Below are 57671 nucleotides of genomic sequence, written 5' to 3' on the forward strand. Positions count from 1 at the left end.
GGGGCTACCGGTTCTACTGGCTCTACTGGCTCTACTGGCGTTACCGGAGCTACGGGTGTTACTGGAACTACTGGTGTGACTGGGGCTACTGGTGATATCGGAGCTACTGGCGTTACCGGAGCTACTGGGGCTACTGGAACTACTGGTGTGACTGGGGCTACTGGAACTACTGGTGTAACTGGGGCTACTGGAACTACTGGTGTGACTGGGGCTACTGGTGTGACTGGGGCTACTGGTGATATCGGAGCTACTGGCTCTACTGGCGTTACCGGAGCTACTGGTGTTACTGGAACTACTGGTGTAACTGGGGCTACCGGTTCTACTGGCTCTACTGGCTCTACTGGCGTTACCGGAGCTACGGGTGTTACTGGAACTACTGGTGCTACAGGTTCTACTGGCGCTACGGGTATAACTGGCGCTACAGGTATTACAGGAGCTACTGGCGCGACTGGAACTACTGGTGTGACTGGGGCTACCGGTTCTACTGGAACTACTGGTGTAACTGGGGCTACTGGAACTACTGGTGTGACTGGGGCTACTGGAACTACTGGTGTAACTGGTGCTACTGGAACTACTGGTGTAACTGGTGCTACTGGACCTGCGTTTACTGAAGGATTCTCTGCCTTTAAAAACACGTTGGTTGTTAGTGGATCTACCTCAATCACTAACTGGAGTGTCGCGTCACCGTACTTTACAACACCTGCATTCAATCCAACAACTGGTATATTCACTGTACCAACTACAGGTAGATATTCCTTTGAAGCAACTATTAACTACTCCACTACTGCGGCCATTAGTGTTACTTTAGGAGCAGGAATAAACCCTTCATTTGCAATTAGGCAAAATGCTACTACAAATTTAATTAGTGGCTTGTTCCCTGTACTAAACGTCAATGTGGCACTTGTATTAACTTTACGAGCAGTTCTTGGAAATGGCACAATCACTTTAGCAGGAGAAGTGAATTTAAATGCTGGAGATACGATTGACTTGTTCTATGAAGCCAATGGATTGACTATCTCTCTTACACTAGGTGGAGCAAACTCTGGTGGTATCGTTTGGTCATGTCATCGAATTTCTTAGAACTAGGTTATCTAGAAAATTTGGATGTATAGATGTAGAAATAGCAAACTATGAAATAGTTAGTTTGCTATTTCTTTTTTGTCTTCTTTTGAACTTACGTCAATAAAAAAATAGTACAAACATAATGTTTGTACTATCGTGCTTCTACTAACAAAAAATTTCCGCCAACACTTCATCGGCAACATGTTTACCTTGTTGCACACATTCTGGGATGGATATTCCTTCGAATGAGCTGCCTGCCAATTTTACAGTTGGAAAATGTTCTCGTAATTCCTGCTTTATGCGTTGGACCTTCGCCTCATGTCCAACGGTGTATTGTGGCATCGCATTTTTCCAGCGTGTGACTACAGTCGTTATCGGTTCTCCATTTATACCGATAGTTTTATTTAAATCCTGTAGCACTGTTTTTTCAATCTCAGTATCTGATAATGCTACAATCGCCTCGTCACCCACTCGACCAATATAACTACGTAATAACACATAACCATCAGGTGAGGTACCCGGCCATTTTCGATTCATCCACGTACATGAAGTGATTGAAAAATCACTATTTCGAGAGACATAAAATGATAGCGCGTCTAACTCACCAAGCTGCTCCTTTTTAAATGCCATTGTAACGGTTGCGATAGTTGCAGCTTTCATTGTCCCTAGTTCATTTAATAAATTATACTTACTGAACATCTTATCCGCCATATTAAAGGGTGTAGCAATAATGACCGCATCCGCTTTAATATGTGAGAAATTGTTTAGCATTACATGTACAGACCCATCTTTTCCATGCTCAATTTCTTCGACCTTGACACCTTTCATCACTGTCCCCGGAAGTAGAGATTCCTCAATACTTTCGATTAATGTTTCAAGCCCATTACTAAAGGTTTGAAATATCCCTTTATTTTCATCAATAAAATCATTACTCAAGAAATTTGTTCCAGCCTTTTTCATCCCTACTAATAAGCTACGATATTTTTGCTCTAGATGATAAAGCTGTGGGAAAGTTGAGCTCATACTTAATTGCTCAATATCCCCTGCAAATGTCCCTGCTAGTAAAGGCTCCACTAGATTTTCAACAACCTCTGCGCCAAACCTTCTTCTAAAAAATGCCCCCAATGGTTGATCATCGTCTTGTGCTGAGCGTGGGATAAAAAAATCACCTGCCGCACGAACTTTACCGCTTAGTGAAAACAAGCCTGATGTAATAAATGATGAGATATGTGGCGTTTCACCTGATAAAAGATGGCTTGGGATTGGGTATAACTGGCTTCCGAAAGCAACATAGTTAGGTCCTGCGTTACTCGTCATGATTTTTTGTTCGATACCGAGATCCTTTGCTAAAGCATTTACATAATTTTCACGGTCAAAAAAAGATTCTGGCCCACGCTCAATAATAAAACCATCTTTTCTTAGTGTTTGAATTTTTCCGCCAAGACGTAATGACGACTCGACAAGTACGATATCTAATGGCAATTCTTTTGTGCTTGCTTGTTTTTGCATATAGAACGCAGCTGTAAGGCCCGTAATACCACCGCCTACAACAACTACCTTTCGTCTTTTCTGAGTCACCAACATCATCACTTTCTTTTCGCTTAGCTTAATTTTTTATAAATCGCATCGACCATCGCATCAATAAATAAAGGATGTGTATTTGGCATCGACGGACGATAATATTTTGCGCCTAGTTCATCACAAACAACTTTACATTCAAAATCATTATCATATAACACTTCTAAATGCTCTGTTACAAAACCTACTGGCGTATAAACAAATGAACGGAAGCCTTTTTCCTCATAAAGCTCACGTGTTAAGTCTTGAACATCTGGACCAATCCAAGGCTCTGGTGTCTGTCCTGCTGATTGCCAGCCGACCTCAACGTTTTTCAATCCAGTTGCCTCTTGAATAAGTCGGGCTGTTTCAATTAATTGATCCTCATAAGGGTCACCTAAATCTTTAATTTTTTCAGGAAGTGAATGAGCTGAAACGATTAAGCATGCTGTTTCACGTTCTTCTTCAGACATTGACTTAAATGTATCATTAACTTGTTGTTTCCAATACTCAATAAATTTAGGTTCATCATACCAAGATTCTACGGATGTAATCGTTAAGCGATCTCCTGCTGCTTCCACAGCACGGCCATTATAAGATTTAATAGAGAATGTTGAGAAATGAGGAGCTAAAACAATTGATACCGCTTCTTTGATGCCCTCTGCGACCATTTGCTCTATTGCGTCTTCAATAAATGGATGAATATGCTTTAAACCAATAAACAATTTATATTCTACAGCATCCTGAACTTCATTTAAACGTGCACATAACGCTTCAGCTTGTGCCTGTGTTGCTGCTGCTAAAGGAGATAAGCCTCCGATTGCTTCATAGCGACTACGTAAATCTTCTAAATGCTCTTCCGAAGGTTTGCGACCATGACGAATATGTGTATAGTAAGGTTCAATATCCTCTTCTTTATAAGGTGTTCCATATGCCATTACCAATAAGCCTTTAACTTCTTTCATTACCCTTTTCACCTCTAAAATTGTTTTATGTTTTTATACATTATGTGATAAAAAGAAGCTGTCCAATCTATGATGTTGGACAGCTCCCTTTCTATGATAAAAATTTCGTACATAGAAAAGGACATATTTCACATTTGAATCCGCTTTTTAAGAACGAGCTTGAATTTGTTGTGCACTATATTCATGAATAAGTGTCGTTAAACGCTTTAAGACCTCTGGATCAACCTCTGGGAAAACACCATGACCTAGGTTAAAGATATGACCCGGCATTTCTAAACCTTGATCGATAATATCCTTAGCTCGTTTTTCAATGACTGACCAATCAGCCAATAAAAGTGATGGATCTAGGTTACCTTGGACTGGTTTTGTAATACCATTCGCGCGTGCTTCTTTTATCGGTAAGCGCCAGTCTAAGCCGACAACATCAATCGGTAAATCATTCCATTCCTTCGCTAAATGACTTGCCCCGACACCAAATTGAATCAATGGTACATTTTCTTTTTGTAATTCCGCAAAAATTCGCGTCATAATTGGTTTTATAAATACACGGTAATCTTCCACATTTAAAGCGCCCACCCAAGAATCAAATACTTGGATCGCTTTTGCACCAGCTTTAATTTGGGCAGTGACATCTGCAATAATCATGTCAGCCAGTTTATCCATTAATGCAAACCAAGCTTGTGGTTCTGACACCATAAATGATTTTGTTTTGTTATAGTTTTTAGAAGGACCACCTTCAATCATATAGCTGGCAAGTGTAAATGGTGCTCCAGCAAAACCAATCAACGGGACATTCAATTGCTCTTCTGTCAAGATTTTAATAGTCTCTAATACAAATGGTGTATGCTCTTTAGCGTTGAATTCACCTAAATTATCAACATCTGCAACTGAACGAATTGGATTAGAAATAACAGGACCAATACCTGCTTTAATTTTTACATCTACGCCAATTCCAGGAAGAGGTGTAACAATATCTTTGTATAGTATAGCTGCATCAACATTGTAATTTTCTACAGGTAGACGAGTGACATATGCACATAGCTCAGGTTGATGTGTAATTTCCTCTAATGAATATTTTTCTTTGATGGCACGATATTCTGCCTGAGAACGTCCTGCTTGACGCATATACCATACTGGCGTGTGTGTGGTTTTTTCTCCACGAGCAGCACGCAGAAGTGTATCGTTAAAAGTTGTCATGAATAATTCCTTCCCCTCGATAAATTCATTACTATCCATACGCCCTGGCGTAATTGTGTCCAGATTCCTTGCTCTTTACTCTTCTCTTCAAAATCTGCAATATCGACCAGAGGCTTTATCTTGAATCAGTGGGTTCACCACTCTCTATAGTGGAAAGAGTTTTCTGTATCTTATACTTCGATTTATGTACAAAAAACATTTGCTGAGTCAAGAAAAAAATGTATTATTTATTCCTTTATTATTGATATCCGTTTCCAATAGTAAACGCTTCCTCTGTTATTGTATAGTTTTCCTAGTGAAATGTCATAAAATTGTTCATTCTAGACAGATTCTTTTTGGACAAAGCGTTAGACTTATGCTGAAAAGGGTATAATCACGCTATAATTAGTAAGATTCATGAGGAGGATAAATTGATGAATATTTATTTAACTTCTGGTACTGGTGATTTTTTAGAACAACTGAAAAATAAGTATCCAAATGAGCATATGATCTTAATTCACGGAGAGGGAAATTCCGTGTTAATTCATGAAACAGAAGGGAAATCTGTTTTTGCCACACCTCGCAAATTTGAAGTGTTAGATTCGGTAAATGAGCTAGAAGAACATGGATTCTTTGTTCTTAATAATATTCCCGTAACAGATGAAGGACGCCCTGTTTTCGAGCATCGCTTTTTACAACGTTCACATGCCATTGAGGATGAGCCGGGCTTTGAGTCCTACAGATTACTTCGTCCCATCAAGGATGACACTTATATTGTTATGACTCAGTGGCATGGACCACATTCATTCGAAGCATGGAAAAGCTCTAAAGCCTTTGAAAACGCACATGCAAAAAGAGATGATTCTAGTGGTGTAAATCAGCAGAACATCTTCTCGGCAGCGTCCTACGTTACAACTTATAGTGCTATGCCAAAAGAGGATACAGAATAGATCTACAACAAATAAAAGCTCATCTTCTCAGCACAGGCTGGGAAAATGAGCTTTTCATTATTTAGATACCTTCGCAGTCAATTCACTAATTACTAAAACAATGACAACTACAATATAAAACATCGGCTGTGTAATCGCACATAATCCTACGATGATCGCTTGTGTAATCATAGCTAGACGTACAATTTGCTTCACAGCTAGTTGACGAGCATTATCCGGCAACGGAAACAGCATGTCCATGCGGAATTCCCCACTTGAAAGTAATGCCTGTTTTAATTGGATAGTCGTTGCAAAGCTTAGTGCCGCGGCAACAATCCATGTAACAATTGGAATGTCTACAAATGCTGCAATCACTGCTGAAATGGCCGTAAGACGAAGCCATAAATAAAAATGATCATCTGTACGGACAAAGGTGCGAAATACTAAATACTTTTGAGCGTTATTTTTACCATATGGAACGAATTTATAGAGCCAGTCCATCCAGCCTCGACGTCGGATGCTTCCATGTAAATGGGGTACATCTGTAAAATAATTTGCGAAACGGTAAAAGCTCATCATTCGATTTTGCTCAAGCTTTACAAAATGTTCGTAAGGTACTGGTTCTCCTGCAGATTTTTTTCTAAAGACAATAATATAAATAACACTTATGACTGTAGCAACAATTGATAGGAGCAACTGAGCTTGCAGCCCCATAAAAACAGCGGCAGCAAATATTATTGCTCGGATCAGCCTGTCCACCCAAACCATTTGACCGCGTTCACTATATCGATAGCTGAATTCTCCTCGTACACTTATATATTTCAGCACAATCACAAGTAGGAATATCGACCAAATGTCAGCCGTTGTTAAATCCGTCACTGCTTTTAATAGCGGAATACTAACAATGTAGACGATTGCTACAATCCAAACCTGAGACCAAAATGTCCAAGCTAATGCCTTGCTAAAATACAGCGACATTTTTGATTCAAGGGGCAATAGGTACACTTGGTCTGGCTCTCTCAATAGCGTAGTAGGCCGACTAAAGGCCAATAAGACGCCTATAAAAACAGCAATAAGTGTTTCAGCTGGGAAATCTGACTGTACAACTTTCAACCATTCACTATATTGGTAGCCTCCTGCTCCAATTAGAAATACAAGTACAATGGCAATATGTCCTGTAAAAATAAATTGCATATATTTTTGTACTTCTCCGATATAATGCATAAAGCGAGAGGACCATACATCACGCAAGTTCTTCATGGTCCCGCTCCTTTGTCATTGCAATATATAGATCGTCCAATGTTGCATTGGGCATCGCAAATGTTTGTCGCAAATCTGCCATCGTTCCTTGCGCTCGAACTCTTCCTTCGTGCAATAATATAATTCGATCACAATGCTTTTCGGCAGTCGATAGAATATGCGTAGACATTAATATGGAAGCACCTTCTTTTTTCTTCTCATCCATTTGATCTAATAATGATTGAATTCCGAGTGGATCTAACCCCACAAAAGGCTCATCTATAATATACAGACTAGGATTCACTAGAAAGGCACACATAATCATAACCTTTTGACGCATTCCCTTTGAAAAATGTGATGGGAACCAGTTTAATCTTTTCTCCATCCGGAATTCCTTTAAAAGTACTTCAGAACGAGCATCTAGAGTTGCCTTATCAATACCGTAAGCCATCGCTGTTAATTCTAAATGTTCCCTCAATGTTAGCTCATCGTAAAGCACAGGGGTTTCAGGGATATAAGAAAAGGCTGTACGATACTTGTCCGTATCTTCCTTTAACGTTACCCCATTAAGGTAAATATCCCCTTCTTTTGGCAACATTGTTCCTATTATATGTTTAATCGTTGTACTTTTACCGGCCCCATTCAAGCCAATTAAGCCAACAAGCTCTCCTTTTTCAATAGTAAAAGATAAATCTTTAATAACAGGTTTTCTTGTATATCCACCTGTCACATGCTGTACCTCTAATACTGACATAACCTCACTCCTCTTCTTGTTTTATATTTTATCAAAAATTAGCAAATGATACAGGTTTGAGTATGATAGAATGAATTTACATATACGATAAGGGGGAAATTCTCATGAGCGATTGCTTATTTTGCAAAATTATCGATGGATCCATTCCAAGTACAAAAGTTTATGAAGACGATCATGTCTATGCATTTACAGACATTTCACCAGTTGCAAAAGGTCATACTTTACTAATTCCAAAGCATCACTGCCAGGATCTATACGAAATGCCAGAGGATGTTGCACGCAACTTATATGCTGCGGCACCGAAAATTGCGAATGCCATTAAGGCAGCGTTTGAGCCAATCGGTTTGAATACGATTAATAATAATGGGGCAGCGGCTGGACAAACTGTGTTCCACTATCATCTACATTTTATTCCGCGTTATGACGAAAAAGAAGGCTTAGGTTTAGTTTGGCAAACACAAAAATATTCACCAGAACAATTGGCTGAAGTGGCAGAAAGTATTAAAGCCAACCTATAACGACTTTTGTCATATATTAACATTTTAATAACCCACATACTGTATTGCAAATATAAAAATTTTAGCGTACAATCACAAATAAGTTTCGCTAACGGTCAAGAGGACACGTTGGGAAACTAATAGATTAGCTTAGTCGAGGAGAGATAAAAAATGAATACAAAGAATTTAGTATTAATGGCACTTTTAGTTGGGATCGGTGCGGCACTATATGTCGTTACACCAGGAATGATTAACGGCATGAAACCCGATTTCATGTTAACAATGATGTTTATTGGCATTTTATTGTTTCCTACAGTGAAAGAAACGTTTTTACTTTCGATAGCAACAGGTGTACTTTCAGGTTTGTTCACAACATTTCCTGCCGGTCTAGTTCCAAACATTATCGATAAAGCTGTAACAGGCTTTGTGTTTTTAGCTGCTGTAATTGTTCTAAAAAAGATAGCAAATAGTTTCGCTGTCTCTGCAGTTTTAGTTGGTTTAGGTACTATACTATCAGGTACGGTCTTTTTAGCAGTGGCACTTTTTGTTTTCAATGCAAATGTAGGTGCAACGTTTGCGATGCTCTTTATTGGGGTTGTCCTTCCAGCGGTAGCATTTAATGTCGTTGCTTTTGCTATTATTTACCCTATTGTTGCAAAATTAGTAAAGCGCTCTAAATTTGTGACTGCCATTTCTCAGATTTCATAAATACTAACTTTAAAATAATCGAAAGAAACTGAACGGTGATGCTCTATCACTTGCTCAGTTTCTTTTTCTTTTTGTATTCATGCAATTCATGGTTTAATAGTAGTTAATCATGACAAGAAATGAGGTAGATAATATGAAAGCAAAACCATTCTTAATTGGACTAGCAACAGGTATTATTGGTGGAACAGTTGCTGTGCTGTTCTCAACCCCACAATCAGGCCAGCAGTTACGCACAACATTAAAACAAAATGCAGACCAAACAAAAGGTATGCTCCTTGATGTTAAACAACAAGTAGGGACTGTGAAACATTCTGTCAATACATTAACAAACGAAGTTAAAAATAATATCCCACAAATAATAAATGATTTAAAACAAACAATTACGACTTTTACAGAAGAAATAGAGCCAAATAAAAATAATTTGCAACAAGAATTAGATGCTTTACAGAATTCGATAAGCGAAATCGAGAAAAACATTGCACAATTCACAGAAAACAAGAAAAAACCGCAGGAAAAAATTAGCGACTAAAGTCCTCTTTAGATGCTAATTAATCTATTTTTTCATCAAAAACTATTGCTATAATATTATTTTTTAACCACTTTTCAATTTTTTAATTTTTCTAACTTTAAACTTTTTTTCTTTACTGCTATAATATTTTTAAAAATGTGAAAGAAAGCAGTAGGTGATGGTTTTGTCAGAGGAATTATACACACAAAAAGAAGCAATGCTTTATAGTCAAAGAATCGCGCAATTATCGAAAGCACTATGGAAAGCGGTTGAAAAAGATTGGCAACAATGGATTAAACCATATGATTTAAATATTAATGAACACCATATTTTGTGGATTTCCTATCATTTAAAGGGAGCCTCTATTTCTGATGTAGCAAAGTTCGGAGTCATGCATGTATCAACAGCATTTAACTTCTCCAAAAAATTAGAAGAGCGAGGCTTCCTTAAATTTTCGAAGCGAGATGATGATAAGCGTAATACGTATGTTGAGCTAACTGAAGCTGGTACAGAGCTTATTGTAGAGATGAATAAAAACTACCATAATACTTATCATTCTGTATTAGAAGGATCATTGGCCTTAAAAGACTTATACGGCCGTTTTCCAGACTTTTTAGACGTAATGGCTGTCATACGAAATATTTATGGTGAGGATTTCATCGATATTTTTGAACGCTCCTTCCAGCATTTCCGTGATTCCTTTGACACGCTTGAAGAACGTCCAACTGTAAAGGGATAAAATAAGGCTATCGTACAGATATTTTCCTCTGGATTCTAGCTGTTCATTTAGAAATAAATCATGTGAAAGGAGGTATTTCAGAAATATTTCTGAAGTACCTCCTTTCTCTTGCATTCTAAGACAATTCAATTTACATTAAATAGGACACTTCCTATTTTCGGAGTTGATAATAAACCATGCATTGTTGGAAAATTTTAAATCTTGAACATCATTACGGCACTACGCGTATTATTATAATGGGTGTTATTACTTTCTTATCCGTTTTTTCAGTATCGTATGTGACGTTTAATTTATTCAATGAAGAGCATTATACAGATCGTTTATTCTGGCTCTTTGTAATAGCTGTATTAACACTTTATCCGGTTCACAAGTTTTTACACTTTCTCGCTCTTTACGATTTACGCCAGCATCTTAAATTGCGAGTCCGTACGCAATTTTATCTAATACCAGTATTACACATGCGTATTCGTGAGCCTTTATCCAAAAACCGTTATATACTAGCACTTCTTACGCCTTTTATCGTTCTTAATACTAGTATTATAATAGGTACTTGGCTACTACCAGCATACACACATTACGGTACTTTGCTGTTAGCGTATCATTGTAGTCTATGTTTGATTGATATACTTTACGTGAAATATTTATTGAATTCGCCAAAAAACTCACAAATTGAAGAAACACCAAAGGGCTATGAAATTTTAGTTCCACCAACTGTTCACTAAATTGCTTGTACTTGTTTTTTAATGGCGTTCTTTGTTATGCTATTACTATTGAAAGAGGGGAGGAATAGACTTGCTATTAATGATTGTAGTTCTATTCTCGGTATTCTATTTATTTCAAATTAACCGTATGACATATGCTCTATGTATGCGACGTGAAATTCCCGAAGAAAACCAGCCAAAAATATTCCGAACTATAAATATACTTATTACCATTTTACTTGTCTCATTTTATATTGAAATTTTATATGCAGTATAACAATTGAAAAGTAAATTACATTCACATCCGCATACGACAAGATAAGTTGAGTCCCCATAAAACAACTTGCTCAAACCATTACTAATGGCTTGGATCTCTAGCATGCGGCGTGAATGTCTAACACTGTTAAGAAAAGCTAAGAGTTAATGGAGCTCTTAGCTTTTCACTGTTTTATTAATTAGTATAGGAACGCTGCACCAACGATAATTAATAAAATAAATAACACAACTAATAAAGCAAAGCCTGAGCCGTAGCCACCGCCACCGTATCCTCCGTTGCCCATAACTTCACCCCCTTTCTTTTCTATATCCTATGCGCTTCAAAAATTGAAATATAGGCAATACTCAAGGGGGAACCATTTTGTTTTTAAAACGTTTATGTTATAGTAAAAAATGGACGAAACCATGTTAGGAGAGAATATCCACTATGAAAAAGACAGTTTTATCTTTAACTTTAGCTGCTTCTGTTTTAGCGCTTGGTGCGTGTAGCGGCGGAGATAGCAAAGCAATCGTTACTTCTAAAGTTGGCGATATTTCAGTTGCTGACTTTAATGAAAAAGCCAAATCTTTAACAGGCTCATATGTATTACAACAAATGGTGACTGAAAAAGTATTGTCTGACAAATATGAAGTAACAGATAAAGAACTTAAAGAAGCTTATGATACTACAGCTTCACAATTTGGTGATGGTTTTGCACAAGCACTTGCTGAAAGTGGCTTAACAGAACAAGGCTTTAAAGATTCTTTACGCGTTCAACTTCTTCAAGAAAAAGCTTTAAAAGATCAAGCTATTAAAGAAGAAGATGTAAAAAAATACTACGAGCAAATGAAAACAGAATTAAATGGTCGTCATATTTTAGTAGCAGATGAAAAAACAGCCAAAGAAGCCATTGAGAAAATTAAAGGTGGCGCTAAATTTGCTGATGTAGCAAAAGAGTACTCTACAGATACAGCTTCTGCACAAAATGGTGGAGAGCTTGGTTGGTTCTCTGTTGGTTCAATGGTTGATGAGTTTAACGATGCTGCTTATGCACTTGAATTAAACACTTTAAGTGAGCCAGTAAAGTCTAGCTTCGGTTATCACGTAATCGAAATTACGGACAAGCGTGACGTGAAAGATGTTGGTGCATTTAAAGATGAAGAAGAAAAAATTCGTACATCGATGTTAAGCAAACTGAACCAAACAGGTGAAGCGCAAACTATTCTAAAAGACATCGTTGCGAAAATGGCAAAAGATGCAAAAGTTAAAACTTCTGATAAGGATTTAAAAGATTCCCTAGAATTCTTTACTACAACAAGTGAAGAACAAGCTAAGGCAGCTGAAGAAGCAGCTAAAAAAGCAGAAGAAAATGCTTCTAAGGAAGAATCTAGCGACAAAGCAGAAGATACAGATAAAGAATCTAAATAATGAGGATGATTGACCTTTTCCATTAAAGGAGCAATATCCTCAAATAAAGGGAGCATCTTATCATACAGATGCTCCCTTTCTCTTTTGCTATTTTACTTTAAATTGGCTTATTTCGGCTTGTAAGTCATTCGACATCGTCTGAAGTACATTCGCAGCACTTGCGATTTCCTCGTTAGAAGCCGTTTGCTGCTCAATAGAGAGCGCGATATGCTGTATACCTGAAGAGGTGCTATTTGCAATACCTACAATTTCTTTCGTTGCATAATCGGTCTGGCTCGCCTTCTCATTTACACGCAATACTATATCCGTAACTTCCTTTGTACGATGGCTAATTTGTTGGAGATATTCTACAATATTTTTAAAGGCACCGCCTGTTTGTTCAACAGCCTCTCGCCCTTCCTCTACAAATTGTGTACCACTATTAATAGCATAAACTGCGCTTGATGTTTGGCTTAAGATATCATCTACTAATGTTCTAATATCGTCAGCAGCCTTCCCAGATTCCTCAGCTAGTTTTCTTACTTCATCGGCGACAACCGCAAATCCTTTTCCTGCTTCTCCTGCTCGTGCTGCCTCAATGGAAGCATTCAATGCAAGTAAATTTGTTTGATCCGTAATGCTTGTAATGAGTGCTACAATTGTACTAATTTCCTTCGATTTTTCCCCTAATGCATTGACAACCTCTGTTGATTGGTGAACAGATTCATTAATAGTATTCATTTTTCCAATCGTTTGTTCAATTAACTGTAATCCTAAATCAGCCTTTTGGTTCGTTTCATTCGCTATATCCGCAACTGCCTGTACTGCGGATGAAGCATAATCCATATCCTTGGAAATTAAGTTAGCAGAATCAGATAATAAGTCCATTTGCTCCAATTGACCTTCCGCACTAGCGGCAATTTCTCGAATTGCAACAGAGATGGTTTCAACTGTGTTACTACTTTGCTCTGTAATCGTAGTAAATTCATTTGTATAAGCAGAGACATCCGTAGATGCTTTATTCGCCTTTTCAATAACTGAGCCGATTTGCTCTAACATATGATTAAATTCAGTCGATAATTGACCAATTTCATCTTTCAATTTATCATCTATACGTACTGTTAAATCGCCATCCGCAGCTTGCGTCATTGCTTTTAACACACGCTTTACACGCTTTAAGACGATATATCTTGTACATAAAGAAATAATTACTGTCCCGATAAATAGCGAAATAAATGTATTAATGGCAACACCTGCGCTACCATTTAACTCCACTACCTTTTCGATTTGTTGGCTAACGAATTCTGAAATATGTGAGCTAATAAATAAACTGATACCAATCGCTAGTATCATTTTGAAAATCAAACTTTTCCAAAACTTTATTTTACGTGAAACAAGTCCCTCTTTATCCATTGTTTTTCCCCATTCCTATAAATTCTTCCTCTATTCTAAAATAAATACAGTATTGGTACAATGGATAGGTACTGAAATTCCACAGTATATAATTAGACTTATATAAAAGTTCGCCCACACAGTTATTTAGAAATAAAAATTTCACAAATAATGTGTTGAATGATTAAAATGTTGGCTTATAAAACGATCGGTTATCCAGAGGGAATAGTCGCTCTGTAAATTCACCAGGTGCCGTTTTACCTAAGGCTCTAGTCAGCATATTCATCTTAGCATCGATGTTATCAATATAATGTAAAATTTCTGCTTCTTGAACCATCGGCTTTTTAGGACTACCCCACTCTTCCTTACCGTGGTGAGATAATACCATATGCTGTAAAAGCATCACTTCTTCACCTTCAATTTCTAGCTCACTAGCAATCTTAGCAATTTCATTCACCATTATCGTAATATGTCCTAACAGGTTGCCCTCCACTGTATATGTCGTGGCAACTGGTCCTGACAGCTCCACAACTTTTCCAATATCGTGCAAAATAATACCCGCATATAACAGGTCTCGATTAAGAGTCGGATATAAATCAGCAATGGCTTTACCTAGTTTTAACATGGACACCATATGATCTAATAGGCCAGAAGCATAATCATGATGATTTTTAGTTGCCGCTGGAAAAACTAATATGTCATCCTGATGTTTTTTAATGGCTGCTCTCGTCATACGTGAAATATTTGGATTTTTAATATCAAAGAAAAATTGATTCAACTCTTCAAATAGTTGTTCCTTCGGTGTTGCAGAGGAGGGTACTAAATCATGAATGGCAATTCCTTCTTCTGGCTTTGCCACACGAATGGCTTTGATGCGCAATTGATTTTTCCCTCTGTAGTCGTGAATTTCTCCACCGACACGTACAATGGCTTCAGCATGATACATCTTTTCATGATCCTCATTTGTATCCCAAAGCTTTGCCTCAATATCTCCACTTTTATCTTGTAATATAAGCGACATAAATGGCTTCCCAACAGTAGTAACTCCTTTTGTCGCTTGTTTAATTAATAAAAATTGATCAACTGCTTCTCCAACCTGGAGCGTTGTAATTCCTTTCATGTTGACGCCACTCCCCTTTCATTTGCTAGTGCTCCTACATCAATAATTTGCTCTTTCGGCCAATGTTTGAGCATTTCGTCATGGCAAGTAAAATATAAAATTTGACGTTCATATCCTACTTCTTTCATTAATTGTACCATTTTGTCTGTACGGTTTCGATCAAAATGGACAAACGGATCATCCATAATAATCGGGAATGGCGCAGAGGTCATCAACGTTTGCGCAAGTGCCATACGTAATGCCATGTAGGCTTGCTCCTTTGTTGCCTGTGATAATTCAACCATTTGATAACGAATTCCTGCCACATCTTTCGCAATAAAGTAGCCCTCTTCATGAATCGTAAGTTGATCGTAGCGCCCTCCAGTAAGTAATTGGAATATCGCATTAACCTTCGATAAAACATGTGGTAATTTTTCTTCTCGAAGACGAAATAATGTTTCATGAATAGCAGTCGCCACGGCTTTTTTCGTTGCCCAATGCTCAATCAACTGCTGTAACTCCGATTTTTCCTGTTCAAACTGTTGAAGCATTTGGCCATATTTTTCGTCATTTAATAACTGTTCCTTTTCAATTTGCAAGGCAGCCCGATGTTCAAGACATCGGTCTATATCCACTTGCAAAGAAGTTTGCTCCTGCTCTAAAACACGCATATTCTCTACAACAGAGTCCTCTATTAACTCATCGTATTCAGATAAATTCAACGAGGCTAGTTGAGCCTGAATCGTTTGAAGCTCTGTCGTAATCTTTCTCTGCTGCTCAAATTGCTCATATCTCTCATAATAATCTCGTTCGTTTTGCACCTGTGCTTCGTTCAATAGCTGCGTCATATCAGCGGTATAACGATCTATTCGTATTTGTCCACTTTGTAGTTTAATCTTGATGTCAGCTAGCTGCGCTTGTGCTTGCTGTACTTGCTGTTGCTGTTGCTGCGCTTCCAGGTAGGCTGTGCGCAAATACATATATATTTCATGTTCATTATAAATTTCATTTAGTACTTGTTGAAGCTGTTCATAAAGGCCGTTCTTTTCATCCTGAATTTCTTGCAAAAGGCTAATGGACCCGTCCCTTTTAACCGCCAGTTCTTGCACATTTCGTATGCGCATAAATAATTCTGGCATTAACGTTCTAGCGATCGTACCTTGTAAGCGATAGCGTTTTAAAAATTGCTGCAATGACTGCGTAGTTTCTTCACTCTCTAACTCTGCTTGCTGAATTTTATATTCCAATTGGGCATACTGCTGCTCCTTCTCGCTTTGCTGGTCATTGACATGTAACCAGCGATCTTCCAATCTTTGTTTTTTTAGGCGTATAGTTTGTACAGTCATTTCATCTTGCTCTAATTGTCGTAAGAGGTGACTATTTTCTTTATTGGGAGCCTCTGTGGCTTGTCTAACAACCTTCATCAACAATATTGTTATGATTATCAAAACTACACCAATAATGGCCACCGCCACATTTTTTTGAATAACCCCATAAACAAATGACAATAAACCAATTAATAAAATCATCCAAGAAAAATAATTAGGCTGCCTTTGTTTAGTCCGTTGTGATTTGGCAGCACGCAATTGCTCAAGCCTCCGCTTTTGTTGAGGCCACTGTGCTAAAATATGTTCTTCTTCCTTTGTTAATGACTCCTGCTTTAGCCTTTGCTTTTGTTGCGTTATGGCGTCTAATTCTTGATGGATTTGCTCTAGCGAACGTAAATGAAACTTTAGCTCATCCTCCGCCTCCTCCAGCTTTTTTAATTGCTGTTGAAATTGCTGTTCCTGCTGTAAGGATACTGTTTCTCCAAGGAGAATGTTCTGTGCCTCTTTTTCTTGCACACCTAATAAACGAAACTGCGTATCAATTTCTTGCTCCAGCATAAAGAGATCATCTCGTAAGTTTTTCTCCTTCACGATCAACTGATGCCATGTTGCCTCCTTTTGCATAAGGCGGCCCATTTCAATTACGGTTTGCTCATTCACAGTAGCTAGCACTTTGTCCTGTAGCAATTGATATTGTTCTTTTAATTGCAGCAACTGCTGACTTTCGTGTAAAAGACGGTCCTTTGCTTGTTCATATCGTCTTACTCCTTCTGCTGGAAATTGAACATATTGATCATCCCCTAATGCTTGCTGCAACATCTGTTGTTGCTTGATAAGAGGCAAGGCCTGCTTTTGAACCGTTAAGTATTGCCATTGCTGTTGTTGCTTTTTTTGTGTGTCATAAAGTTTCTCTAGGTTTTGCTCAAGGAGTTGCAATTGTTGTAATTTATCCTCAAATGTTTGGATCTTACCTTGCTCGAGTCTAATCGTTCGCTCCAATTGCTTTAACTGCTCAATTTTTTGATTAATTACTGGAACTTTACCTGTTTTCTTAAATAACTCGTTCGCCTCTTTATCCATTTTTTTCTCAAGAGCAGACAGGTGCTGGATACCTGTTGTACCAGAGGAGAGGAGAAGATGTGTTAATTCCTCCTCTGACATTTTTTCAATGCCTTGAAGCTCATGCAATGAAAAGGAAAAAATAGATTCAAAGGATGCTCTAGAATAGCCATATAAAAGCTTAGCTAACAGCTCCTCCTGTCCCGTTGTACCATCTTCAAGATAAACAGTAACATCACCTGCAGCCTTGCCTTTCACACGCTCAATAATGCATGAACCATAAATAGGGTGTAATAGTGTCAGTTGACCACCAAACTTCGTCGATACTTTTGGTTCATATTTGCGCTGTGTCTGCTGCCTTGTTGGAAAGCCAAAAAGCATCTGTAAAACAAATTGCTGAATCGTTGTTTTTCCTGCCTCATTTAATCCATAAAAAATTGTAACGCCTTCATTTAAGGGAATTGTCAGGTTTTCATGCTTACCAAAGCCATAAATTTGTAGTTTTTTGATTGTTAGCATGTGCATCACGCCCTTTGAATTTCTTCCGCCAATAGTGACTGTGCGTTGTGCGTTAAATTCTTTATATCCTTTTCAGATAAAGGCTCGATCAGCCTAGCGCCACCAGCATACTGGTATAAGTCTTTTAGTATATCCTTCCAGTCAGTACTATCCCATTGCTCCATTAAACTTACGACTGATTGCGTAGCAGCAGAATATTCACCTTGAATCGAAGGTTTTTGTAACACCATTTTTTGTACCCAGCACATTGGCTCAATCCCTTCTTCTGCCTCTCGTATGGTCTCCAGCCATGCGTCCACCGTCGCATGCTCAAACAAGGCCTCTGTTTGCTCATCAATATTTTTTAAATAAAGCTCCACTACCGCCGCTCCCAATGAAGTTCTATTGACAGCAATTGCTTCCTCGCATCTTTTAAGTAATTCATTAGCATGGACGATATTCGTACAATCCACCTCTATCGTGTTATAAACAATGGCGGAGGTAGGAATAAAATCAAGTTCACATGCTGTTTGCGATAAAGTTACATCATAGCAACCTTTAATTCCTTGTTCTTTACGATGACGGCTTTGAATATTGCCTGGATAAACGATTGGAGGATTTTCATGTAAGAGCTGTCGTTTATGAATATGCCCCAACGCCCAATAATGATAATTCCTTTCAAGTAGCTGCTGTTTTGTAAATGGAGCATATAAGGCGTGTGAAGTATCGCTAGCCTCACTGCCATGTAACATGCCAATATGAATTGCATGAGAGTCTTGAGCGATTGGATAAGTATCAATAACCGACTCCTTTAAGTGGCGTTCACTATAGCTGAAGCCGTATATACAAACTTCCTGACCACGGATTTTCAACTGGACAACACTCGTCTCAGCCGGTAATTCATAGACATTGCTTGGTAAAGAAAAACGTGTCCAGGTTCCTTTTAAATGATCATGGTTACCATAGCTAATAATTACAGGAATATTGTGTTGAAAAAGTTTCTCCATTGCCTCTTGAAATTTCCTTTGGGCTTGTAAACTGCGATTTTCACCATCGTAAATATCTCCGACTATTAATAAAAAGTCGGGCTGCTCCTGAATGGCCTTTTGAATAATTTTTTCAAAAGCATCAAACGTACTTGTTCGAATCTCCTTCAAAATGTGTTCAGGTAAGCCAAATAAACCCTTAAATGGACTATCTAAATGTAAATCTGCCATATGGAAAAAACGAATTGCTGACATCCAATCACCCCAACTATAGATAATTCCCACCTCAGTTAGTTACTACAAACTACCAACCAAAGCAGTCATATGATTACAAAACCGAATATTTGTTCTATTTTATCATACTTCCCTATTTATGAAAAATGGTAATGCTTAAAAAAAAGTGTCGACTTACTTTTTCCACAATTTTCGTAATTTATCAAATAGTTTACTAGTTTTACCGTGAAGTTTATAAATCTTCTATGTATAATAGATATATATTTAAATAAAAGGGTGGGGTTTGTATGGAGAATTACCGTTTCACAGCTTTCGAAAAAACAGGGGAAACATTGTTTGATGAAACATGGACATTTGAAAATGATGATGCTGCTAAATTAAATGGCCAACAACAAATTGAAGAAAAAGGTGTTGCCAACAAAACTCATCGTCTTGTAAACGCTTCAGGTAAATTAATTTTATTCCATGTTTAATAATTGAGAAAAGGCATGTAGGATATCTACATGCCTTTTCTTATTTTTATTTCCCTACAAAGACAGGTGTTCTTTTCTCTACAAAGGCATGAATTCCTTCTAAATGATCTGTCGATTTACGCATAGTTGATTGACCTTCCGCTTCCATTGCAAGGATATTTTCGAGCTGTGCTAAATTTTGAGCGTGTAAAATTTTTTTTGTTGTAATCATAGAAGAAATAGGTGAGGCAAGCATTTTACCAACAAGCTGATCTGCCATTGCAAAGACAGTACCATCTGGGGCTATATAGTCGATTAATCCTGCATCTAATGCTTCTTGTGCTGTAAGGACCTTACCTTCCCAAATCATTTGTTTCGCTTTCACCGTACCGACACGTTCCTTCATAAAGAAGTGACCACCTCCATCTGGAATGAGTCCTATGCCTATGAAATTCATAGCTAGCTTACTCTTTTCACATGCCACAACAATATCTGCCCCTAGTGTTAAACTAAAGCCAAGTCCTGCCGATGCACCATGAACTGCCGCAATGACGATCATTGGTAGCTGATAATAGGCCTTAACGATGCGTGTCAGATATACCATCGCTTCATCAATATTTAAAGGCTTATTTGAATCAAGCATCGCCTTAATATCGCCTCCAGCAGAAAAAACCTTCCCTTCTCCACGAATAACAAGTACTTGTATATCTTTTTCCTGTTGCAAAGCCTCAAAGCATTCAGCGAGTTCTCGCATCATAACGTCATCCATCGCATTCATCGCCTGAGGACGGTTCAAAGTTAACGTTGCACGACGATCTAACATTTCTAAAGTAATCGTTGAAAATTCCATCTCCATTACCCCCAAATATGAATAGTCATTCACTATGTACTATTCGTGTTATTTTATAAAACTCCTTCTCCGCTAAACAAATTCACTTTGGTTATGCTATATTAAAGGACGAATATTGTTATAAAGGTGGTTACACATTTTGACGCATAAAGACTATCGTATATTACTTTATTATAAATATGTTACGATTGAAGACCCTATAGCATTTGCTGAAGAGCATTTAGCTTTATGTCAAGACCTCGGACTTCTTGGCCGCATTTTAGTTGGTAATGAAGGAATTAACGGAACTGTTTCAGGGACTATTGAACAAACAGACGCTTACATGAATCATATGAAGGAAGATCCTCGATTTAGCGATATTATGTGGAAAATTGACGAAGCTGATGGGCATGCTTTCAAAAAAATGCACGTTCGCCCTCGCCGCGAGATCGTTCACTTAGGTTTAGAAAATGATATTAATCCTTTAGAACTAACAGGGGAATATTTATCTCCTAAGGAATTTATGGAACAAATGCAAGAAGAAAATACGATCATTATCGATGCACGGAATGACTATGAATTCGACCTTGGTCATTTTAGAGGCGCTATTCGACCGGATATTGAAAATTTCCGTGACTTACCAGCATGGATGGAAACACATAAAGAAGAATTTGTAGATAAAAAGATTTTGACTTACTGCACAGGTGGAATTCGTTGTGAAAAATTTTCTGGTTGGTTAAAACGTGAGGGCTACGGAAAAAGTGTTGGTCAATTACATGGTGGAATTGCCACATACGCAAAAGATTCCGAGGTAAAAGGTCAACTCTGGGATGGGCAAATGTTTGTTTTTGATCGTCGTCGCAGTGTGCCAATCAATCAAGTGGAGCATGTCGTTATCGGAAAAGATTATTTCACAGGTGAGCCTTCCGAACGTTATACGAACTGTGCAAACCCCGAATGCCATAAATTAATGCTATGTGAAGAAAAGCATGAAGACTTTTATATGCGTAGCTGTTCTGATGAATGTCGTCGTGCCAAACGTAACTTCTTCGTTGAGGAGCATGGCTGGACAGTAAATCAAATCGAAGACCAAATCGCTAAAATCTTAGATGTCCAAAACGCAAATTCATAATAGACATCACTCTATTACTTGGCGGCAAAAAGAGCATCGTTTATGACGATGCTCTTTTTGTACTGGCATTAAACTTCTGCTAAAAAACGTCCTACCTGCCTACCACTAAATATACAGCCACCAACAAACGTTCCTTCTAAAGCGCGGTAGCCATGAACACCACCGCCTCCGAAGCCACTTACTTCCCCAGCAGCAAATAGTCCTGGAATAGGCTGACCATCCATCCCTAACACTGCCCCATTTAAGTTTGTTTGTAAGCCACCTAAGGTTTTTCTTGTTAAAATATTTAATCGTACCGCAATTAAAGGCCAATTTTTAGTGTCTAATATTTTATGTGGCTTAGCAACACGTACTAGCTTATCCCCAATATAATTTCTAGCACCGTGAATGGCGTTCACCTGTAAATCTTTTGTAAACTTATTATCCATTTCTCGATCTCTTGCTAAAATTTGCTCTTTAATTTTCATAAAATCGAGTAAATCATTGCCTGCTAGTTTATTCATTCCATCTACTAGTTCTCTTAAATCATTTGCAATTACAAAATCCTCACCATGGTTTTTAAAGGCTTGGATTGGAGCAGGTGGTCCGGGCATGATCCTTTTTAAAACATCACCAATGCTTTTGTTTGTTAAATCAGGATTTTGTTCCGAGCCAGATAGAGCAAATTCTTTTTCAATAATTTTTTCTGTTAAAATAAACCAAGAATAGTCATAGCCTGTTTTTTGAATGGTTTCTAGTGTACTGAGTGTATCGAATCCAGGGAAATTAGGCGCATGAAATCGGTTACCTTCTGCATCAAACCATAAGGAGGAGGGGCCTGGCAATATTCGTATTCCATGATTAGGCCAAATCGGATCCCAATTTTTTAATCCTTCTGTGTAATGCCACATACGATCACGATTCACAATACGTCCCCCTGCATGCTCTGTAATTTCCAGCATTCTTCCATCTACATATGCAGGAACACCACATACCATATTCTTAGGAGGAGTCCCTAATCGTTCAGGCCAATTTTTTCTCACTAAATCGAAATTCGCCCCGATACCCCCACTTGCCACAATAACGGCTGCAGCCTCATACGAAAATTCTCCGACTCCTAATCTTGAGCTTTTTTCCCCTCGACTGATAAAGGTTTCTGCTAGTACTGTTCCACTTATCCCCATAATCCTGCCGTCTTGCTGAATAAATTCATCTACACGATGTCGTGGTTTAAATTCAATATAGCCATCTTTTATGGCCTTTTTGACTTTATCCACAAATGGCTTAACAATGCCTGGACCTGTTCCCCATACAATATGAAACCTCGGCACAGAATTTCCGTGTCCACCAGCTAGAGAACCACCCCGTTCTGCCCAGCCAACAACAGGAAAAAATTTAATCCCCTTCGACTTCAACCAATCATATTTTTCACCCGCAGCAAAATCGACATAGGCCCTCGCCCATTTATATGCCCAGGAATCCTCATCTTCTAAACGATCAAAGCCTGCTGTCCCTAACCAGTCCTGCCATGCCAGCTCCTTACTATCCTTAATGCCGAGCCTTCTTTGTTCAGGAGAATTTACTAAAAATATGCCACCAAAAGACCAAAATGCCTGTCCCCCTAATGAATTTTCAGGCTCTTGATCTACTAAAAGTATTTTTTTCTTTGCATTGACTAACTCGCAGGCTGCCACTAAGCCTGCCAGTCCGGCACCAACTATTGCAACATCGTATTTCATTACTACACCCCCAAATCAATCATCCTTAATTTAAATTCTTCTCTCATAGTCTATTTACCTTCTAAAACTCAAAGTTTTGTCTAAAATGTGACAAGGCAAAATGTTCGTTTTCTTTCATGAAACAAACTAGTTCTAACATAGAACAATTAATTAATCCCATTTAATTGCCATATAATATTTTCGCTATAAACTTCATGGAACCTTGATACAATCAGTCTTTTTAAATATCGTTAACGCTTTCATTGTACACTCCTAAAAGACGAACATTAATAAAATATAACACTAAAAATGTTCGTATATTAGTATTTTTCAGACTTTTGAAGTCAATTTTTTTTTAGTTTTTTAGAAATATCATTGACAAAGGTGAACAATAGGGATTATGATGTTAACAAATTTAATCATAAAAAATATAACGACGGAGACACACTAGTCGAAAGAAAATCCAAAGAGAGCTGATGGTTGGTGCAAATCAGTGATTTCTACGATAATAGTTCCACTCCTGAATAGTTAAGCTGAACCATTTAAGTAAGCTTATCCGTCTCATGCACGTTACGCATATTGCTAAGACTGCAAGAATAAGTTTTTCTAGCAGTGATTAAGGGTGGTACCGCGAACCAAGTTTATGTAGCCTTTCGCCCCTTACAACACAATAACTGTGTTTGTAAGGCGTGAAAGGCTTTTTATATTGCTTTCGATTCGGAAAGGAGATTGTTTGCATGCTGTAAGATGTTAGAATTTTACAAATTTCAGACTATCGTAGATAAAACCACTATTAACATTTATTAAAAAGGAGCTAATTATAATGATTACTGCCACAAAAACAATTAACGTATTTATCGCTGATCCACTAAGTGAGGATGGGATTTTCCCATTACGCCAGGAACAAGATTTAGATTTAAACATTATCGTAGACACTGGCCTAGCACCAGAAGAATTAATCGCTAAAATTGCAGATGTAGACGTGTTACTTGTTCGTTCACAAACTACTGTGACACGTGAAGTAATTGAAGCGGCAAAAAGCTTAAAATTAATTGGTCGTGCTGGTGTAGGTGTCGATAATATTGACCTTGCTGCTGCCACTGAGCATGGTATTATCGTTGTCAATGCTCCAGATGGTAACACAAACTCAGCTGCTGAGCATACAATCGCCATGATGACATCACTTGCACGTCACATTCCACAAGCTTTTAATACATTAAAAAATGGGAAATGGGACCGTAAATCTTATGTTGGAGTAGAGCTAAAAAACAAAACTTTAGGTGTTGTAGGCTTTGGCCGAATCGGTGTTGAAGTTGCTTACCGTGCAAAAGGTCAACGTATGAATGTGATGGCATATGATCCTTTCCTAACGGATGAGCGTGCAAAAGAATTAGGTGTCACAAAGGCGACAGTGGAAGAAATTTGTGAAGCAGCTGATTTCATTACTGTACACACACCACTTCTTCCTGAAACACGTAATCTTATTAATAAAGAAAAGTTTGCGATGATGAAAGATGGCGTACGTATCATTAACTGTGCACGTGGCGGTATTATTAATGAGGACGATTTGTATGAGGCTATTGTAGCTGGTAAAGTAGCAGGTGCTGCACTAGATGTATTCGTATCTGAACCAGCGACAGACCATAAGCTGCTTACTTTACCTCAAGTAATCGCAACACCTCACTTAGGTGCATCTACAATTGAAGCACAAGAGTCTGTAGCTGTTGATGTATCAAATGACATTATTAAATTTTATAAAACAGGTACTGTAACAAATCCAGTGAATATGCCATCTATTCCGAAAGAGCTTCTTGCACAAGTTGAGCCTTTCTTTGAATTAGCAGAAAAGCTTGGTTCATTCTTATCACAAGTAACAACAGAGCCTGTAAAAGAAATCAACTTATCTTATGCTGGGGATGTAGCAAACTATGATGTCCGTCCATTAACTTCAAATGCATTAAAAGGTTTATTAGCTAAAAATCACGGTAATCATGTGAATGATGTCAATGCTCGCTATCTGTCTGAGCGTATTGGCATGAAAATTATCGAGCATAAAACAACAACGGCTAAAGGCTTTACAAGTTTAATTACAATTGAAATTATTACTGCAAATGAAACACATACCGTAGCTGGTACCTTATTAAATGGCTTAGGTGCACGTATCGTCAAAGTAGAGGACTATGTTGTAGACGTTATTCCACAAGGTCATCTTCTATATATTAAAAACACTGACAAACCAGGTGCCATTGGTCGTGTAGCCACTAAACTTGCAGAAAAGGAGATCAATATCGCCACTATGCAAGTTGGTCGTGCCCAAGTTGGTGGGACAGCGGTTATGATGTTAACGATAGATAATGTTGTAACAGATGAAGATTTAGCATTTGTGGCACAGCTTGAAAATATTGATGAAGTAAAAGCTATTAATTTATAATAAGCAAAACGAAAAGCAGAGAGTTTTACTCTCTGCTTTTTTGAATATTCTTTAAAGGGTAAGCTAGTGAGCATCGTGATATTGGTGATAGCTTTTCCATTCATACGCTTAGCATAAAATATAAAGTATTCCAATCAAAAAATGTACTGCATCCGTGAAGGAGCAGTACATTTCTTTAAAGTTTTTCCACTAGTTGTAATAAGTCTGTCAAAGAGACTATCTCATACGTAGGTGTCACTTCTCCATTGGCCCTATTATTTTCGCGATTAATCCATACGTTTCGCATCCCTACACGAGAGGAGCCTAAAATATCAGTATTGAGATTATCGCCAACCATAATTGCCTCATCTGCTGTAATACCTACGCTCTCCATTACATGCTCAAAAATAGAAGCGTCAGGCTTTCCTTTTCCAAAGTCTCCTGAAATAATAATATGATCAAAGTACGGAGCTATTTCTGGCGTAATTTCCAACTTTAAATTTTGCAAACTAGGTGCGCCATTAGTAAGTAAAACAAGCTTGTACTTGCCTTTCAACTCGTCTAACACAGGAAATGTATCTTCATATAGAAATGGGGAGGCTTTACGCTCAGCTACAAAGCGTTCTCCTAGTTCTGCCCCGAATTTTTCATCCTCTATACCAAGAGCAGCTAAACCTTTTGTCCATGCTGCCGCACGATAGCCTGGAACAAGTCCCTTCATTGTTTGGAAAGATTCAGTCGGATCATCAAATGTTCCCCATAGTCCTTCGAAAGGATTAATGCCAATTAATACGGTATAGTCGTATGTTTCATAGCCTTCGTATAATGCACGAGCCTCTTGACGAACTGCTTCCTCTAGCTCAGTAGAATTCACATTATGTATCGTAGCAGCATAGTCACATGTTTTTTCAAAAGCAGTTTTTACTGATTTTTTATCCCATAGTAATGTATCATCTAAATCAAAAATAATAGTGTTTATCGCCATTTTATCCGTCCGCTCCTAGCTTCTGATTAATACTATTATTTTAGCATATTTTCAAAATATTTAGGATAACAAATTATGTCCAATTCCTCTTAAATTCCATCCGTTTACAGGGCTTTTCTGATTCAAAATAATAACAAGCTGCGGATAACTTCCTCACAGCTTGTCATCTATTATTTATTGATGTTTATGACGTAAACGGTCCATTAAATTCTGGATATCAGCTTTTTTTTGTTCTGTTTCTTCCCTTAAAATTTCAATATGGTAAATGCCTTCGATTTCTTCTATCTGTACACGATCCCCAACAACGACAGGCTTATTCATAGCTGACTGTAAAATAATAATTTGTTCTTCTTCCTCAGGATACTTTAAAAAAACAGCATAACCGTCTTCTATACGATCTAAAGTATATTTAGTCGAGCTCACTAACAAGTTCCCCTTTCTCATTCCGTAATTGCGCAGCATCTCCATCGTTTAGCCATATCTGTTTAGTGGTCCATTTTAAATAATTATCCCCTTCACGAGCATTAGCCCCGCTAGTAACATAAATGATTTTACCAGGCTGTAATGATAGATTAGGAAAATTAAAAACTTGATTTCCTTCCAGAGAAATAAGCTGCCAATTGTTTAACGAAACAGCTTGTTGACCATTATTTTTAATGCCTACAATTTCTGTTACTAAATCTTTGCTGACGATCTCAACAGCTGTAGGTAAAAAAGTGGATGGAGTTTTTGGAGTTACCGCTCTGGAAGCTTCCTTTCCATTCACCGTGTAGTTTACCCCATCCGTTGCCACGATAATCGTTCCTGATTCAGCAGTAGCATAGATGTTACTGCCCATTGCTTGCAATCGATCCACTACTTCTGCATGAGGATGCCCATATTTATTATCTTCACCATAGCTTAATATAGTGACTTCTGGCTTCACTGCACGAATGAATTCTTCTGAGCTACTTGTATTAGAGCCATGATGTCCTGCCTTCAGAATAGTGGCTGTCACATCATTTTGCATCATTTCTTTTTCTAATGCTATGCCCGCATCCCCCGTTAATAAAAAGGATACGTTGCCATAAGCTACTTTTAAAACAATCGAAGCATCATTATTATCCGTAGCATGTTCATTTGCATTTAAAACCTTCACCGTTACATCCTTATCAAATTCAATAAGGTCCCCTGTTTTCGGCACATAATAAGGTATATTTTTTTGATCAATCGCCATCAGCATTTCTTCAAAAGTTTGAGAGGTATGTACTTTGCCCGAATCAAAAAATTGCTCAATAGGGATTGTCTGTAACACTGGAATGAGCCCACCTATATGGTCAGCATCGGGATGTGTTGCCACTACCTGATCAAGTTTGTTCACACCAAGTTCCTTTAAATAAGAAACTACCTGCTGTCCTGCCCCTTTCACACCACCGTCTATAAGCATTGTTTTCCCATTTGGCGATTCAATTAATATGGAATCCCCTTGTCCCACATCAATAAAATGAACTCGCATCTCATGGCCAGCCGTTACAGGTACTTGCTCTGTCTTAACTGCTTCTGTACAGCCTGCTAATAAAAAAATACAAAGGAGTACTACTATTAATTTTTTCATGTGACTAACTTCCTTTCTATCTTCCTATTATACAAAAAAGAGAGCTTACCATGGGCAGCTCTCCTTGTACTTTAAACAAATATCCACCATAAAACCATTGTAATTATAATTGTAACAATGCCTTGTAACAATGTGGCAACTGTTTGTGCCTTATAGGCTTGAGTTACTTCCATTCCACTATACTGTGTAATTACCCAGAAGAAACTGTCGTTTACATGACTAACCGTCATTGCACCAGCTCCAATGGCCATTACTACTAATGCTAACGGGACAGCTCCCTCAATGCCGAGTGTCACGAGCATTGGTGCAACTAGAGTAGACGTAATAACAAGCGCTGTCGTTGAAGATCCTTGGGCAGTTTTTAAGGCAGCAGCTACTAGAAACGGCACTAGCAGGAATAAAGTACCTGACGCAAACATCCCCAAATCCATTTCCTGTAGCATTTCTCCAACACCAGCATTTTTAATAACGGTCCCAAATGAACCGCCCGCTCCTGTAATAAGTAATATGGGAGCGGCTTCTTTTAAACTCTCTCCAATCCAACCCGTTAAGGTCGTTTCACTAATTTCAGGTAATAATAAAAAGGCAGCAGCCACCCCTAAAAATAAAGCTACCGTTGGTGAACCTAAAAACTTAAAGATCGTATTGACTGTTGATTCGGGATCCCCTACTAACGATGCTATTGAACCAAGACCAATTAAGACAATTGGAAGGACGATTGGTAAAAAGGCTTTAAATGTTGAAGGCATTTTGCCAAAGGATTTAATAACTTCCTCATAGTCTAATGCTTCTACCTCATCTTCAGGTACTCGAATTTTGGTTGCAACTTTCACGGACCACATATAGCCTACAAATGTAGCCGGTATTGCTACTAATAAACCAATGACAATAACTGTCCCTAAATAATCGGCCGCCCCAATATTTCCTGCTGCTGCGATGGGACCTGGTGTGGGTGGGACTAATACATGTGTCGCAAATAAACCCGTCGCTAAAGCTACTGCCATTGATGCAATCGTTACGTTAGCCCGTTTTGCTAATGATTTTTGCAAGCTGGATAAAATAATAAAACCCGAATCACAAAATACTGGGATGGATACGATGTAACCAATTAAAGACATCGCTAGTTGTGGACGTTTTGGGCCGACGATTCGTAAAACTACTTCTGCCATTCGATAGGCTGCGCCTGATTTCTCTAATATTAAACCTATAATAGTTCCAGCGATAATCACTAAGCCAATGCTCGTCATTAAACCACCGAAACCAGTGTTAATACTTTCTACCACTGTTAATAATGGCATTCCTGAAGCAATTCCGACGAAGAAGGCACTCATTAATAATGCCAGAAATGGGTGTAGCTTTAATTTAGCCGTGCCCAATACAACAAACAATACCCCTATTAAAATAATAATGAATAACATCTAGTCAACCCCCTTTTGTATGTAAAGCTCAAAGATTCTCTTAGTTTTTAACCGAATAAAACGAGCGGGTTCTTGCATTGCCTGCTGAGTAGTAATCTCCTCATCTACTAATGTTTCTACAACGCTAAAATACTTTTGAAGTGCAGGTTTAGCCGTACTATCAATGTCTCCCGATAATAAAGCTGCATCTATATGTGCTAGCGCTGCGGCTTTCGCAACCCCTAATGGAGCCTTACCATGTAATGTTTGGAGATCCGATTTTCCTTCTCCTGTTATTACTAACTGTGCGGTTGCTAAATGAGCCTGTAACTGGACTGCATCTATGACGATATCAATTCCTGCATGAAATGTCCCTTTTAAAAATGCGATTAACGCGCCTCCCAATCCTCCTGCCGCTCCCGCTCCTTGATAATCATGCAATCGAATAGAAAACTGTTGTTCAACGATATCTGCAAAATGCTTTAAACAGTTATCAAAATGTATGACTTGATCGTCCCGCACACCTTTTTGAGGACCAAATATAGCTGTTGCTCCTCGTTCACCAATGAATGGATTATCCACATCACAGGCAATGGTAAATATCGCTCCTGTTAATCTAGCATCCAGTCCACTTACATCGATTGCAGTTAACTTCAGTAGACTTGAAATTCCATCTTCTAAATCTGAGCCATCTTCCTTTATGAATCGCGCACCTAATGCCTTGAGCATGCCAATCCCTGCATCATTTGTGGCACTTCCACCTATACCGATAATAAATTTTCTAAAGCCTCGGTCGAGAGCCGCCTTGATTAATTGGCCAGTACCATACGTTGTAGCAAATTCAGGATTTTTTTCATTCTCTTGTAGCAGCATGATGCCAGATGCCTGAGCCATTTCAATCACACATGTTTCTTTATCACCCAAAACACCATATTGTGCTTTTATGTCTCTTCCTATTGGATCTAATACATCCACTGAAAAATATTGACCATTCGTAGAGGCAATAAGCGAATCAAGTGTCCCTTCCCCACCATCTGCAATGGGTAGAATTATAGTTTCTATTGATGGATCTGCATCCAGAATCCCTTTCTGCATGGATTTTGCTACTTCAACTGCTGACAGTGTACCCTTGAAGGAATCTGGACTAATAATGATTTTCATATAATACCTCCACTTATGTCGTCCATTGACATTTACGTAAATTTTAAATTCCTAAGTTAAGCGCTTACAAATTATTATAATGACAATAAATTCAGAAAACATTATAATAAATGTACAATTTATCTGTGCTATAACAGACGGTTTTTTATCCGAGGTGTATAAACATGTTGACCAAAAAATTAGCAGAAGATATCGTACATCAAACAATGTTACGCTTACGTCACAATATTAATGTCATTAGCCCTACTGGTGTTATTTTAGCCTCTGGAGACAAGATGAGGGTGGAGGATATTCACGAAGGTGCAGTTTATGTAGCAAAAACAAAAAATACATTGATTATTAATGAAGACAATATAGAGTTGTATCCAAATACAAAGCCTGGCATTAATATGCCTATTATGTATCAGGATGAAGTAGTAGGTGTGATTGGTATAACTGGAGATTCAGAAGACATGCTTGAAATCGCCAATCTTGTTCAATTAACGACAGAGATCATGACACATCAAGCACTCGTTGAGTCTAAAAGCGAATGGCAACGGAAGAATAATGACTACATATTCGAGGCACTCGTTCATGGAAGTAAGCTGGATGCTACTTTAAATAAACGAATTCAGAAATTACCATTCTCACTAATAGCACCCTTCCAAGTTATATTAGTGAGTTTACATGAAACATCTTATTTAGAAAATACGATACCCTTCTTTTTTGAGGATTTATTTTATAGACAGCCCATTCTGGCTGGACATAGCCAATTACAGGAGTATTATATACTGCTAACCCATTGTCAGGAACAAAGCCGTCAATCTATTATAAAAGCTCTCAGAAAGAAAAAACAAAAACTACCTTCCTTACAAATTGGTATTGGTCCAGTTGTCCAGCAACTTTCACTACTTCCTTATAGCTATCAGGGAGCTAGGACAGCACTTGAATTCGCTAACGTCCATAACGAGATTACCTTTTTTGAGGATGTAGAGTTATTTTCTCTTTTTAAACATCGTGAATCAGAGGAGGTACAAGCTTTTCATCACCGAATCCTTAAAAATATCAATGCAAAACAGCTAGAAACATTACAGTCGTTTTTTGATTGTAATTTACAGTTAAAGCTTTGTGCACAGCAACTAAACATTCATCGTCACACACTTACTTATCGATTAAATAAAATAAGAGAGTTAACTGGCTATGATCCACAATATTTTGAAGATGCAGTGATTTTGCAAATGGCGTGTACATTACGAACTCTATAAATAGTAAAGGCAATCTGAATCACTCAGATCGCCTTTATTTTATAGTTTGTATACCTCATCTAAAAACTCGATTTTTTTCCCAATAGCCTCTTCAAAGGTCATAATATATGCTGCAGGATCTTTTGGGTTGTGGAATTGCGTAATTTTTCCTGTTTCAGGATGAACAAATTTAGAAGATGCGCCACAACCAACCCCTAAAATTGTCTGTACCTCTTCCATGATCACAATATTATAAATACTCTCTTCACCAGCTTTACTATAGCCGACATTTTCGAGATTACCTAAAATATTTTTTTGGCGATATAAATAATAGGGAACATAGTCATTTTCCTTTGTCCAATCTTGTGCCATTTGCATCATTTCAGCGACCGTATCTCGATCTGCTACTTTATATTTATCTTTATTGCGAGTCATTTCAGATGCTCGTTTAAATGATAATGTATGGACAGTTAATGATTCAGGCTGCATCTTAGCCGATTCCACTAATGAATGCTGGAATTCCTCAATACCTTCATTGGGTAAACCAATAATGAGGTCCATATTAATATTGTTCATACCAGATTCACGTGCTAGCCAAAATTTATCAATTGTTTCTTGAACTGTATGATGACGACCAATGGCCTTTAATGTTTCATCTGTATACGATTGTGGATTTACACTAATACGATCAATTCCCCATTTTTTAAGCACTTCTAATTTTTCAGGTGTAATCGTATCTGGTCTTCCTGCTTCAACGGTAACCTCTCGAATTGTTTCAGGGTTCGGGAAGGATTCATACATCGTTTGATATAAGGCGTCCATTTCATCTGCTTCAATGGAAGTTGGTGTACCGCCCCCCCAATAAATAGAGGTGATTTTCATATTATTGTCCTTGAGCCATTTTCCCATTTCACGTAATTCAATATGCAAGCCATCTAAAAATGTATTTACACGACCTTGCTTACGATTACTTCCGATCGCATAGGCTGGGAACGTACAATAAGCACATTTCGTTGGGCAAAATGGAATGCCGATATATACACTAATCTCCTGCCCAATTTGATCAATATCTGGAATGGTTACTAATTGTCGCTCCACTATATCTTTTAAAAGTGCTACCTTCTCCTTAGACAGGCGAAAATCTCGAATTAATAGCTCAGCAATTTCTTGATCTCCTTTTCCTTCTTTTCTAAACTTGTGATAGAGCTTAGTTGGACGGACTCCTGTTAGAATTCCCCATTGCTGATGTACCCCTGTATGCTGCTCAAGAACATCTAAGAATACATGGGATAGTGCTCGTTTCATTCGAATATTGAGCTCACGACCTGTTGCAGCTGATTCGTATTGGATGCTGTAATCATTTGTATATTGTTGTCCATCTACAGTCAAGATCGCTTTTGTAGCTATTGAAAAACTTTCTCCAACGTCGTACGTAAATGAAACCGACATATCAGCTTCCTCCGGCTCCACTCGCAGCTTGGAATCCTCAAAAAATAAATTCGCTATATGATTTAATACGCGAATCCAATCCTCAGGATATTTTTGATCTATGTGAATCATTTTCATATTGTTTCGCTCTCTTCTTTTCTTATTCCATATATATTGTAGATTTAAGTTTAACAAATTTCTATGACTTTAAGCAAAGTAACAATAAGAAACAGTTAGAAAACAGAATATTCAGTCTACATATAGACAAACTATTTTTTTGTCATTATAATTTCTTACAAAAGGTGGTGTTGATAGTGTTTCTTTTAAAAAATAGTAATCGTCCATCCATTTCGAGCTTTATTCATCAAGTAGAAGTAGCATTCCACCATTTTGACTTAGCGCGATGTGATGAAAAAACATTATATGTCACCGTATTATTTAAATATGAAACATATAATGTGATCTGTGACTTTATCTACATCATTGACCAACAAGAAATGTACGGAGCTATTTCTATCAACAAGCACTACGAGAAAGCTAGGGCATTTGTTAAACAGCACTTCCAGCAATTTTTATTGTATTCAGATGAAATGATATTAGCTAAAAATTTTATGAGTACGCTTTCTTTCAAGCAATGCCTGCAGCAATTTGCCAAAAGATATCCGTCTCTTGAAAAATAAAACTAGTATGCCACAAAAGTTGGCATACTAGTTTTAAATTTATTTCAAAAATTCTTCAATGAATTCAACAGGGACATAAGTTTTCGTGTCTTTCAAAATTGGTGCCACTGACAAAGTGCGTAATGATTTGTTATAACCAAACGTTTTATCTCCACGTGTGATTGTATAAGATCCATTGCCCTTTGTTAGGATAACCGTTTTACCTTTTGATTCTACTTTAAAGCCAAGCTTTTCTGCAATGCTCCGTAATGGCACCATTGTTGTTTCTTCTACCATATAAAAATCTGTGGCGATGATTTTATTAATTTCCTCATCTACTGGATTCAAAGAACTTTCCGAATTGTCATCTAGAACAATCACTTTCGAAGGTGTTGTTTGTGCTGGGATACTCTTTGTGGATGCTGTATAAAAAACAGCTAAATGCTTCTCTGCTAAATCTTTTGACGTTACTTTTTCACCTTTTGCATTGAGCAGCTCTGTTTCTTTTCCAATATTTAATTTTAAAATATCATATGTGTTTGTTAAATCTTCAAAGAAATAATCCACTTCTACAAGCCCAACTTCTTTTGAATCTACAATGACAATCTCTGGATTGAATTGCGGTGGGTAGATATATTTTTGTGGTTTATTGGCAAAGGTATAGGCCTCTACTTTATCCCCTTCTTTAAGCTCTACTTTTTTACCCGTATTATCATACACAGGAGTATCTTTTGTAATTTCTAGTACATTTGTTTGTTCTCCGTCTTTAACAGTGTAATATGTAATGTCTTTAGCAACACGAACATCTTCAACTGTTCCATGTGTTTGATTGAAAATGTGTACTGGATCGATTTGGATTTGCGGAATTTCAACTTCATCCTTCTGCTCATTTGCCGAAGCAACAGGTATGACAATACTTCCCATTAATAATGCAGACAAAGCTGCTGGTGCTAATTTTTTCATATACATAAAATATCTCTCCTTATTGTTTGGGTTCATAGGAGTAGTAGTTTTAAAATGGAAAAAGTTTCATTACCTATAGAGAATTTTAAAAAGAGGTGTCAGTAATTACCGACACCTCTTTCAATTTATTCTTTTACGAGTTCGCTCAAACCTGTAATATCTATACCTTTTAATGCTTGTGTAGCAAGCCGGTCTGCTTCTGAATTGTCCTTGCGAGCGATTAGCTGATAGTCCGGTTGAATGGTTAGCTGTGCTAATTTGGTATCAATCTTATCTGCCCAACCTACTAGATCCTTTTCTAATGCTGCCCATTCCCCATTTAATTGATTGATAACTACTTGGGAGTCTCCTTTAATTTGGACCGGTAAATGATGGACATTTAGTAATTCTAGCTCCACTAAACCTAAATAAAGCGCAGCATACTCTGCTTCATTATTAGATTTAAGCTCGGATGAAAAAGCATTTCTTCTTAAACGATAGGGCTTACCATTTTGTTCATAGTAAATAGCACATCCAAGCCCTGCCTGCCCTGTCCCCCTATCAAAACCTCCATCGAAATAGACAATAATATTATGCGGCTCTGTATCTATTTCTTTTAAATAGGCTTTTAGCTCTTTTAATGTCCAACTTGTATCTTGACGATCCAAGCAATGAATGGACTTGACTCTTCCGGTCTTTTCCATATCCTCTGCTAGTAATAGCGCTTGCGCTGCAGGCATTTCTTCAGAACGTAAAACAGTTGTTGCTCCCTTCGGTGTTTTATAGGTCCATTCAATGAATACATGCATAGCTATAACCTCCAATACAATTGACTGGTGTATATAAAGTAAAAACGTGCTCCGGTTAGCGGATACACGTTTTCCTCTTACTTGTATATGTGCAATTTCTCAGACAATTATTCCTTACGATATAGATGATTTATTGAATATCTTCATATAGGCCTTGAATTGGCTTTATTAAAATACGATTCACTTCTTCAATGACTTTACTTAACTTCATTTCTGCCTCAAGCATAGCTGAAATCTTTTCATTTTGCTGCACAAGCTGAGATGCCTTTTGGGCATAAACAAGCTCATCCTCCAATAAATCCTCACCAGCTAATTGTTTCTTTTGTAATTCAATTTGAATTTTACGGAAGTTTTTAAAGACATTTAACGCCTCTTCATCACTCTTTACAACTTCAACCGCCGCTTGTAAAGCCTCAAACTCTGGAGTCTTACGGAAAGTTGCCTCTAGCGCATTAATGTCATTATAAATATTAACCATTTATACAATCTCCTTTTTAAATAAAGTAAACAATTAAACCTTGCACAATTCCAATCAATCCACCAAGAACTGCACCTAATACGGTAATCATTTTAAATTCACGTTTTGAAATACCTAATACTAGTTCCTCTAATTTCTCTACAGGGAAAGAGTCAACCTGCTCACGAACAACTTCTTGTAAATTTAAACGTGTAAGTACATCCTCTAGTTTTTCCTCTGCCTTGACAAAAGCTTTTTCAATCGCCTGTGGGATAACCGAATGTTTCATCCATTCATTTCCATCAGGCCAATAATAAGAAATTGGTTGATTTAAACGTTCAGCGACAGCTAATTGCTCTTTTACATACATTTGTAATTTCGATAAAATTGGATCAAACTGCATGTCTTGTAAAAAGTCCATCGCTGGTCGATCTTTTAATTTTTCCCATTCTTGTGTAAAAATTTTTGTTAATAATGTTGACGTACCCGGAGCTTGTAAAAACTTGACAAGCTCACGTTGAACTTTTCCTACAAGGGACGATGAATCACCTAAAAACATATTGATCATACCACCAAATGACCCCTTTGATGATAAGAAATCATCAATCATTGCTTTAATTGTCATTTCACCTTCTGGTGATAAAAAGTAATCCTCGCCTTTTTCTAGTATATGATTGACTGCTACAGGAATCTTGGCATCAAGAGTATCCTGCATATCTGAAGATAGCAGTGTACGAATTGATTTTGTTGATAGTGTATTCTTCACTGATGCAAATTGTCCCTCAACAATCGCTTCAACTTTCTGCTCAATTGTAGCTGGCATATGAGCAAACCCCGCAATATTTAACCAATCTTGAATCGTTTTATCGTTTGTAAAGATGGTTTCTTCTACTTTCGTTTGCACAAGCTGTTCAACCTTTTCCTGAATATCCTTCGAGAAAAATTTCTTTCTAAATGTTTCAGGAGTTAATAAATAATTTACAACGGTAAGACCTAGCTGTTTTGCTAATTCATCACGTCGTTTTGGAATAAGACCAGGTGTAAATGGAACGCGCCAGTTTTTAATATATATTGCGTTATGTGGACGAAAAAGCATTTTAATGGCTAGGTGATTGGTAACGCCTCCGATTGCTGCGCCAATAATTGCCATAAAAAGTAATGTCACGATAAAATTGTCCATTAGTATCCTCTCATTTCAGTTGAATTCACGATTGGCGTTTTTTGTCGCCTTCTGCACTTATTATAGCAGAGCAATGATTTCCAACAAAAGAAATACCCCCTTTAGATTTCAGTATAAAAGTGAATAGTTGCAAAATTACCATTATCCTTGAATAATATGAACTACATACTATAGAAATGAGGTTGGATGATGATTCAACATTTCAGTTTTAAGCCATTATTTGAAAATACTCAACTTCCAGGATGGACTGTTTCATTTTTTTATCAGCGTGAACGCTACTCTGCTGAATATTTAAAAGACGGCACTATTCAATGGACAGGACCAACACCTCCAAATGAAGAAGATGTTAAAAAAATGATTCATGAGCTAATGCTATTCCATGTGTATGATTAAAAAATATAGTAATTTTTTCGCTTAATTCCCCGATAAAAATACCTATATTTACTATATATAGCACGTCCTTTATGCTAATTATGTTGATACATGTTGAAATTCCTATATATTTCTTATACATTAGGGTTAGCAATTTAATAGTATATGTTTTTTATGCAGGGGGCCATTTCAATGAGTAAAGTCACGCTTTCAGATGACTTAAACAGTTATCATTCAAAAGCATTAATACGTGTAAAAGTAAAAGAATTTTTTTCAGAATTTTCCGCGAAAATATTCGAACTAGCTGACGAAGCTGGTAAATTAGATCACAAAAAATTTGAAACCATCTCTGGCATTAATGGCGATTTCTATAATGAATATTGTAGCCAACTTAAAGGTTTCTTTGACTCGTCTGCAAGCACTTTTGGTAAAAAATCAATTAAAACAATGTACTTTACTTATAACGGTAAAAATTACATTTTGACTCAGCAAGGTATCACAGAAAAAGCACCAATATCTATAGCACCATTTACGGATAATTTACCTTTGAAAGAATCCTTTCATGATGTAGAGAAGGCATGTTTAAAATTACGTTTCCAACAGGAATAAACTTAGAAGGAGCAGTCACATCAAAGACTGCTCCTTCTAAGTTTATTCTCACCAAAAAAAGGAAAGTCTCAATTGATGATCGAGTCTCTCCTTTAGCTATAAAAAATAATTCATTTAAAAAAATCCGCAAGTAAAAGCACTCTTGAGATTTTTGACGTGTCGTATTATATAAGATGCAAAATGCTTCTTTCCCTAAACAAACTATCTTTGCTCAATTTAAGTTAGCATATTGCAATCACGTTTACAATCACTTTGCTTGTGAAACTAGCTACTTTTTACAGGGATAGAATATGAACATAAAAAGTTGTTGTCAATATTTGTGTTTTTCTTTTAAATAATTTATTATTGAAACATCCAACAATTTTTTAAATCATAGGAGGTGTACACTTTGTTTACTTCCCTCATTTGGGCGGGAACAAAGGAATTATTTGGACGGAGACATATTGGAGATAACCATTAGGTTGGCGGCATTCGCCCTACTAATTATAATGACAGGATTTTTCGTTGCAACAGAATTTGCAATCGTTAAAGTGAGAACTACCCGCATTGATCAATTGCTCGCAGAAGGGCATAAGAAGGCGAAAAATGCAAAACGTGTTGTTTCAGATTTAGATGAGTACTTATCTGCATGTCAGTTAGGTATTACCATCACTGCACTCGGTTTAGGTTGGTTAGGTGAGCCTACATTCGAAATTATTTTGCACCCAGTGTTTGAATTTCTAAATTTGAATGGTAGTATAACATCTATCCTTTCATTTATAGTTGCATTCTCAATTGTAACGTTTATGCATGTTGTTATTGGGGAATTGGCGCCAAAAACATTAGCCATCCAAAAAGCAGAACTTGTCACATTAAACTTTTCTGGCCCATTAATTTTATTCCACAACATTACGTATCCAGTCATAAAGTTATTAAACGGATCTGCCCGTGGCTTAACTGGCCTTTTCGGCTTAAAAATGATGTCGGAATCAGAAGTAGCTCATACAGAGGAAGAACTACGTATGATTTTATCGGATAGTTTAAAGGGTGGAGAAATAAATAACTCAGAATATGAATATGTAAATAGTATTTTTGAGTTCTCAGATCGTCTTGCAAAGGAAATCATGGTTCCTCGAACAGAGATTGTCGGCATTGAAAAAGAACTGACAATTAAAGAGGTATTTGATTTAATGGGTGTTGAACAATATACTCGTTATCCAATTATTGACGGCGATAAAGACCATATTATTGGTTTAGTTAATATGAAGCATTTATTAACCGCTTACATTAAAGACCCGAAAAATGGGGATAAACCAGTTATTGATTATATGCAACCAATCATTCGAGTGATGGAAACAACGCAAATTAACGATTTATTACTCAAAATTCAACGTGAACGTATTCATATGGCCATTTTAATGGATGAATATGGCGGAACATCTGGTTTAGTGACGATCGAAGATATTATTGAGGAGATTGTCGGCGATATTCAAGATGAATTCGACGAAGATGAAATCCCAGAGGTACAAGAAATAGCAGATAATCATTTTATTTTAGACGCCAAAATGCTTCTTGAAAATGTAAATGATATGCTAGGTACTGACATAGAAGATGATGATATTGATACTATCGGTGGTTGGTTTATGACAAAACGCTTCGATGCAGTCGAAGGCGACAGCATTCAGGAGCAAGGTTATGAATTTATTGCAAAAGAATTAGATGGTCACCATATTTTATACTTAGAAGTTCTGAAGTTACCTGAAAGTGATTTATCAAATGAATTTGACGCTGTTACTGAGTAAGATTCATAAATATGGACTTTTCCTCACACCTTATATAGGTGGGAGTTAATACCGTGATAATAGATATAAACGACTCCCTTTTAAAAGGGAGTCGTTTTCTAATGTCCGAAAATTTTGCGAGGGGGAAACAAAATGGAGCTCTATACAAATTTACGTGAAGGGGAAAAAGGCGCTTGGTTATCCATTGGGACTTATTTAATCCTAAGCTCTATCAAACTAACGATTGGCTATATCGGCACCTCTGAGGCGTTAAAGGCAGATGGCTTAAATAACACCACGGATATTATCGCTTCTATCGCCGTCTTGATTGGCTTACGCATTGCTCAAAGACCGCCCGACTCCAATCATCAATATGGGCATTTGCGTGCTGAGACCATTGCCTCTTTAGTAGCATCATTCATCATGCTTGTTGTTGGTCTCCAGGTTTTAATTAATTCTTTAAAAAGCTTATGGGCACCACCTGGCACAACGCCTTCCCTCTTAACAGCATTTGTAGCGATAGGTAGTGGTGCTGTCATGTATATCGTTTATCGCTATAATTTGGCACTTTCTAAAAAAATAAAAAGCTCCGCTGTCAAAGCAGCCGCCTTTGATAATCGCTCAGATGCATTTGTCAGCATCGGCACTGCAATAGGTATTTTTGGTGCGATTTTTGGTTTTCCAATTATCGATTCTCTCACAGCTCTTATCGTTGCCTTTTTAATTATTAAAACAGCAGTAGAAATTTTTTGGGAGGCTGTTCAAAGTCTTACAGATGCATTTGATATCGATGAAGTGGAAACGTTATCAGTCCTAATCCGTAATGTGGACGGTGTGATCGAGCTCTTAGACTTTAAAGGCCGCGCCCATGGTAATATGTATTTTATCGACATAACCGTAACGGTTGACCCCTATTTAAATGTTTTTGACAGTCACCGCATTACTGAAGAAATCGAACGTACCATCTTGCGAGAAAATCGTTTTTGTCAGGTTCTCGTGCATATCGAACCTCATATTGAAATAGTTCCCCCTCCAAACGATGAAAAGTCTCCTACCAATTGATTGGTAAGAGACTTATTTTTATTTAATAGCGATATAAACTTCCACCTGGGCCTCTTGTGGGTTTGCACAACGTTCATCATACAGTTCAAAATCACCAGTATATGTTCGTTTCACCTCAGAATTTGCAAACCATGCCCAAATTTCTTGCCATGTTTGGATAACAATCTCCGGCATTTTTCCTTTCTGTGATGTGAATACTAAATATTTGGCTGCTGGAATAGTCTTGATGACTAAATCAGAAGGTGCTGTGTTCAATGAGGCTTCTACACCAAGTGTTATGGAATAATTGCCGTTTACATCAGTTTCATAGTCCGAATACAAACCGTACACGCTTTGATTATCCAACTTAGATAATTGGTCAACAATATTTTGCTCATAAAAATCATGCCATAATTGCGGGATTTTGGCTTGCGCTGTCCTTTCATTGGCATTGCTTGTTTCCGTCGAAATTCCTATGATTTGAAATGCCTCTCTTTTTATAATTTTTGGTTCTGACCATTCTTGTTTTCTCCATCTTTTTAAGCTTGGCAAAAAAGATGTAAGCATATGACGGGCATCCTTTTCAGGCATGCCATCTTTCTTTAAATGTGGCACACAAATGTCAATCATTGCTTCAACGGTTAAATCGGGTTGTTTAAAAGTCCCCCCCTCATAACAATATGTACAATAGTCTTGATTTTTGTGACCCTCTTTTTCCGTTCCTAATAAAACCTCATCTGTTAGAGGCATTCCACAGCTTTGACAATAGTTTTGCATCATGTTTGATTCCACCCTTCGCTTTATTTGTCCTTACTATAGCAAAGGAAACCTGACAACTGTCTGTCAACTATTATCTGGATTTTTATATACTTGAACAATTTCCTGCGCACGTTTTTGAAGAATGTCTCTTATATGAGGCGGTTCTATTACTTTTATACGATTGCCAAAACTAAGTAAAAAGCCGTACAGCCACTCATCCTCTGGTATAGATATATTAATTTTGGCCTGCTTATGATTAACAAATTCTACTCCAAAGGATTCTTCCACTAATGTCGTCACAGCCATATCAAAACTAATGACTAAATCGACTACGTTTTGTGGCTGATACCATTCTTTCCCCCATGGAAGTTCACTTAAATTAATTTCCTTCCGCTCATAGTGTAGATCTTCTTGCATTAAGTTTTTAATTCTTGCCAGTTTAAAGAGTCGAAAGTCCATTCTTAACGTGCAATAGCCATATAAATACCAAGTCTTTCCTTTTTGAACCAATGTATGCGGTTCAACTACTCGCCTTGTTAATTCTCCATGTGTCGTCGAATAGTTAAAGCTTACACAATGTCTATTTTCTATAGCACTTTTTAAAATCGTAATATGCTCCTTAAAAAGTATATTTGGCCCCCATGGACTCAGATCTATAAATAGGTGGTCCATCGATTGTTTGACATGATCATCTGCAATACTAGTTAGCTTTTCAAGAACAGCTTCTGCATGTGAATCTTCATAGGTAGTCAAAGCACTTTTAATGGCAATTGTCAGAGACGCAAGCTCATCCTTTGTTAAAATCTGTTTATCTACACGATAACCGTCTATTAAGCTAATTCCTCCGTGCGCTCCTTGTTGGCTAATCACGGGTACCCCTGCACAGCTTAGTGTTTCAATATCTCGATAAATAGTACGAACCGACACATTAAATACTTCTGCTAATTCTTGTGCGGTAACCTTTTTTCGATTGATTAATATCATTATCATTGTAAGCAGACGCTCTAATTTCATAGCGAAGCCCCTTTCTTCATAGATCTTATTTTTTTCTCAGCGAAATGCATTTTAATTACTATCATCCTATATTTTTAAGTATTTTTTAAGTACTTTTTTAGTTTTATTTAAGACAAATGTACTATAATTACGCCTGATTAATTATTACAATCATTATACTATTTTTACAATATAAGAAAAAATATTACTTTTTAAAGTCGATCTCTTACAGCTTTATATTCCTACTAAATATAAACTATTTCAATTTTTTATAAGAATAGTTTGATACATAAACGCCTAAACAATTATTTCAATTCTCTTAACACAAATAAATAACTTCTTTCTTCTATATAATGAACGGCGAATACTTTCTAAGAAGGGATTTGGCGTGATGTGACACCCCCACAGGATTACTAACTCTCGCCTGTGGAAGACCTACTATAAATTGCTTTATTTTAGTATCAAATTTTTAATAGAGAAAATTAAGTGATTTTAACTTTTCATGCCCTTCAGTATATATAGAAAGCCTTTTCAACCAAAATGAACTAGAGTTTAATGGTTTTCAATTTAATTGTAAAAAGGAGAGTTTGATGTGATTCGAGCCGTTTTAATAGACAATGAACCTTTAGCTTTACACTATTTTCAAAATAAACTACAAGTATTTCAGCAAATACAAATTATTCAAACCTTTACGAGTGTAGAAGTATTTCTTAATGAGCTACCCTCGATAGAATTTGAGGTTCTATTTTTAGAGGTAAAACTCAAAGAACTTTCTGGACTTGAAGTAGCGGACATTATTAAAACAGAGCGTCCACATATCAGTGTTGTTTTTATTACTTCCCATCATGAATTTGCTTTACAAGCTTATGAAATTGGTGGACTTGATTATTTATTAAAACCCATCAGCCATGCTCGTTTAGAAAAAACAGTGACTCGTATTGATCATGAATTTTCTATACAGCAAATGCTTCAACAGGCAACTCAAACGTTATTAAACGTACAATGCTTTGATCAATTTGCTGTTTATAGCAATAAAAGCTTAGTAGCATTTAAAACTGAGAAGACGAAGGAATTATTTGCTTATTTTATTTTGCATCCAAATATTCCTATTCACCGAGATTATTTAATTGAAATTCTTTGGCCAGATTTAGATTATGTAAGAGCCAAATCAAATCTTCATACAGCTTTGTCGTACTTAAGGAAAACATTAAATACGATTGGCTATGAAAACTGTATTGTTTTTTCAAATAAATACTATATCTTTGAAAAACCAAGCCTCGTGTGTGACTTATATGATTTTCAAAAACTTCATGAGGATTTTTCACGATTAGAATTTCCTTCTATTTCTTTAATTCATCAATGTCTAGCAATTTATAAAAATGGTTTATTTGTATTTGATGATTATGAATGGGCAAAAGCCTATAAGGATAGATTAACGAAATCATACATAGAGATATTAGAAAAAGGGTTCCAAACTACAGTCTTTTCAGATACTGATAAAGCCATAGAATTTTTGCATGCTTTATTAGAATATGATCCCTATAATGAACAAAAACTTGAGCACTATTTATACACATTAATACAGGCAGGTCTTCATGAGCAGGCGCACAAAATTTTCCTAACGTATAAACAAAAACTAAAAGAGGATTTAGCATTAGCTCCAAGTTCTACTTTATTAGAAATATCAAAAAAGTTATTTGTGGAAAGTAAATAACCAAACTAAAAACGACGAGCTCCTACAATATTGTAGAAACTCGTCGTTTTGCTTTAGCTACCACTACCCTCTGTCAAACCATGTTTAACCGCATATAGAGCAGCCTGGGTACGATCTTGTACTTGTAATTTTGTAAATATATTAGAAATATGAGTTTTAACTGTTTTTTCTGTAACAAATAATGAGGATGCAATTTCTCGATTACTTTTCCCTTTTGTTAGCTCTGCCAGCACATCCTGCTCACGAGGTGTCAATGGATTTAACGAATGTGGGGCATTCTGTGCCTCCTGGCGATCCATTTCAAGCGTGGTTGTAGCCTCTGGGTGTAATGTATTTTCGCCACGCATAATGCGACGAATAGATAAGACCAATTCATCTGGCTCAATATCTTTCAATTGATAGCCTGCAGCCCCAGCCTCCATTGCAGGGACAACATGGTCCCGATCTGAAAAGCTTGTCAGCATTAAAATCTCTATTTTTGGAAATTTTGCTTTAATGCGCTTTGTCGCCTGTATGCCGTCCAACTCAGGCATCACTAAATCCATTAAAATAATGTCTGGTTGGATACTTTCTGCTAATGATACGGCTTCATGTCCATTTTTCGCCTCTCCAACAACCTCAATATCCTTTTGTGTCTTTAAGAAAAACAGTAACCCTCGACGCACTACGTGATGATCGTCTGCAATTAATACACGTATCATGTCCTCTCCCCCTTAATATGGCAAGCGGATCAGCAGCTCCGTACCTTTGCCCATTTCACTTACCCAGTCGGCAGTGCCACCCACTGATTTTGCACGGTCCTTAATGGATTGTAAGCCCATTGACAGTAGCTTCGTATTATTGTCAATGACAAATCCTCGACCCTCATCGCGTATAACTAATAAAATATCTGTAGATGTGACGGTAATATAAAGTGCTGCCTCTAAAACACCTGCATGGCGTCTCACATTATTTAAAGCCTCTTGAGCTACTCGAAATAATGTCTCTTCAATCCGCGATGGAAATTGTAGGACTCCTGAAACCGTAACATGTAATTTTAAGCCAAGCATCTCAGCATATACTTTTATCGCTTCCAGTAGGCCATTTTCCAATCCCTTTGGTCGTAGCTGCCAAATCAATGCCCGCATCTCTGTTAGCGCATCCTGTGTTAAATGCTGTATCTCTTTAAATGTTTCTTTCACATCGCTATCCTGTGTCATTTCAATTCCAGCTCTCGCCGTTAGCGTAACAGAGAATAATAGTTGATTGACAGAATCATGTAAATCTCTTGCTAGACGGTTGCGCTCCTTTACAAGGGCCATTTCTTGCTCTTGTTTCGTCAGTAAAATTCGCTTTATAGCAGAACCCATCTGAAATGCTACCGACTCCAATAGGGCTAGCTCCTCCTCTGAAAAGCGTACCGTATCCTTTGAGGCAACATTTAATACACCAAAACGTTCTTGGCCAGATTGAAGGGGCACTGTGGCATGATGGGTGATTCCTTCATGATCCCCAACATTAGCTGCAATGGCACTTTCAATGCGTTGACATTCAATGATATTAGATGCCTTTTTTAGCTCCTCATTACGATAACGCGATACACACCAACAGCCACCTTTTTTTAAATAATGACAGTTGTTAAATTCCAATGCCTCAGGTAAATTTTCATGAACAACAAGCTCCGAGCGTCCCTTTGCATCAATAAAAAAGATCCAGCCTGTTTCAAAATTCGTGCCATTTAAAAATTTGATAAGGGCCCCTTTTAGCATCGTAACGATTTCAGTTTCTTCATTTAATAGCTCTGCAATTTCCTTTAATATACTTATATTGGAATGCTCATTTTCCTTCACGAAAACACCTCTTCTTTAGCATTACTATTGTTAATGATACCATTAAGGTATTAGGCTCGTCTTCATTAGCCGTTCATACTTTAGACTGAAATTATCTTCCTTATTTTGCGTAAGTTAATTTACATATAAAACTAGAACAACTATAATCGTACAAGTAGTGTTTTTATAAAGGGGAGAATCGACATGTCTAAAAAAGAGGAAAATGGCTTATTATTTATATGGATAGTTTCAGCTGTAGCTACACTGGGTTCATTATACTTTTCTGAAATTCGTCATTATGAACCGTGTAAATTATGTTGGATACAGCGTATTTTTATGTATCCCATCGTCATTATGGCCACTGTAGCCTTCATACAAAAAAATGCTCGTATTGCTGTCACAACAGCGGTTTTCTCTGTTATCGGAGGCTGTATCTCACTCTATCATTACGGCATTCAAAAGCTTAGTTTTTTAGCGGATAATGCCCCTTCTTGTGGCGCCGTATCATGTACAGGTCAATATATTAACTGGTTAGGCTTTATTACTATTCCATTTTTAGCATTAACTGCATTTATTTTAATTGCAGGGGCAAGCTTTTATTTAATAAAAGCTACAAAAGCTGCAAAATAATCAAGGGACCGTGTTCTACAATTGGAATACGGTCTTTTCTACGGAGGAAGATTAATGTTTCTTTATACATTCAATGAAGATCACTTAACGATTGAGGAACTGTTACGTAATCATTGGCGACTAGGCAAAAAGCTCGTCCATGAACTACGTATGGCAAAAGCTATTACATTAGAAAATGATGAGCTTGTTCAATGGAATACGCCTTTACAAGTAGGCACTATTGTTAAATTTACATTCCCAATCCCAGCGTCTAGCTATAAACCGACCCCTGTTTGTGCAATTGATATCGTTTATGAGGATGATCATTGCTTAATCGTATCGAAGCCAAAGGGTATGGCAACCCACCCTAATGATGACCGAGATACCCATACATGTATGAACCATGTTATCGCGCATATTCAACAACAAGGTGGTATGTATGCAGAGCATGTCCATCGACTAGATAAAGGGACACAAGGTTTATTACTCGTAGCCAAGCATCCTTTAGCGAAATCAATTTTTGACCGAATGATTGAAGAAAAATCTATTATTCGAACGTATGCGGCAGAAGTACAAGGAAATATACGCTCCTCATCAGGTACCATTTCCGAATCTATTGGTAAAGATCGACATCATGCTTCTAGACGGGTCGTGTCCAAGACTGGGCAGCATGCAGTGACACATTATGAAGTTGTTTCACGCTACAAAAATTCTTGTGTGGTCCATTTGATTCTAGAAACGGGTCGAACACATCAAATTCGTGTCCATTTAGCCTATATCGGCCATCCTATTATTGGTGATACGATGTATGGTGCAAGAGAGACGGTTAGTGATGACTATGAACTCCATGCTATCCAATTAGAATTTGACCATCCATTTTTAAATAAACGCATTACAGTCAAGGACGAGCAATAAACAAAAATCCCGCCTCTCTATTACGAGAGCGGGATTTTATATATAGAACTAAAAATCAAATTTGAAATGATCAGGATCTTGCCCAAATCGTTGATTCCGATTTAATGACGCTATCTTATCCATTTGAGTCTGTGTTAATTCAAAGTCAAAAATCTGTGCATTTTCTGCAATTCGACTAGGTGTCACCGATTTAGGAATAATCAATGTGTCATTTTGTAAATGCCAGCCTAACACTACCTGAGCAGCCGACTTGCCGATCTCCTTGCCAATTTCTACGATAGTAGAATCATCAAGTACCCCACCTCGTCCTAAGGGTGACCATGCAGTAACTGCAATCTGATGTTCATGGCAAAATGTGCTTAATGCTTGTTGTTGTAAATATGGATGCATCTCCACCTGATTAACCATTGGAGCAATATTGGCTTTTGTCAGTATTTTTTCTAAATGATGCTCATGATGGTTCGACACACCTGTTGCACGAATTAGTTTTTCATCATATAGGCGTTCAATGGCACGATAGGTTTCCACAAATGTTTCAGGAACAGCCCAATGAGTTAAATATAAATCTACATAATCCATATTAAGCTTCTTCAGCGATACTTCAAAAGCGCGTAAGGTTTGATCATATCCTTGGTCATTATTCCATACTTTTGTGGTAACAAAAATATGTTCACGTGGTACACCTGAATGACGAATAGCTTCTCCTACCTCTGCTTCATTCCCATACAATGATGCCGTATCGATAGCTCGATAACCAACCTTCAGCGCTGTATCGATGGATTGTAATGTTTCTTCATGATCTGTCATTTTATAAACACCTAAGCCGAAGCGAGGCATTTCTACTCCATTTGATAATGTTTTCGATGATTGTAAATTCACAAATCACAACCCCTTTCTTTTTCCTAGTACCATTATACAAAAAATTGGATTTAAGAAAAATAAGGAAGCTACTGTTCTTCACCACTATTCATCCTTTTCCTCGATACTTTCCAATTGAATAGGGTCGGCAATACGCTCATCCTCCGCAAGCTCTAGACCATCACGTAAATGTTCCATTTGTTTGCCCAAATCTTTTAATTCCTTCATATCTCTCGCCATCGTACCATTTTCAATGTTTGGCACTTTTTTTTTCATATGAATCACCTCCTTAATAGTTTTCCCGATAACTATACGTTTGAACCATTTCTGACATATTTTATTCAGGTATGTCGTTTCATTTTCATAGTAGATAGGCTATACTAAATAGAGATGTCTTTATTACATGAGGAGGGTTACTTCCATGAAACTATTATTAATCATTGGTGTAACAGTTGCTTTCTTAACAGCTATTTTTACTGCTGGGTACGAAGGCGATTACAAAGCGGATAAATAATACCTCGAGAAAATCACTAAGCATTAGATGTGCTTAGTGATTTTCTTTTTTTGTCGAACAATAACATTCCTTACTTGACTTTCGGTTATTATTAAAATAAACTAACTTACATAAAGTAACTAAATGAATAAAAATAACTTACCGGAGGTATTCTATATGCATTTCCATGAAAAACCTAACACATATGTAACAAATGTTGAAATAAAAGTAAGCGATCTACAACGTTCTTTAGCATTTTATCAAGACGTTATTGGCTTCAACGTTTTACACCAAGAATCACATAAAGCTACTTTAACAGCGGATGGACATACTGCACTATTAACAATAGTCCAACCAGACACAGTGGAAGAAAAACTGAGCAGGACGACTGGACTTTATCATTTTGCACTACTCTTGCCAACTCGTCGTGATTTGGCAAATATTATCACGCATTTTCATGAAAAAGGAGTATATCTTGGGGCTTCTGATCACGCTGTCAGTGAAGCACTCTATTTAAATGATCCTGATGATAATGGTATTGAGGTATACGTAGATCGTCCTGAAAATGAATGGGGATGGCATATGGAGCAAGTGCATATGGTGACAGAGCCCCTAAATATTCGATCGATTTTAGAAGAAGGGGATGGAAATTGGAATGGCCTTCCTGCTGGTACAGTCATGGGACATATTCACTTATCTGTTTCTAACTTGGCAGAGGCTGAACAATTTTATACAAATGGCTTAGGGTATGATATTGTGGCTCGCTATGGTTCTCAGGCATTATTTATTTCTACAGGGCGCTATCACCATCACATTGGCCTAAACACTTGGCACTCAGAAAATGCTCCAAAGCTTGGCGAAAACCAAGTAGGCTTAAAAACGTACTCACTGCGTTTAGATAATGAAGAACAAGCATCAATAATGAAAGCAAACCTTCGTGCGATGGGTGCACCTGTTATCGATATGGACGGTGGATTCCAAACCGAGGACCCGGCTGGAAATATCGTATTATTAAAACTTTAGTAAAAAGCAGTTCTCACAAGTGTTGAGAACTGCTTTTATTAATGTAAACCTGGATATCCTTGTTGTCGTAATGCCTCATATATAACAATAGCAGCCGTATTAGATAAGTTGAGTGAACGGACATGATCACTTTGCGGAATACGCAAGCACATATTGCGACGTTCATACGCAAATTCTTTCGGCAGTCCTGTTGTTTCTTTCCCAAACATAAAGTAAATGTCACGCTCTTTATCACTAAAATCATGTGTGGTGAACGGCTCATCACTATAAGTTTCGATTAAAAATACGTCTCCACCTTTAGAATATGCTATAAAATCATCTAGTGAATCATGATAAACAACATTCACACTATGCCAATAATCTAAGCCTGCCCGTTTTAGCATTTTATCATCGGTTGAAAAGCCTAGTGGACGAATTAAATGTAATGAGGTATTTGTACCAGCACAAGTACGAGCAATATTTCCTGTATTCGCTGGAATTTCTGGTTGATATAAAACGATATGCAATGGCATAACGATACACTTCCTTATTGTCATAATTTCTTTTAGTATTACTTATTTAGTTGAGTTGCTTTTTTTCATTCATCCTGAAAAAACTGCAAACCTTTGTGAATTTCATGCAATACTTCTTCGTCCTGCTCATTAGCTTCCGCATCATATAAGGCAGACTTAGCCTGTTCTCCGCCTATCTTACCTAAAGCCCATGCTGATGTGCCTCGAATGACTGGACGATCATCGTTTTTCAAAAGGTTGATAAGATCTGGAATAGCCGCCTCCTCTTTAAAATGAGCAAGGGCGAGGATCGCATTTCGTTGAATGGGCTTTTTACCTCGCCATGAACCAGAAACGTGGCCAAATTTTGCCTTAAACTCTCTATTAGAAATCGTTAATAGTGGTGTTAGTAATGGCTTGGCAAGCTCTGGATCTGGCATAAATTCTTCATGAATCCAATTAATTTTCCCTTTATTTTTGGGACACACAGTCTGACATGTATCACAACCATAGAGACGATTACCAATATGGCTACGAAACTCATCAGGAAGTGTTCCCTTCGTTTGAGTGAGGAAGGCAATACAACGTTGTGCATCCAATTGCCCTCCTTGGATTAATGCACCGGTTGGACAAACATCCAAGCATAGGCGACACTCCCCACATTCATCCTCCATTGGCTTATCTGGCGAGAATGGAATATTGGTAATAAGCTCCCCTAAATACACATAAGACCCGAATTCAGGTGTTATAATCGAACAGTTTTTACCGCTCCAGCCTATGCCTGCACGTTCTGCTACTGCACGGTCTACAAGTGCACCTGTATCAACCATTGACTCTATACGAACACCTTCGACACGCTCCTCAAGCCAAGCAGATAATAACTTCAAACGTTCACGTATTGCTGTATGATAATCGACTCCCCATGAAGCACGGCAAAATATCCCACGTCTTGCTCCCTTTTTGCCAATGGGTGCATTTTGCATACGTGAGGGATAGGCAACCGCGATCGAGACAATACTCTCTGCCTCATTTAATAATTGCAGGGGTTCGGTACGTTTTTCAATATCACTTTCTTCAAAGCCAGACTGATAGCCAAGCTCCTGCTGACGACGCAGTCGGTTTTTTAATTCTGTAAAGGGAGCTGCTGTTGTAAAACCTATTTTATCAACGCCAATGGATATTGCATATGCCACAAAGTCGCGTTGTAGGTCATGTATGTTCATTTTATTTCCAACTCCTTACATGGTACAATAATAGAAATAGATAAAGTAGGTGATGTTCTTTGGAAATTTCCATTAACGAATCTCTATTAACACAACATCCCGAGCTAAAAATCGGCATTATTCATTATACCAAAATTGTTGTAGCAGAATCCCCTCAAATGATTAAAGGTCGGATGCAATTGTATCAAGAAAACCTTTTTCTAGACATGCAGGACCTTCCAGTGAACCAGCGTGAGGGTATTGCGGAATGGCGAGCACTATGGAAACAGCTAGGTGCCGATCCAAATCGTTATCGTCACTCAGCAGAAAGCCTAATGCGTCGAATTAGTAAACAAAACTATTTAACTCCATTTCATTCTGGTGTAGATTTAAATAACTTCTTCTCTCTTCAGTATGAAATTCCGATTGGTCTATATGATGTAGCCCTTATGAAAGGGTGCGTAGAAATAGCTCTTGGACACGAAGACATTGGCTATGAGGGTTTAAATGGTCGTTTTAATACATTTAACAAAATCCTCTATAGCCGTGATGAAAAGGGAGCGTTTGGTTCTCCATTTGTCGATTCTAAACGAACAGCCGTTACAGAGGATACGACTGAGGCGCTCCATATTTTTTATCTTAGACCATCACTAACACATGAAGCAGCGAATGACCTTTTGGCGTCAGCAGGCAAAATGTTTAACCAAATTCATGGTGGTGACTATCATATTGCCCTCTTGTCAAATAATGCACCATCTACAAAACTATAAAAAGGATGTGTTTTCGTGATCAACCTTGCAGAAGCTGTTAAACTAAAAAGTATTTTAGGAAAGAAAACGCAAGAGCTTATTAGTGAATTACATCGTAGTGCTTTTGTGACAGTAGAAAAGGGACAGGCTCCTAAAACAAGTAACCGTGCACTCTCCCTTATTGAAGCGGAATTGGCACAAGTTCGTGTAGATACGCGTACGCTAGATCGTTTAGTGTATGAGGCAAACATCCAAAACACAGTAGACTTTAAAGGGCAGAAACTAGCACTAGTGGAAGCTATCGAATTAGCTACACAGCTGCGTGCTGAGGCTGAACTATGTAAAGAATTTAGTATGCGGGAAAAAGAAAGTGTTCGCTTTGGCTATGGTGATGGTGCTATGTTATACGAGATTGCATTATATGAGCCAGATGACTATCGTGAACGCGCAATGAAACTCGAAAAAGAGGCACATAAACTATCCAATCTTATTAATTCAAAAAATTACAGCATCCAACTTCACTTTGATGATTCCCGTTATTTCTAATCTCGGGGCGGTGAGACTCCAAACCGAGTTGGATGTGCTGTTTTCAAATTTAGCTATTCGGCTAATTAAATAAAAACCAATAACAAGTTACCTGTTACTGTATGACCGATGACTAATGACCAACTATAGGTAAAGGCCATACTCAAAAAACTTGATTCCATTTGAAAACGCCATCCAAGGCTCTCCTACATCTATGTATGGAGAGCTTTTTTATCAGCAAATATGTAAAATTTTCCTATGTCTAGATTGCCCCTTTCAAGGACAAAATGGAAGTATCTATTGGAAAGGGGTCATACTATGACGCAGCAAAATGATTCAACACATGAGCAAGATACAACATTGACAAATCGACAGGGACATCCCGTTACTAACAATCAAAATTTACGAACGGTTAGTAATCGAGGTCCTGCAACACTTGAAAATTATGATTTTCTAGAGAAGATAAGTCACTTTGACAGAGAGCGAGTCCCAGAACGAGTTGTTCATGCTCGCGGTGCTGGTGCACATGGTTATTTTGAAACATACGGTGTAGTAGGCGATGAACCAATTTCTAAATATACCCGTGCAAAAGTCTTTCAGGATAAAGGAAAAAAAACACCTGTATTTGTACGTTTTTCAACGGTTATACATGGTGGACACTCGCCTGAAACATTACGTGATCCACGAGGCTTTGCGGTAAAATTTTATACAGAGGATGGCAACTGGGATTTAGTAGGTAATAATTTAAAGATCTTCTTTATCCGTGATGCGATGAAATTCCCTGACATGATTCATGCATTTAAGCCTGATCCTATTACTAATATTCAAAACGTTGAACGTTTCTTTGATTTTTGTGCTAGCTCACCAGAATCCTTTCACATGGTAACATTTGTATATTCACCTTGGGGTATACCCGCTAATTATCGTATGATGCAGGGCTCTGGCGTCAATACGTATAAATGGGTTAATCAGGAAGGTAAAGGAGTCCTCGTCAAATATCACTGGGAGCCACTTCAGGGCATTAAAAATTTAACACAAAAAGAAGCAGAAGAAATTCAGCAGAAAAATTTTAATCATGCCACTCAGGATTTATATGATGCGATTGAACGTGAAGAATTTCCTGAATGGGAGTTACATGTTCAAATTATGGAGGATGGCCCACATCCTGAACTTGATTTTGATCCATTGGATGACACGAAGCTTTGGCCAAACGATCAATTCCCGTGGTATCCAGTCGGTAAAATGGTATTAAACAAAAATCCTGAGGACTATTTTGCAGAGGTAGAACAAGCTACTTTCGGTACGGGCGTACTGGTCGATGGTTTAGATTTCTCCGACGATAAAATGCTGCAAGGTCGTACGTTCTCCTATTCGGATACACAACGTCACCGTGTGGGAGCCAACTATCTTCAATTGCCCATTAATGCGCCTAAAAAGCGTGTAGCAACCAATCAAAGTGGTGGGCAAATGATGTATAAACGGGATTTAGCACCTGGTCAAAATCCACATATTAATTATGAGCCATCCATGTTAAATGGCTTAAAGGAAGCAACACAGAATGGCAAGGAATATACTCCGTATATTGAAGGAAATCTTGTTCGAGAATCCATTGATCGTCAAAGTAATACCAAGCAAGCTGGTGAAACTTACCGTAACTTTGAGCAATGGGAGCGCGATGAGCTGCTTGCCAATTTAATTCGTGATTTAGCGGTCTGTCATATGGATATACAAAATGCAATGATTGCACTAGCAGCAGAAGCAGATGAAGAATATGGTCGTTTGCTAAAAGAAGGGTTGCATAAGGCTAGAAAGGAATCTTCTCCTTCAAAGCCGCTTGGCAATATTGGTGGAGATCATGCCCCTCAAGATGCGATAGATAAAGGACATAATGCCGAACCTTATTAATTCACACCAAAAAGACATTACATATTTTTGTAATGTCTTTTTGCATTATTGTTCATAGGCCTTATACCAATGATATGGTTGTATCTCTTTTAACGTTTTAAATATTAGTGTACCGTCTGAATTTGTAACTGCTGCCTTCACATTCTCTCCCCAATAAAAGAGTCTTTCTTGGCAGACCCCACAAGGTGTGAGGACTACGAATTTAGATTTTTCATTTTCTCTAGCAACACAAATCGAATGGGTCACCTTTGTATTCAATTTATGCGCCTCTAAAATAGCACCCGTTTCCATACATAATTCAGTTGCTGCATTGATGACCTCTGGTGCGACACTAGTTAAAATATGCCCGTCCTCAGAATATAAAGCGGCCGCTCCGCCCCATCCTGAGGGATATCTTTTCTCCACTAATTGGACCGCTGCTTCATAGAGCTTTTTCTCAATATCCATATCATCTAACATCCCCCACAGTTAATTTACTCCTGGTAATATCTTCAACACTTTTCCCTCTGCATCTAAATACGCATCTACCCCAAGAGGAATACCTATATTTGTTGATTCATGTCCTATTTTAAAACCTGCCACAACAGGAATGCCTAAGTCTCCAAAATACTCTTTCATTAAATTATGTAGTGCTGCATCATCCGACTCTGTTTGTGTAAAGGAGCCAATGACAACACCTGCTAGCTGCTCTAATTTCCTAGCTTGCTTTAATTGCTGTAGCATCGAATCAATGTCAGGAATCGATTCAGCTAACTCCTCTATCAATAAAATCTTACCTTCTGTCTGTATCTCAAATTTAGTGCCTAATGTGCTGACAAGACGATAAAGATTTCCTCCTATTAATTCACCACGTGCCACCCCACCAGCAATTGTTATTAAAGGAGAGATTGACTCCGTATATTGTATTTCGATAGGGGAAAATAATTGTACAAACATTTTCTTCGATAGTTCATCCATTGTATTAGCAGCCATTAGCATAGGTCCGTGGAATGTTACTAAATTAGTGTACTCATTGATGGCACAATGCAAATAGGTAATATCTGAAAAGCCCCAGAAAATTTTTGGATTTTCCTCTAATAGCGTATAATCAATTTTATCAGCTATTCGAGCAGCGCCATAGCCACCCTTTACACAAAAAATCGCTTTCACTTCAGGATTTTTTATCATTTCATGAAAATCAGCTAACCTGATTTCATCACTACCCGCTAAATAATCATGCTTTGCATGGATTGTATCCCCTACGATATAGCGAAGACCCAACTCATCTAAAAAAGCTAATGCGTCCCCAAGCTTTTCAGGTTCTACTAGACTCGATAGGGCAACTATACCTACTACATCTCCCTTTTGTAAACGTGGTACGGTATTTTTCACGTTCATTCCTCCTCTATTTTTCTTACGCTGTCTCTAAGCTAGTGCGAAGGCATTTAGCTATCATTGCATCTTCTTCCCATCATTCTATACGGTTAGTTCTACTTAAGAAGAAACTCTCGACACTCTACAATTGCACCCTCTAGACAATTAGACATTCCCTTCAACAAGGGTGATTTAATTGTTATTGTAGCAGTATTTTTTAGGAGCGTATATTCATGGCTCATACGTTTTCAGGAAAAGCAAGAAAGCAAAGACTTCAGTCATAAGAAGGCTTTGCTTTTTATTGTTAATTTGTACCGCCATAAATAATCGTGACGTTAGGATGTTTCAATAATTGACTTGCAGGGAAATCTTCTGTTATATGGCCACTTTTCAATTTTTGGATGGCCGCCAGCTTCTTTTCACCAAAGGCAATCAGGACAATTTCCTTCGCCTTCATAATAGATTGAATACCCATCGTAATCGCATGTGTTGGGACTTCGGCTTCGTCATCAAAGTAAATCGCATTTTCTGTTCTTGTTGATTCCGTTAATTCAACAATATTTGTCATAGAATCGAACGGGGTACCTGGCTCATTAAAACCTATATGACCATTTACGCCAATTCCAAGAAGCTGTAAATCAATACCTTCTGCCGCATCAATTCTTGCATCATATGCCATGCATTCAGCAGCTAAATCCTCCGCCTCACCATTTGGCAAATGTATATTTTCCTGTTTAATATTTACATCATTAAACAAATTATTGTGCATAAAAGTCCAGTAACTTGCAGGACTTGTTCGCTTAAGACCTACATATTCGTCCAAATTAAAAGTTTGTACATCCTTAAATGATACTTGACCAGCTCGATGTCGCTCTACTAATTCTTTATACATTCCTACAGGTGAACCACCAGTTGCTAATCCTAGCACACTATTTGGCTTCTTCTGTATTTGCTCTATAAAAATCTTTGCTGCCACTTCGCTCATTTCGTCATATGTATTGACTTCTATCCATTTCATTTTCCTTATCATACCTACCTTAAAT

At 37.6% G+C, this 57671-nt stretch carries 57 protein-coding genes, 1 pseudogene and 1 other annotated feature; of the genes and pseudogenes, 25 read left to right on the forward strand and 33 right to left on the reverse strand.

Annotated elements, in window-relative coordinates; translation table 11 throughout:
* Positions 1-1080 (forward strand): annotated as a pseudogene (locus KVT27_RS20940) (collagen-like protein); the annotation flags it as partial.
* 147 nt (positions 1081-1227) lie between these two features.
* Here KVT27_RS20940 and hemY read toward each other — a convergent pair.
* From hemY to hemE, 3 genes are all read right to left on the reverse strand, one after another.
* Complete coding sequence (gene hemY, locus KVT27_RS20945) at positions 1228-2649, reverse strand: protoporphyrinogen oxidase (protein ID WP_217581881.1); 1422 nt, start codon at positions 2647-2649, stop codon at positions 1228-1230.
* Between the two features lie 14 nt (positions 2650-2663).
* Positions 2664-3584: a ferrochelatase gene (hemH, locus tag KVT27_RS20950; RefSeq protein ID WP_036147018.1), complete on the reverse strand. Its 921-nt coding sequence runs from the start codon at positions 3582-3584 to the stop codon at positions 2664-2666.
* A gap of 147 nt (positions 3585-3731) precedes the next feature.
* Positions 3732-4781 (reverse strand): uroporphyrinogen decarboxylase, encoded by a 1050-nt coding sequence (gene hemE, locus KVT27_RS20955; protein WP_036120312.1) that lies wholly within the window; start codon positions 4779-4781, stop codon positions 3732-3734.
* Positions 4782-5194: 413 nt separating this feature from the next.
* Between hemE and KVT27_RS20960 the strand changes: the two genes are divergently transcribed.
* Positions 5195-5710 (forward strand): antibiotic biosynthesis monooxygenase family protein, encoded by a 516-nt coding sequence (locus tag KVT27_RS20960; RefSeq protein ID WP_036120315.1) that lies wholly within the window; start codon positions 5195-5197, stop codon positions 5708-5710.
* A 57-nt stretch (positions 5711-5767) separates the two neighbouring features.
* Here KVT27_RS20960 and KVT27_RS20965 read toward each other — a convergent pair whose 3' ends face one another.
* Together KVT27_RS20965 and KVT27_RS20970 are read right to left on the reverse strand one after the other, a co-directional pair.
* A complete protein-coding gene (locus KVT27_RS20965) occupies positions 5768-6949 on the reverse strand; it encodes an ABC transporter permease (protein WP_217581882.1) in 1182 nt (393 codons plus the stop codon).
* Positions 6933-7682: an ABC transporter ATP-binding protein gene (locus KVT27_RS20970; protein WP_008173321.1), complete on the reverse strand. Its 750-nt coding sequence runs from the start codon at positions 7680-7682 to the stop codon at positions 6933-6935. The genes KVT27_RS20965 and KVT27_RS20970 overlap by 17 nt, the downstream gene beginning before the upstream one ends.
* A 104-nt stretch (positions 7683-7786) precedes the next feature.
* Between KVT27_RS20970 and KVT27_RS20975 the strand changes: the two genes are divergently transcribed.
* From KVT27_RS20975 to KVT27_RS21000, 6 genes are all read left to right on the forward strand, one after another.
* Positions 7787-8200: an HIT family protein gene (locus KVT27_RS20975; protein ID WP_036120324.1), complete on the forward strand. Its 414-nt coding sequence runs from the start codon at positions 7787-7789 to the stop codon at positions 8198-8200.
* Positions 8201-8350: 150 nt separating this feature from the next.
* Complete coding sequence (locus tag KVT27_RS20980) at positions 8351-8887, forward strand: tryptophan transporter (RefSeq protein ID WP_217581883.1); 537 nt, start codon at positions 8351-8353, stop codon at positions 8885-8887.
* 133 nt (positions 8888-9020) lie between these two features.
* Complete coding sequence (locus tag KVT27_RS20985) at positions 9021-9416, forward strand: YtxH domain-containing protein (RefSeq protein WP_025117254.1); 396 nt, start codon at positions 9021-9023, stop codon at positions 9414-9416.
* Between the two features lie 157 nt (positions 9417-9573).
* Positions 9574-10134 (forward strand): HTH-type transcriptional regulator Hpr, encoded by a 561-nt coding sequence (locus tag KVT27_RS20990; protein ID WP_008173331.1) that lies wholly within the window; start codon positions 9574-9576, stop codon positions 10132-10134.
* 176 nt (positions 10135-10310) lie between these two features.
* Positions 10311-10856, forward strand: coding sequence for a DUF3267 domain-containing protein (locus KVT27_RS20995; protein ID WP_036120334.1), 546 nt, complete (start codon positions 10311-10313; stop codon positions 10854-10856).
* Between the two features lie 70 nt (positions 10857-10926).
* On the forward strand, positions 10927-11112 hold the full coding sequence (locus KVT27_RS21000; protein ID WP_008173337.1) for a hypothetical protein: 186 nt from the start codon (positions 10927-10929) through the stop codon (positions 11110-11112).
* A gap of 178 nt (positions 11113-11290) precedes the next feature.
* Here KVT27_RS21000 and KVT27_RS21005 read toward each other — a convergent pair whose 3' ends face one another.
* Positions 11291-11395, reverse strand: a complete 105-nt coding sequence (locus KVT27_RS21005) for a YjcZ family sporulation protein (protein WP_004230765.1) — start codon at positions 11393-11395, stop codon at positions 11291-11293.
* Between the two features lie 143 nt (positions 11396-11538).
* Here KVT27_RS21005 and KVT27_RS21010 point away from each other — a divergent pair, with 143 nt between their 5' ends.
* On the forward strand, positions 11539-12519 hold the full coding sequence (locus tag KVT27_RS21010; protein ID WP_036120336.1) for a peptidylprolyl isomerase: 981 nt from the start codon (positions 11539-11541) through the stop codon (positions 12517-12519).
* 87 nt (positions 12520-12606) lie between these two features.
* Here KVT27_RS21010 and KVT27_RS21015 read toward each other — a convergent pair whose 3' ends face one another.
* The 4 genes from KVT27_RS21015 to KVT27_RS21030 form a co-directional block, all read right to left on the reverse strand.
* On the reverse strand, positions 12607-13911 hold the full coding sequence (locus KVT27_RS21015) for a methyl-accepting chemotaxis protein (RefSeq protein ID WP_036147026.1): 1305 nt from the start codon (positions 13909-13911) through the stop codon (positions 12607-12609).
* Between the two features lie 163 nt (positions 13912-14074).
* Positions 14075-15010, reverse strand: coding sequence for a 3'-5' exoribonuclease YhaM (gene yhaM, locus KVT27_RS21020; RefSeq protein ID WP_217581884.1), 936 nt, complete (start codon positions 15008-15010; stop codon positions 14075-14077).
* On the reverse strand, positions 15007-17895 hold the full coding sequence (locus KVT27_RS21025; protein WP_254636225.1) for an ATP-binding protein: 2889 nt from the start codon (positions 17893-17895) through the stop codon (positions 15007-15009). The genes yhaM and KVT27_RS21025 overlap by 4 nt, the downstream gene beginning before the upstream one ends.
* A gap of 5 nt (positions 17896-17900) precedes the next feature.
* Positions 17901-19115 (reverse strand): metallophosphoesterase family protein, encoded by a 1215-nt coding sequence (locus KVT27_RS21030; protein WP_036147030.1) that lies wholly within the window; start codon positions 19113-19115, stop codon positions 17901-17903.
* A gap of 266 nt (positions 19116-19381) precedes the next feature.
* Here KVT27_RS21030 and KVT27_RS21035 point away from each other — a divergent pair, with 266 nt between their 5' ends.
* Positions 19382-19567 carry a YhzD family protein gene (locus KVT27_RS21035; protein WP_036120351.1) on the forward strand — a complete coding sequence of 62 codons (186 nt, stop codon included), beginning with the start codon at positions 19382-19384 and terminating at the stop codon, positions 19565-19567.
* 46 nt (positions 19568-19613) lie between these two features.
* On the opposite strand, the gene KVT27_RS21040 is transcribed toward KVT27_RS21035, so the two are convergent.
* Entirely contained in the window at positions 19614-20396 is a 783-nt protein-coding gene (locus KVT27_RS21040; RefSeq protein ID WP_036120354.1) for an enoyl-CoA hydratase, read from the reverse strand.
* A 139-nt stretch (positions 20397-20535) separates the two neighbouring features.
* Here KVT27_RS21040 and trhO point away from each other — a divergent pair, with 139 nt between their 5' ends.
* Positions 20536-21507 carry an oxygen-dependent tRNA uridine(34) hydroxylase TrhO gene (gene trhO, locus KVT27_RS21045; RefSeq protein ID WP_036120357.1) on the forward strand — a complete coding sequence of 324 codons (972 nt, stop codon included), beginning with the start codon at positions 20536-20538 and terminating at the stop codon, positions 21505-21507.
* Between the two features lie 68 nt (positions 21508-21575).
* On the opposite strand, the gene KVT27_RS21050 is transcribed toward trhO, so the two are convergent.
* Entirely contained in the window at positions 21576-23225 is a 1650-nt protein-coding gene (locus KVT27_RS21050; protein ID WP_217581886.1) for an FAD-binding dehydrogenase, read from the reverse strand.
* A 403-nt stretch (positions 23226-23628) separates the two neighbouring features.
* Positions 23629-23868, forward strand: a binding site (T-box leader).
* A 159-nt stretch (positions 23869-24027) separates the two neighbouring features.
* Here KVT27_RS21050 and serA point away from each other — a divergent pair.
* On the forward strand, positions 24028-25635 hold the full coding sequence (gene serA, locus KVT27_RS21055) for a phosphoglycerate dehydrogenase (RefSeq protein ID WP_036120363.1): 1608 nt from the start codon (positions 24028-24030) through the stop codon (positions 25633-25635).
* Positions 25636-25810: 175 nt separating this feature from the next.
* Here the strand turns inward: serA and KVT27_RS21060 are convergent, their stop codons facing one another.
* The 5 genes from KVT27_RS21060 to KVT27_RS21080 form a co-directional block, all read right to left on the reverse strand.
* Positions 25811-26599, reverse strand: a complete 789-nt coding sequence (locus KVT27_RS21060) for an HAD family hydrolase (protein ID WP_150906901.1) — start codon at positions 26597-26599, stop codon at positions 25811-25813.
* Positions 26600-26773: 174 nt separating this feature from the next.
* Entirely contained in the window at positions 26774-27022 is a 249-nt protein-coding gene (locus KVT27_RS21065) for a DUF3006 domain-containing protein (RefSeq protein WP_217581887.1), read from the reverse strand.
* Positions 27009-28193 (reverse strand): MBL fold metallo-hydrolase, encoded by a 1185-nt coding sequence (locus KVT27_RS21070; protein WP_217581888.1) that lies wholly within the window; start codon positions 28191-28193, stop codon positions 27009-27011. The genes KVT27_RS21065 and KVT27_RS21070 overlap by 14 nt, the downstream gene beginning before the upstream one ends.
* Positions 28194-28264: 71 nt before the next feature.
* Complete coding sequence (locus tag KVT27_RS21075; RefSeq protein WP_036220496.1) at positions 28265-29611, reverse strand: GntP family permease; 1347 nt, start codon at positions 29609-29611, stop codon at positions 28265-28267.
* A complete protein-coding gene (locus tag KVT27_RS21080) occupies positions 29612-30751 on the reverse strand; it encodes a glycerate kinase (protein WP_217581889.1) in 1140 nt (379 codons plus the stop codon). It lies immediately after the preceding gene.
* Positions 30752-30915: 164 nt separating this feature from the next.
* On the opposite strand from KVT27_RS21080, the gene KVT27_RS21085 reads away from it, so the two are divergent.
* Positions 30916-31995 carry a CdaR family transcriptional regulator gene (locus tag KVT27_RS21085; protein WP_036147045.1) on the forward strand — a complete coding sequence of 360 codons (1080 nt, stop codon included), beginning with the start codon at positions 30916-30918 and terminating at the stop codon, positions 31993-31995.
* A gap of 39 nt (positions 31996-32034) precedes the next feature.
* On the opposite strand, the gene KVT27_RS21090 is transcribed toward KVT27_RS21085, so the two are convergent.
* The gene (locus KVT27_RS21090; protein ID WP_217581890.1) at positions 32035-33540 is read right to left on the reverse strand and encodes a coproporphyrinogen III oxidase; all 1506 of its coding nucleotides are present in this window, start codon (positions 33538-33540) and stop codon (positions 32035-32037) included.
* 176 nt (positions 33541-33716) lie between these two features.
* On the opposite strand from KVT27_RS21090, the gene KVT27_RS21095 reads away from it, so the two are divergent.
* Positions 33717-34082, forward strand: a complete 366-nt coding sequence (locus KVT27_RS21095) for a hypothetical protein (RefSeq protein ID WP_036120383.1) — start codon at positions 33717-33719, stop codon at positions 34080-34082.
* Between the two features lie 39 nt (positions 34083-34121).
* Here the strand turns inward: KVT27_RS21095 and KVT27_RS21100 are convergent, their stop codons facing one another.
* The 4 genes from KVT27_RS21100 to KVT27_RS21115 form a co-directional block, all read right to left on the reverse strand.
* Positions 34122-35030: a copper amine oxidase N-terminal domain-containing protein gene (locus KVT27_RS21100; RefSeq protein WP_217581891.1), complete on the reverse strand. Its 909-nt coding sequence runs from the start codon at positions 35028-35030 to the stop codon at positions 34122-34124.
* A 119-nt stretch (positions 35031-35149) separates the two neighbouring features.
* A complete protein-coding gene (locus KVT27_RS21105; RefSeq protein WP_036120388.1) occupies positions 35150-35812 on the reverse strand; it encodes a ribonuclease H family protein in 663 nt (220 codons plus the stop codon).
* Positions 35813-35942: 130 nt separating this feature from the next.
* On the reverse strand, positions 35943-36290 hold the full coding sequence (locus KVT27_RS21110) for a YlbF family regulator (protein WP_008173388.1): 348 nt from the start codon (positions 36288-36290) through the stop codon (positions 35943-35945).
* 16 nt (positions 36291-36306) lie between these two features.
* The gene (locus tag KVT27_RS21115) at positions 36307-37449 is read right to left on the reverse strand and encodes a DUF445 domain-containing protein (protein ID WP_217581892.1); all 1143 of its coding nucleotides are present in this window, start codon (positions 37447-37449) and stop codon (positions 36307-36309) included.
* A 189-nt stretch (positions 37450-37638) separates the two neighbouring features.
* Here KVT27_RS21115 and KVT27_RS21120 point away from each other — a divergent pair, with 189 nt between their 5' ends.
* The 4 genes from KVT27_RS21120 to KVT27_RS21135 all read left to right on the forward strand — a co-directional run bounded on the left by KVT27_RS21120 (position 37639) and on the right by KVT27_RS21135 (position 41252).
* Positions 37639-37842, forward strand: coding sequence for a YheE family protein (locus KVT27_RS21120; protein ID WP_025117277.1), 204 nt, complete (start codon positions 37639-37641; stop codon positions 37840-37842).
* A gap of 171 nt (positions 37843-38013) precedes the next feature.
* On the forward strand, positions 38014-38430 hold the full coding sequence (locus tag KVT27_RS21125) for a hypothetical protein (protein WP_036120397.1): 417 nt from the start codon (positions 38014-38016) through the stop codon (positions 38428-38430).
* Positions 38431-38891: 461 nt separating this feature from the next.
* Positions 38892-40211, forward strand: a complete 1320-nt coding sequence (locus KVT27_RS21130; RefSeq protein ID WP_191967647.1) for a hemolysin family protein — start codon at positions 38892-38894, stop codon at positions 40209-40211.
* 132 nt (positions 40212-40343) lie between these two features.
* A complete protein-coding gene (locus KVT27_RS21135) occupies positions 40344-41252 on the forward strand; it encodes a cation diffusion facilitator family transporter (protein ID WP_096364792.1) in 909 nt (302 codons plus the stop codon).
* An 18-nt stretch (positions 41253-41270) separates the two neighbouring features.
* On the opposite strand, the gene KVT27_RS21140 is transcribed toward KVT27_RS21135, so the two are convergent.
* Together KVT27_RS21140 and KVT27_RS21145 are read right to left on the reverse strand one after the other, a co-directional pair.
* Positions 41271-42011, reverse strand: coding sequence for an effector binding domain-containing protein (locus KVT27_RS21140; protein WP_036120406.1), 741 nt, complete (start codon positions 42009-42011; stop codon positions 41271-41273).
* A 63-nt stretch (positions 42012-42074) separates the two neighbouring features.
* Positions 42075-43004 carry a helix-turn-helix transcriptional regulator gene (locus tag KVT27_RS21145; protein WP_150906897.1) on the reverse strand — a complete coding sequence of 310 codons (930 nt, stop codon included), beginning with the start codon at positions 43002-43004 and terminating at the stop codon, positions 42075-42077.
* Between the two features lie 571 nt (positions 43005-43575).
* Here KVT27_RS21145 and KVT27_RS21150 point away from each other — a divergent pair.
* Positions 43576-44697, forward strand: a complete 1122-nt coding sequence (locus KVT27_RS21150) for a response regulator (RefSeq protein WP_217581893.1) — start codon at positions 43576-43578, stop codon at positions 44695-44697.
* 53 nt (positions 44698-44750) lie between these two features.
* Here the strand turns inward: KVT27_RS21150 and KVT27_RS21155 are convergent, their stop codons facing one another.
* Both KVT27_RS21155 and KVT27_RS21160 read right to left on the reverse strand, forming a co-directional pair.
* Entirely contained in the window at positions 44751-45398 is a 648-nt protein-coding gene (locus KVT27_RS21155; RefSeq protein ID WP_008173403.1) for a response regulator, read from the reverse strand.
* 12 nt (positions 45399-45410) lie between these two features.
* Positions 45411-46526: a GAF domain-containing sensor histidine kinase gene (locus KVT27_RS21160; protein WP_025117285.1), complete on the reverse strand. Its 1116-nt coding sequence runs from the start codon at positions 46524-46526 to the stop codon at positions 45411-45413.
* 183 nt (positions 46527-46709) lie between these two features.
* On the opposite strand from KVT27_RS21160, the gene KVT27_RS21165 reads away from it, so the two are divergent.
* Positions 46710-47135, forward strand: coding sequence for a disulfide formation protein C (locus tag KVT27_RS21165; RefSeq protein ID WP_008173406.1), 426 nt, complete (start codon positions 46710-46712; stop codon positions 47133-47135).
* Positions 47136-47189: 54 nt separating this feature from the next.
* Positions 47190-48029 (forward strand): RluA family pseudouridine synthase, encoded by an 840-nt coding sequence (locus KVT27_RS21170; RefSeq protein WP_008173408.1) that lies wholly within the window; start codon positions 47190-47192, stop codon positions 48027-48029.
* 48 nt (positions 48030-48077) lie between these two features.
* On the opposite strand, the gene KVT27_RS21175 is transcribed toward KVT27_RS21170, so the two are convergent.
* Together KVT27_RS21175 and KVT27_RS21180 are read right to left on the reverse strand one after the other, a co-directional pair.
* Positions 48078-48908 (reverse strand): aldo/keto reductase, encoded by an 831-nt coding sequence (locus KVT27_RS21175; protein WP_309140243.1) that lies wholly within the window; start codon positions 48906-48908, stop codon positions 48078-48080.
* A gap of 84 nt (positions 48909-48992) precedes the next feature.
* Entirely contained in the window at positions 48993-49163 is a 171-nt protein-coding gene (locus KVT27_RS21180; RefSeq protein WP_008173412.1) for a hypothetical protein, read from the reverse strand.
* A 394-nt stretch (positions 49164-49557) separates the two neighbouring features.
* Between KVT27_RS21180 and KVT27_RS21185 the strand changes: the two genes are divergently transcribed.
* Positions 49558-50403 carry a VOC family protein gene (locus KVT27_RS21185; protein ID WP_150906896.1) on the forward strand — a complete coding sequence of 282 codons (846 nt, stop codon included), beginning with the start codon at positions 49558-49560 and terminating at the stop codon, positions 50401-50403.
* Positions 50404-50441: 38 nt separating this feature from the next.
* On the opposite strand, the gene trmL is transcribed toward KVT27_RS21185, so the two are convergent.
* Positions 50442-50915 carry a tRNA (uridine(34)/cytosine(34)/5-carboxymethylaminomethyluridine(34)-2'-O)-methyltransferase TrmL gene (gene trmL, locus KVT27_RS21190; RefSeq protein WP_036147067.1) on the reverse strand — a complete coding sequence of 158 codons (474 nt, stop codon included), beginning with the start codon at positions 50913-50915 and terminating at the stop codon, positions 50442-50444.
* Between the two features lie 65 nt (positions 50916-50980).
* Positions 50981-52117, reverse strand: a complete 1137-nt coding sequence (gene queG / locus KVT27_RS21195; RefSeq protein WP_036120422.1) for a tRNA epoxyqueuosine(34) reductase QueG — start codon at positions 52115-52117, stop codon at positions 50981-50983.
* Positions 52118-52176: 59 nt separating this feature from the next.
* On the opposite strand from queG, the gene KVT27_RS21200 reads away from it, so the two are divergent.
* The 3 genes from KVT27_RS21200 (at position 52177) to KVT27_RS21210 (ending at position 55275) form a co-directional block, all read left to right on the forward strand.
* A complete protein-coding gene (locus KVT27_RS21200) occupies positions 52177-52866 on the forward strand; it encodes a B3/B4 domain-containing protein (RefSeq protein ID WP_217581894.1) in 690 nt (229 codons plus the stop codon).
* A 15-nt stretch (positions 52867-52881) separates the two neighbouring features.
* Positions 52882-53391, forward strand: coding sequence for a hypothetical protein (locus KVT27_RS21205; RefSeq protein WP_036120428.1), 510 nt, complete (start codon positions 52882-52884; stop codon positions 53389-53391).
* A 297-nt stretch (positions 53392-53688) separates the two neighbouring features.
* Positions 53689-55275 carry a catalase gene (locus KVT27_RS21210; RefSeq protein WP_217581895.1) on the forward strand — a complete coding sequence of 529 codons (1587 nt, stop codon included), beginning with the start codon at positions 53689-53691 and terminating at the stop codon, positions 55273-55275.
* 45 nt (positions 55276-55320) lie between these two features.
* Here the strand turns inward: KVT27_RS21210 and KVT27_RS21215 are convergent, their stop codons facing one another.
* The 3 genes from KVT27_RS21215 to nagB all read right to left on the reverse strand — a co-directional run bounded on the left by KVT27_RS21215 (position 55321) and on the right by nagB (position 57646).
* The gene (locus KVT27_RS21215) at positions 55321-55722 is read right to left on the reverse strand and encodes a cytidine deaminase (protein ID WP_217581904.1); all 402 of its coding nucleotides are present in this window, start codon (positions 55720-55722) and stop codon (positions 55321-55323) included.
* 21 nt (positions 55723-55743) lie between these two features.
* The gene (locus tag KVT27_RS21220; RefSeq protein ID WP_217581896.1) at positions 55744-56652 is read right to left on the reverse strand and encodes a S66 peptidase family protein; all 909 of its coding nucleotides are present in this window, start codon (positions 56650-56652) and stop codon (positions 55744-55746) included.
* A gap of 280 nt (positions 56653-56932) precedes the next feature.
* Positions 56933-57646 carry a glucosamine-6-phosphate deaminase gene (nagB, locus tag KVT27_RS21225; RefSeq protein WP_036120436.1) on the reverse strand — a complete coding sequence of 238 codons (714 nt, stop codon included), beginning with the start codon at positions 57644-57646 and terminating at the stop codon, positions 56933-56935.
* Positions 57647-57671: the final 25 nt, after the last annotated feature.

Origin of the sequence: Lysinibacillus sp. GbtcB16, from assembly GCF_019091145.1 — a bacterium.
GTDB classification, from domain to species: Bacteria; Bacillota; Bacilli; order Bacillales_A; family Planococcaceae; genus Lysinibacillus; species Lysinibacillus fusiformis.

Excerpts from the sequence above, each read along its gene's own strand:
- hemY (WP_217581881.1), bottom strand. The coding sequence starts at position 2,649 with ATGATGTTGGTGACTCAGAAAAGACGAAAGGTAGTTGTTGTAGGCGGT.
- hemH (WP_036147018.1), bottom strand. The coding sequence starts at position 3,584 with ATGAAAGAAGTTAAAGGCTTATTGGTAATGGCATATGGAACACCTTAT.
- hemE (WP_036120312.1), bottom strand. The coding sequence starts at position 4,781 with ATGACAACTTTTAACGATACACTTCTGCGTGCTGCTCGTGGAGAAAAA.
- KVT27_RS20960 (WP_036120315.1), top strand. The coding sequence starts at position 5,195 with ATGAATATTTATTTAACTTCTGGTACTGGTGATTTTTTAGAACAACTG.
- KVT27_RS20965 (WP_217581882.1), bottom strand. The coding sequence starts at position 6,949 with ATGAAGAACTTGCGTGATGTATGGTCCTCTCGCTTTATGCATTATATC.
- KVT27_RS20970 (WP_008173321.1), bottom strand. The coding sequence starts at position 7,682 with ATGTCAGTATTAGAGGTACAGCATGTGACAGGTGGATATACAAGAAAA.
- KVT27_RS20975 (WP_036120324.1), top strand. The coding sequence starts at position 7,787 with ATGAGCGATTGCTTATTTTGCAAAATTATCGATGGATCCATTCCAAGT.
- KVT27_RS20980 (WP_217581883.1), top strand. The coding sequence starts at position 8,351 with ATGAATACAAAGAATTTAGTATTAATGGCACTTTTAGTTGGGATCGGT.
- KVT27_RS20985 (WP_025117254.1), top strand. The coding sequence starts at position 9,021 with ATGAAAGCAAAACCATTCTTAATTGGACTAGCAACAGGTATTATTGGT.
- KVT27_RS20990 (WP_008173331.1), top strand. The coding sequence starts at position 9,574 with ATGGTTTTGTCAGAGGAATTATACACACAAAAAGAAGCAATGCTTTAT.
- KVT27_RS20995 (WP_036120334.1), top strand. The coding sequence starts at position 10,311 with ATGCATTGTTGGAAAATTTTAAATCTTGAACATCATTACGGCACTACG.
- KVT27_RS21005 (WP_004230765.1), bottom strand. The coding sequence starts at position 11,395 with ATGGGCAACGGAGGATACGGTGGCGGTGGCTACGGCTCAGGCTTTGCT.
- KVT27_RS21010 (WP_036120336.1), top strand. The coding sequence starts at position 11,539 with ATGAAAAAGACAGTTTTATCTTTAACTTTAGCTGCTTCTGTTTTAGCG.
- KVT27_RS21015 (WP_036147026.1), bottom strand. The coding sequence starts at position 13,911 with ATGGATAAAGAGGGACTTGTTTCACGTAAAATAAAGTTTTGGAAAAGT.
- yhaM (WP_217581884.1), bottom strand. The coding sequence starts at position 15,010 with ATGAAAGGAATTACAACGCTCCAGGTTGGAGAAGCAGTTGATCAATTT.
- KVT27_RS21025 (WP_254636225.1), bottom strand. The coding sequence starts at position 17,895 with ATGCTAACAATCAAAAAACTACAAATTTATGGCTTTGGTAAGCATGAA.
- KVT27_RS21030 (WP_036147030.1), bottom strand. The coding sequence starts at position 19,115 with ATGTCAGCAATTCGTTTTTTCCATATGGCAGATTTACATTTAGATAGT.
- KVT27_RS21035 (WP_036120351.1), top strand. The coding sequence starts at position 19,382 with ATGGAGAATTACCGTTTCACAGCTTTCGAAAAAACAGGGGAAACATTG.
- KVT27_RS21040 (WP_036120354.1), bottom strand. The coding sequence starts at position 20,396 with ATGGAATTTTCAACGATTACTTTAGAAATGTTAGATCGTCGTGCAACG.
- KVT27_RS21050 (WP_217581886.1), bottom strand. The coding sequence starts at position 23,225 with ATGAAATACGATGTTGCAATAGTTGGTGCCGGACTGGCAGGCTTAGTG.
- serA (WP_036120363.1), top strand. The coding sequence starts at position 24,028 with ATGATTACTGCCACAAAAACAATTAACGTATTTATCGCTGATCCACTA.
- KVT27_RS21060 (WP_150906901.1), bottom strand. The coding sequence starts at position 26,599 with ATGGCGATAAACACTATTATTTTTGATTTAGATGATACATTACTATGG.
- KVT27_RS21070 (WP_217581888.1), bottom strand. The coding sequence starts at position 28,193 with ATGAAAAAATTAATAGTAGTACTCCTTTGTATTTTTTTATTAGCAGGC.
- KVT27_RS21075 (WP_036220496.1), bottom strand. The coding sequence starts at position 29,611 with ATGTTATTCATTATTATTTTAATAGGGGTATTGTTTGTTGTATTGGGC.
- KVT27_RS21080 (WP_217581889.1), bottom strand. The coding sequence starts at position 30,751 with ATGAAAATCATTATTAGTCCAGATTCCTTCAAGGGTACACTGTCAGCA.
- KVT27_RS21085 (WP_036147045.1), top strand. The coding sequence starts at position 30,916 with ATGTTGACCAAAAAATTAGCAGAAGATATCGTACATCAAACAATGTTA.
- KVT27_RS21090 (WP_217581890.1), bottom strand. The coding sequence starts at position 33,540 with ATGAAAATGATTCACATAGATCAAAAATATCCTGAGGATTGGATTCGC.
- KVT27_RS21100 (WP_217581891.1), bottom strand. The coding sequence starts at position 35,030 with ATGTATATGAAAAAATTAGCACCAGCAGCTTTGTCTGCATTATTAATG.
- KVT27_RS21105 (WP_036120388.1), bottom strand. The coding sequence starts at position 35,812 with ATGCATGTATTCATTGAATGGACCTATAAAACACCGAAGGGAGCAACA.
- KVT27_RS21110 (WP_008173388.1), bottom strand. The coding sequence starts at position 36,290 with ATGGTTAATATTTATAATGACATTAATGCGCTAGAGGCAACTTTCCGT.
- KVT27_RS21115 (WP_217581892.1), bottom strand. The coding sequence starts at position 37,449 with ATGGACAATTTTATCGTGACATTACTTTTTATGGCAATTATTGGCGCA.
- KVT27_RS21120 (WP_025117277.1), top strand. The coding sequence starts at position 37,639 with ATGATTCAACATTTCAGTTTTAAGCCATTATTTGAAAATACTCAACTT.
- KVT27_RS21125 (WP_036120397.1), top strand. The coding sequence starts at position 38,014 with ATGAGTAAAGTCACGCTTTCAGATGACTTAAACAGTTATCATTCAAAA.
- KVT27_RS21135 (WP_096364792.1), top strand. The coding sequence starts at position 40,344 with ATGGAGCTCTATACAAATTTACGTGAAGGGGAAAAAGGCGCTTGGTTA.
- KVT27_RS21140 (WP_036120406.1), bottom strand. The coding sequence starts at position 42,011 with ATGATGCAAAACTATTGTCAAAGCTGTGGAATGCCTCTAACAGATGAG.
- KVT27_RS21145 (WP_150906897.1), bottom strand. The coding sequence starts at position 43,004 with ATGAAATTAGAGCGTCTGCTTACAATGATAATGATATTAATCAATCGA.
- KVT27_RS21155 (WP_008173403.1), bottom strand. The coding sequence starts at position 45,398 with ATGATACGTGTATTAATTGCAGACGATCATCACGTAGTGCGTCGAGGG.
- KVT27_RS21165 (WP_008173406.1), top strand. The coding sequence starts at position 46,710 with ATGTCTAAAAAAGAGGAAAATGGCTTATTATTTATATGGATAGTTTCA.
- KVT27_RS21170 (WP_008173408.1), top strand. The coding sequence starts at position 47,190 with ATGTTTCTTTATACATTCAATGAAGATCACTTAACGATTGAGGAACTG.
- KVT27_RS21180 (WP_008173412.1), bottom strand. The coding sequence starts at position 49,163 with ATGAAAAAAAAAGTGCCAAACATTGAAAATGGTACGATGGCGAGAGAT.
- KVT27_RS21185 (WP_150906896.1), top strand. The coding sequence starts at position 49,558 with ATGCATTTCCATGAAAAACCTAACACATATGTAACAAATGTTGAAATA.
- trmL (WP_036147067.1), bottom strand. The coding sequence starts at position 50,915 with ATGCCATTGCATATCGTTTTATATCAACCAGAAATTCCAGCGAATACA.
- queG (WP_036120422.1), bottom strand. The coding sequence starts at position 52,117 with ATGAACATACATGACCTACAACGCGACTTTGTGGCATATGCAATATCC.
- KVT27_RS21210 (WP_217581895.1), top strand. The coding sequence starts at position 53,689 with ATGACGCAGCAAAATGATTCAACACATGAGCAAGATACAACATTGACA.
- KVT27_RS21215 (WP_217581904.1), bottom strand. The coding sequence starts at position 55,722 with ATGGATATTGAGAAAAAGCTCTATGAAGCAGCGGTCCAATTAGTGGAG.
- KVT27_RS21220 (WP_217581896.1), bottom strand. The coding sequence starts at position 56,652 with ATGAACGTGAAAAATACCGTACCACGTTTACAAAAGGGAGATGTAGTA.
- nagB (WP_036120436.1), bottom strand. The coding sequence starts at position 57,646 with ATGAAATGGATAGAAGTCAATACATATGACGAAATGAGCGAAGTGGCA.